Origin of the sequence: Pseudomonas sp. Irchel s3f7, from assembly GCF_900187615.1 — a bacterium.
GTDB lineage: Bacteria > Pseudomonadota > Gammaproteobacteria > Pseudomonadales > Pseudomonadaceae > Aquipseudomonas.
In genome coordinates this window covers 1-57,671 of the sequence record NZ_FYDO01000030.1, presented here as the reverse complement: position 1 = coordinate 57,671, position 57,671 = coordinate 1, and the positions used below count along the sequence as shown (strand labels likewise).

The window sequence follows — 57,671 nt, the reverse complement described above, 5'->3', positions numbered from 1 at the left end:
GCGCGGTCCACCCTCTAACAGTCATTCACAGGGTCAAACGCGATGAACGCTTGGTGGCATGAAGTGTGGGTAACCCTGCAAGCCGAGTTCACCGACATCGGCGACGCCTCGCAATTGACGCGGGTAACCGTGCGTTTGCTGATGGCCGCGGTATTGGGCGGGATTCTCGGGTTTGAACGCGAGCATCAGGGCAAGGCTGCCGGTGTTCGCACCCACATGTTGGTGGCGATGGGGGCGGCGCTGTTTGTATTGGTGCCGCAGATGTCAGGTTCCCAGGCCGATGCCATGAGCCGGGTGGTACAGGGCGTTATTGCCGGGATCGGGTTTCTCGGCGCCGGCACCATTCTGAAAAACCACGAAGGGGATGAAGGCCACGTCAAAGGCCTGACCACCGCCGCAGGGTTGTGGATGACCGCTGCCATTGGCGTCGCGGCCGGATTAGGGCGCGAAGCCACGGCGGTGCTCAGTACGTTGTTGGCGTTGGGAGTGTTCAGCCTGATGCCGCGAATCGTAAAGGTGTTTGAAAAGGATCACACCCCGTAGGCGCAGCCTTCGGCAGGTCTACCGGTCAAGGTTTCACGATGACCGGCGGCATTGTTGGTGGCGGTTCTTCGCGGGGTGGCGGGTTGGTGCCGGGCGGGTCCTTTTCAGGGATCGGCTGCGGATCGCTGGGCGGTATCACCGGGTTGTCGATGTTGGGATCGGGGGTTTCAGCGGGGAAGGGATTGTTCATTGTTTAGCCTCCAGTGGCACATGGCGTGAGTCGTGCTTAAGTTGGATGACGCCTCTTATAGGGGTTGACCGCCCGGCGATGGATTTGATTCCCGCCCGATTGTGCTGAACTTTTCCGGACGCCTGTTGCTCGGAATCTAAGTGAGTCCATCCCGGGGCGGATCGCCCGGCAGGGATGTTCAACAGCCACACGCGCGTCCATGGGGCGTAATAAGGAGAGAAGCTCGATGACGGCCGAAAAACCCACGGAGTTGAGCTACAACCCGCACATCCCGCTGTCGCAGGCGTTGTTGCTGCCGCGCATCGTCATTGAAAACGCCATGCCGACCCTCGAAGGCGGGCAGTTCGCAGTCAAGGCCGTGGTGGGGCAGGACGTGGTGGTGACCGCCAAGGTGTTTGCCGACGGCCACGACAAATTGGCGGTGCGGGTGCGCTGGCATGCCGAAGGCGAGGACACCTGGCAAAGCGATGTCATGGCCGACGTGGGCAATAACGGTTGGCAGGGTCGATTCCGTGTCCCCCTGCAGGGCCGTTATCTGTTTTGCATCGAGGCCTGGATCGATCAGTTCGCCAGTTTCCGTTACGAACTGGAAAAGAAGCACGCCGCCGCGGTGCCGGTCAGTCTGGAATTGCAGGAAGGCCGGCTTCACGTTCAGCAAGCCGCCGAACGCTCGGAAGGTCAGCTCAGCGAGCAACTCGCGGCGCTGCACCATGAACTCTCAGGCCTGCTCGAAACCGAGCAGGTCGCGCTGTTTCTGCACCAGCGTAGCGCCGGCCTGATGGCCCAGGCCGATCATCGCGCCTACCTCAGTCTGAGTCCTGAATACCCACTGGATGTTGAGCGTGAATTGGCGCAATTCGCCAGTTGGTATGAGCTGTTCCCCCGATCGATCACTGACGATCCGGCCCGCCACGGCACCTTCAACGATGTGCACTCACGGCTGGCGATGATCCAGGACATGGGTTTCGACGTGCTGTACTTTCCGCCGATTCACCCCATTGGGCGCAGCTACCGCAAAGGCCCGAACAATTCCCTCACCGCCGGCCCCGATGATCCGGGCAGCCCCTATGCCATAGGCAGCGAGGAGGGCGGGCACGAGGCGATTCATTCGCAGCTGGGCTCGCGCGAAGACTTCCGGCGTCTGGTCGCGGAGGCCGCGGCCCATGGCCTGGAGATCGCCCTCGATTTTGCCATTCAGTGTTCCCAGGATCATCCGTGGCTCAAGCAACATCCCGGCTGGTTCAACTGGCGGCCCGACGGCACGATCAAATACGCGGAAAACCCGCCGAAGAAATACCAGGACATCGTCAACGTCGACTTCTATGCCGTCGAGGCGATTCCCAGCCTCTGGATCGAATTGCGCGACATCGTGGTGGGATGGGTCGAGGAAGGCGTGAAAATTTTCCGCGTCGACAACCCGCACACCAAGCCGTTGCCGTTCTGGCAGTGGCTGATTGCTGATGTGCGTGCGCTGTACCCCGAAGTGATCTTTCTCGCGGAAGCGTTCACCACGCCGGCGATGATGGCGCGGCTGGGCAAGGTCGGTTATTCCCAGAGCTACACCTATTTCACCTGGCGCAACACCAAGTCCGAGCTGGCGACCTACTTCACCGAACTCAATCAATCGCCGTGGCGTGAATGCTACCGGCCGAATTTTTTCGTCAATACCCCGGACATCAACCCGGCCTTTCTTCACGAGTCCGGTCGCCCCGGTTTTCTCATTCGCGCGGTACTGGCGACCATGGGCTCGGGCCTGTGGGGCATGTATTCCGGTTTCGAGCTCTGCGAATCCGCACCGGTACCGGGCAAGGAGGAATACCTCGACTCGGAGAAGTACGAGATCCGTCCCCGGGACTTCAATGCACCGGGCAACATCATTGCCGAGATCGCCCAGCTCAACCGCATCCGCCGCCAGAACCCGGCGTTGCACACGCATTTGGGCCTGAAAATCTACAACGCCTGGAATGACAACATTCTTTACTTCGGCAAACGCAGCGCCGATGGCAGCAACTTCATTCTGGTGGCGGTCAGCCTTGATCCGCATAACGTCCAGGAGGCGAATTTCGAGTTGCCGTTGTGGGAAATGGGCTTGCCCGACGACGCCAATACCCAGGGCGAAGACTTGATGAACGGCCATCGCTGGACGTGGCACGGCAAGTACCAGTTCATGCGGATCGACCCGGCGTATCAACCCTTCGGGATTTGGCGGATTAGCGCCTCATAAATACATCACAGACACCCGTGGCGAGAGGGCAACATAGACCTGTAGGAGCCGGCTTGCTGGCGATGGCTGCGCATCAATCTACATGGATGAGGCCTGATACACCGCTATCGCCGGCAAGCCGGCTCCTACAGAGGGCCGGCGTCGCTTGCATAATTGCCCGACTGAATTGAGCAGGAGTTTCAAATGGCGAAGAAACCCAAAGCAGCCACCTTCATCAAGGACCCGCTCTGGTACAAGGATGCGGTGATCTATCAGGTTCACGTTAAATCCTATTTCGACTCCAACAACGACGGAATCGGCGACTTTCCCGGCCTGATCGCCAAGCTCGATTACATCGCCGATCTGGGCGTCAACACCATCTGGCTGTTGCCGTTCTACCCGTCGCCCCGTCGCGATGACGGCTACGACATTGCCGAATACCGCGGTGTGCACAGCGACTACGGGACCATGGCCGACGCCAAGCGCTTCATCGCCGAGGCGCATAAACGTGGCCTGCGGGTGATTACCGAACTGGTCATCAATCACACGTCTGACCAGCACGCCTGGTTCCAGCGAGCGCGCAAGGCCAAAAAGGGCTCGGCGGCGCGGGATTTCTACGTGTGGTCCGATGACGATCAAAAGTACGACGGTACCCGCATCATCTTTCTCGACACCGAGAAGTCCAACTGGACCTGGGACCCGGTCGCCGGCCAGTACTTCTGGCACCGTTTCTACTCCCACCAGCCAGACCTCAATTTCGATAACCCGCAGGTGATGAAAGCGGTGCTGTCGGTCATGCGTTACTGGCTCGACATGGGCATCGACGGCCTACGGCTGGACGCCATTCCGTACCTGATCGAGCGCGACGGCACCAACAACGAAAACCTGCCGGAAACCCATGACGTCCTGAAAAAGATCCGCGCTGAAATCGACGCCAATTACCCCGACCGCATGCTGCTGGCCGAGGCCAATCAATGGCCCGAAGACACGCAGTTGTATTTCGGCGACTCCGACAAGAAAGGCCTGAACGGCGATGAATGCCACATGGCGTTTCATTTTCCGTTGATGCCGCGCATGTACATGGCACTGGCCCAGGAAGATCGCTTCCCGATCACCGACATTCTGCGCCAGACACCGGATATTCCTGCCAACTGCCAGTGGGCCATTTTCCTGCGCAACCACGATGAGCTGACCCTGGAAATGGTCACCGACAAGGAGCGCGACTACCTGTGGAATTACTACGCCGCTGACCGTCGTGCGCGAATCAACCTGGGGATTCGCCGCCGTCTCGCGCCGTTGATGGAGCGTGATCGTCGCCGCGTGGAGCTGCTCAACAGCCTGCTGCTGTCGATGCCCGGCACGCCGACCCTGTATTACGGCGATGAAATCGGCATGGGCGACAACATCTACCTCGGCGACCGCGACGGGGTGCGCACACCCATGCAGTGGTCGATCGACCGCAACGGCGGTTTCTCCCGTGCCGACCCGGCCAGCCTGGTGTTGCCGCCGATTCTCGACCCGCAGTACGGCTACCTGTCGGTCAACGTTGAAACCCAGGCCGGCGATCCGCATTCACTATTGAACTGGACCCGGCGTCTGCTCGCCGTGCGCAAGCAATCCAAGGCGTTCGGGCGCGGGACATTGAAGATGCTGTCGCCGAGCAATCGGCGGATTCTGGCGTACACCCGCGAATACACCGGGCTGGACGGCAAGTACGAAATCATTCTGTGCGTGGCCAACGTATCGCGCAGTGCCCAGGCGGCAGAGCTGGACTTGTCGGCCTACGTCGGCATGGTGCCGGTGGAGATGCTGGGCGGTAACGCGTTCCCGCCCATCGGTCAGTTGAGTTTCCTGCTGACGCTGCCGCCCTACGGTTTCTACTGGTTCGGCCTGGCGGCAGAAAACCAGATGCCGAGTTGGCATGTGGAACCGGCGCAAAGCCTGCCGGACTTCACCACGCTGGTGCTGAAACAGCGCATGGAAGAACTGCTCGAAGCGCCGTCCCGCACCGCGCTGGAGCAGCAGATCCTGCCGAGCTGGCTGCAGAACCGCCGCTGGTTCGCCGGCAAGGATACGGCCATCGAACAGGTGAATCTGGCCTACGGCGTGCGTTTTGGCGATTCGGAACATCCGGTGTTGCTCAGTGAAGTCGAAGTCACCAGCGCTGGGCAGACCAGCCGTTACCTGTTGCCGTTCGGCTTTATTCCGGAGGAGCAAGTCGGCGCGGCGCTGCCGCAGCAATTGGCCCTGTCTCGGGTTCGGCGCGTGCGTCAGGTCGGCTTGATCACGGATGCCTTCAGTCTGGAAACCTTTGTCCACGCCGTGCTGCAAGGCATTCAGGCCGGCACGGTGTTGCAGTCGAGCGAGGGTGACATTCGCTTCGAAGCCACCGCCGAGCTGGAAAAACTTGGCCTGAACGCCGAATCGCCGGTGCGTTATCTGTCCGCCGAGCAATCCAACAGTTCCGTGGTGATCGGCAACAGCCTGGTGTTGAAGCTGATCCGCAAAGTCGCATCCGGCGTGCACCCGGAACTGGAAATGAGCGCCTGCCTGACGGCAGCGGGCTTCCAGCATATTTCGCCGCTGCTGGGTGCCGTGGTGCGTCGCGATGGTGCCGGTGAAGACAATTTGCTGATGATCGCCCAAGGCTATTTGAGCAACCAGGGCGACGCCTGGGAATGGACGCAGAACAACCTCGAGCGGGCGCTGCGCGATGAACTGGCTGACGCTGTGTCCGAACAGGCACAGCATTACAACGCGCTCGGCGAATTGAAAGATTTCGCCGGCATGCTGGGCCAGCGCCTGGGGGAAATGCATCAGGTGCTGGCGGCGCCGAGTGCCAACCCGGACTTTGCTCCGCAGGTCACTACACAGAAAGATGCACTGGCTTCGGCCAAGCACGTTGCGGCGCAAATCGAACATGCGTTGACGTTGCTCAAACATCATCAAAACGAACTGGACCCGGCGGACAAAACCCTGGTCAGCCGTTTGCTGGACAACAAAAAAGCCATCCTCGGGCATGTCCAGGCATTGGGCAAAAAGACCGCGGGTGGCTTGCAGATTCGCGTGCATGGCGATTTGCATTTGGGGCAGGTGCTGGTGATCAAGGGCGATGCGTACCTGATCGACTTCGAGGGCGAACCGGCACGACCGCTGCATGAACGAAGGGCCAAACACAGCCCCTACAAAGATGTCAGCGGCGTGTTGCGCTCCTTCGACTACGCTGCGGCGATGACGATGAACGTGCACAGCGTCGACAACACCGCGGTGGCCGATGCGGCACGCGTGCGGGTTGCCGAGCGCTACTTGAAGGAGGCGCGGAAGTCGTTCGTCGACGCTTATCGGCTAGCGGCTGCCGGTCTTGGCCATGCATGGCAAGATCCGGACAGTGAAGATGCCGCGCTGGCGTTGTTCGGTTTGGAGAAAGCGGCGTATGAAGTAGCCTACGAGGCTGAGAATCGCCCGACCTGGCTACCTGTGCCGTTGCACGGTTTGTATGGATTACTGAGTGGGCTTAAACCCTTTTCCGATCTTGGTGGAGAGTAGTCATGAGTATCTCGAACAAGGAACAGGGTGATCACAAAGCAGCGCTGCTACCCAGGGCGCGGGATATCGATGCGCTGGTACGCGCTGAACACATCGACCCGTTTTCCATTCTCGGTCCCCACGGCGATGGTGCCGGCGGGCAGTTTATCCGGGCTTATCTGCCTGACGCCCTGAGTGTCCAGGTGGTGGACAAAGCGACCGGCGACGAACTTGGCGACCTTGAGCACACACAGACGCCGGGGTTGTTTGTCGGGCATTTCGAGCGGGCTCAGCCTTACCTGCTGCGTACACGCTGGGCGGGTGGCGAGCAACTGGCCGAAGACCCTTACAGCTTCGGCGCGTTGCTGGGCGAAATGGATTTGTACCTGTTTGCCGAGGGCAATCACCGCGATCTGAGTGCCTGCCTCGGCGCGCAACTGAAGTCGGTCGACGGCGTCGATGGCGTGCGTTTCGCCGTGTGGGCACCGAATGCCAGAAGGGTCTCGGTGGTCGGTGATTTCAACGTGTGGGATGGGCGTCGTCATCCGATGCGCCTGCGCCATCCCACCGGCGTCTGGGAATTGTTCATCCCGCGCCTGCAAGCGGGAGAGGCCTACAAGTACGAGATCCTTGGCGCCCAGGGGATTCTGCCGCTGAAGGCCGACCCCGTGGCACTGGCAACGACCCTGCCGCCGGACACAGCGTCGAAAGTCGCTTCGCCGCTGCAAGTCGATTGGCAGGACCAGGACTGGATGATGTCCCGAGGCGATCGCCATCACCCTGGCGCGCCTTTGTCGATCTATGAACTGCACGCCGGATCGTGGCAATGCGAACTGGATGATCTGGGCGAAGTGGCCCGCCAGTACACCTGGCCGGAACTGGCCGAGCGTTTGATTCCGTACGTCAAGGAACTGGGTTTTACCCATATCGAACTGATGCCAATCATGGAGCACCCGTTTGGTGGCTCCTGGGGTTATCAACTGCTGGCGCAATTCGCCCCGAGTGCGCGCTACGGCACGCCGGATCAATTCGCGGCGTTCGTCAACGCCTGTCACGTGGCGGGGCTCGGCGTGATCCTCGACTGGGTGCCGGCGCATTTCCCTACCGACACCCACGGTCTGGCGCAGTTCGACGGAACCGCACTCTATGAATACGGTAACCCCCAGGAAGGTTTTCATCAGGACTGGGACACGCTGATCTATAACCTTGGCCGCACCGAGGTGCACGGCTACATGCTGGCGTCGGCGCTGCACTGGCTCAAGCATTTCCATGTCGACGGCCTGCGGGTCGATGCCGTGGCGTCGATGCTGTACCGCGACTATTCGCGCAAGGCCGGTGAGTGGGTGCCGAACCGTCATGGCGGCCGGGAGAATCTGGAAGCCATCGACTTCCTGCGTCATCTCAACGACGTCGTCGCCCTGGAAGCGCCGGGTGCCTTGGTGATTGCCGAGGAGTCCACCGCGTGGCCGGGCGTGAGCCAGAGCACGCAGCAGGGCGGTTTGGGCTTTGCCTATAAATGGAACATGGGCTGGATGCACGATTCGCTGCATTACATCCAGCAAGACCCGGTGTACCGCGCGCATCACCACAATGAACTGAGTTTCGGCCTGGTTTATGCTTGGTCCGAGCGCTTCATCTTGCCGATTTCCCATGATGAAGTGGTGCACGGCAAACACTCGCTGATCGACAAGATGCCCGGCGACCGCTGGCAGAAATTCGCCAACCTGCGGGCCTACCTGAGTTTCATGTGGACCCATCCGGGCAAGAAGCTGTTGTTCATGGGCTGCGAGTTCGGCCAGTGGCGCGAGTGGAACCACGATCAGCAACTGGATTGGTATCTGTTGCAGTACCCCGAGCACCAAGGCGTGCAGAAACTGGTCGCCGACCTCAATCGCCTGTACCGGGAAGAGCCGGCGCTGCACGAGCAGGATGACGTGCCGCAGGGTTTCCAGTGGCTGATCGGCGACGATGCGATCAACAGCGTCTATGCGTGGTTGCGCTGGAGCAAGGAGGGCGAGCCGATCCTCGTGGTGGCCAACTTCACGCCGGTGCCTCGTGAGGCCTATCGCGTAGGCGTGCCGTTTGCCGGGCGCTGGAAGGAATTGATGAACAGCGATTCAGCGACCTATGCCGGGTCCAATTACGGCAATGAAGGCGGGGTTCTGGCCGAGGAGACGCCAAGCCATGGTCAGGCGTTGTCGCTGGCCCTGAATTTGCCGCCGTTGGCGGTGTTGATTCTGCGGCCGGGAGACTGATCCGAAACCGCGTTGCGTTCATCGCGAGCAAGCTCGCTCCTGCAGGGTTTGGTGTGATGCCTGCAGGCGCGAGCTTGCTCGCGATAACGTCAGCCCGGCCAATACAAGCCTCACCAGCGCATCCGCACACCCAGGCTGCCGATCAACCCGTTCAGATCATTGTCATCCACGTCACTGCTGTAATCGGCGCTGACGTACAGGCTCACCGCCGGAGTCACCCTGGCGACCAGGCCCAGGCCCAGTTCGACGGTCGACGACTTGCGGCTGCTGCTGATCTTGTCGACTTCATCGAGTGTCACCGTGTTGCCGGTGTACACCGTGTGCCACAAGTTGGTCCGCACGTAGGGTTCGACGGGCAGACCGCTGATGTCGTAACTACCTTTCAAACGCGCACCGACCCGGCCGCTCCAGGACGTCACGTCAGTGGATGAAGCGTTGCCCGAGCCCGCGTAGGGCGTGTCCAGCGTGATGCGCTGATTGATCAACTGCGCCTGGGGTTCAATCACCCAGTTGTCACCCAGACCGATCGGGAAGCCGCCTTCGACCGACAGCGTCACTGCGCTGCCTTCGGTGGCTTGGCGGGCGCCTTGTTCATTGCGGCTGAAACCGTTGACCCGGCCACCGCTTGCCGTCAAGTCGACGTGCCAGCCTTGAGGCCCGGTCAAGCTCCAATAGGCGCCCAGGCTCTGGCCTTGAAGGTTGAGCATGTCGCTGGCGGGATCGGACAGTGCGGCAGGTGTTCGTACGCCGTTGCCATTGAACTGAATCTGGTGTGTGCCACCCACCAGTCCCACACGCTGGGTATGCCCGCTGGTGCTTTGCAGGGTCAGGATCGCCGGGCCCTTGAGGTCACTGGCGCCATGGCCGGCAGAGTCCAGCGACAGGTAGTCGGTTTGCGCCTGGCGTGAAGCCTGGCCATAGAGTTGGTCCCAGGCCGAAGGCGCGGCGTCTTCGACGGTCAGTTTCGAACTTCGCAGGTCGGGACGGGCGCTGAACTGGTGAGGGTAGGTGGTTGCAAGGGTAGACAGGCTGAGCGTCGGGATTTCCTGCTGGTACCACGGGAGGGTGTCTTCTTCGGCAGGGTCGGCCTGCACTTCCATGGACGAACACAGCAGGAGTGAACTCGAGACAGTGCAAAAAGTGACTTTGATCTCTTTTGGGGTGAGGGTGGTTTTCATGGAGGTCTACCTTGCAATCGCATGCTGGATCTCGCTTATGGCGTCTCTCCTACCCCGAGTGAGGGGCGACCGAATGGATTAGGGCACGCCATAAGCTGCCCGTTTTTACGGGCGCCGATGGCTTGTCCTGATGTTACTTCCGGGGTAGTAACGTGAAGTCAAGAAGACCCAACCCGCTGCGTCAAGAAAATGGCCGATAAGCGGTATTGGTATTTCAGGTCATTTAAGTGACTGATTTACGGCGCGTCTCTAAGCTCTTGTTTGTTAGATGAAACGTCAAAAAAACTGCGTGCTAGAGCCTTTTTCGCGATGGGCAGCGGGCCCTCACGCCTGGGTTGCCGTTTGTTCACCGTGGCTGGCTGCTGTCGATAATGCTGGAGTCGCCGATGGGGTATCGGCATCACGAAACACAGCTGCGCTGCGCCGCATTGAATTCAAAGATGCACTTCCACCGCCAACGGCAAATGATCGGACAGATGCGTCCAGGGTTTATTCCCGAGGATTCGCGGCTTATGACTGTTGGCGTTGCGCAGGTAGATGCGGTCCAGGCGCAGCAAGGGAAAACGCGCGGGGTAAGTCTTGGCGGGTCGGCCGTGGTGGCGCTCGAAGGCTTCGTGCAGGTAATCGTGGCGGGCGAGGGTGGCGTTGCCCTGTAGCTGCCAGTCATTAAAATCGCCGGCGACGATCACCGGCGCATCCTCAGGCAGGGATTCGAGCAATTGGCAGAGCAACTGCAATTGCAGTTGGCGATGACTTTCGAGCAGGCTCAGGTGCACACAAATCGCATGCACTTCGGCATGGCCGGGGACATCCAGCACGCAATGCAGCAGGCCGCGACGTTCGGGGCCGGTGATGGACACGTCGAGATTGCGGTATTCGCGGATCGGGTACTTCGACAGCAGGGCATTGCCATGATGGCCGTTGGGGTACACGGCGTTGCGGCCATAGGCAAAGTCGCTCCACATGCTGTCGGCGAGGAACTCGTATTGAGAGGTTTGCGGCCAGTCGCTAAAGCGTGAGGAGTGACGCTCGTGTTCACCGACAACTTCCTGCAGAAACACCAGATCCGCCGATGTGCTGCGCACCGCTTCACGCAGCTCCGGCAGAATGAAGCGCCGGTTGAGCGCGGTAAAACCCTTGTGGGTATTGACCGTCAGCACGCACAGCCGATGAATCGCGGCGGGGGGATCCAACGGCAACGATTCCGTTGCCTGCTGCTTCGGATGACTGGCCACGTTGGCTCCTCTGACTCAGGGCTGCTTATGCATGCGACTGATGCGATGACGGGCAGTTCAGTTTTCCAGCGCCCAAAACACGGGCTCAGATGAAGACGACTTCATAGGGTAAACGCATGCGTTCGAGCAACACGCGCGGCAGCATGGGGGCAAGGCCGAGGGCGGGCTCGCCTTCGAGCTGGCTGGCGTATGCGTGGGTGGCGTGGCTTTTGCGGGCGACGGTCCAGGTGTCGAGACGCACCTTTCGCGCTCGATGCCATGGAATGTGTTCTCGATCCCGTGCCGGCCAGTGCCAGGCGCGAACGGGAACTTCGTTGAATGACGCGCCGATGCTGGCAGCGGCTTTTGCACTGGCGCGACCCACAGTGTCGTGGTCGACGTTGCCGTCTTCGCGCCAGGTGCTGAACACCACATCGCCGGGGCGCAAATAACGGGCTATGAACTGACTGATCTGTTCTTCGCGCTCAACCAGGGCGTTGTCGGTGAAACCGCCGCGGATCCACTTCAGGCTATGCATCGGCAACCCCAACCGCCGCAGGGCTTCGACGCTTTCCTGTGGGCGAAAAACGCTGAGGCGTTTTTCCGACCATTGCTGAGACCCCGGATGGCTGGCGCTGCCGTCCGTGATCGAGATCAATTGCAGGGGATGCCCCAGTTGGCTGAGCAGTTGCAGCAGGCCGCCGCACGTCACGACTTCATCACCGGGGTGCGGGGCAATGAACACGGCGCGCGCACCGGCAGGCACCAGGGACTGGGTATTGATGACCGGGATGTTGTCCAGCTGTGCCGCGCTGTTCCAGATCTGGGCGGCTGCGGCGGTTTCGAGGATAGATACGGATTTCATGAGGTTACGTCCTTGTTCTGCTTGGCCTTCAGTCATGCGCGGTGCTTGTTCAACTCCTGCCCGTCAGACCCGTGAAGGCTGGTTGATGACCTGTACGGCATTCCCGATCCTGGATTGCCGCGTCACCGAGTATTGTCCATGAATGGCTATTCGTCGCGTCGCGAAACCCTCTGAGACGTCATTTTCCCGGACCTCCGGTCGCTTTTATTCTTCTTCCTCACGCTGAAGTTCAAACAACAGCAGCGACCGTCCGGTGATCGAATATTCATGACCGAATTCAAAGCGCTCCTGGCCGCGAACCGACGGTTGGTTGGTGTCGATCATGCAAGTCCAGAAACCGCCGTCAGGCACTTCCGGCAACCGGAAGTTGACGATGTCGTGATGGGCGTTGACCACCAGCATCAATGTGGCGTCGACGCCTTTGCGACGAATCCCGGTTTCCTGGGCGCGCCCGTCGAGCAGCATGCCCAGGCAGCGATTGTGCGCATCGTGCCAGTGCTCGGTGTTCATTTCAGTGCCGTCCGGCGCCAGCCAGGTCACGTCCTTGACGCCGATGTCCTCGTTGTAATTACCCACCAGAAAGCGCCCGCGGCGCAGGATCGGATAAGTCTGGCGTAACTTGATCAGGCGTTTGACGAACTTGAGCAATGCCTTGCCGTCTTCGCTCAGGTCCCAGTTGACCCAGCCGATCTCGCTGTCCTGGCAATAGGCATTGTTGTTGCCGTCCTGGGTGCGCGCGAACTCATCGCCGGCCACCAGCATCGGCGTGCCCTGGGCGAGCAGCAGGGTGGCGAAGAAGTTGCGCATTTGCCGGTGACGCAGGGCGTTGATCTCGGGGTCGTCGGTCGGGCCTTCGATGCCGTGGTTCCACGACAGATTGTTGTTGCTGCCGTCCTGATTGTCCTCGTCGTTGGCTTCGTTGTGCTTGTCGTTGTACGACACCAGGTCGTTGAGGGTGAAACCGTCATGGGCGGTAATGAAGTTGACGGATGAATAGGGCCGCCGTCCACGCTGGTTGAACATTTCGCCAGAGGCGGTCATGCGGCTGGCGAAGTCCGCCAGTTGCCCGTCATCGCCTTTCCAGAACGCGCGGACGGTGTCGCGGAATTTGTCGTTCCATTCAACCCAGCCCGGTGGAAATCCGCCGACCTGATAGCCGCCGGGGCCGCAGTCCCAGGGTTCGGCAATCAATTTGACCTGGCGCAGCACCGGGTCCTGGCGGCAGGCCACGAGGAAGCTGTGGCGTTCGTCGAACCCATCGTGGTAGCGCCCGAGGATGGTCGCCAGATCAAAACGGAAACCGTCCACGTGCATTTCCGTGGCCCAGTAACGCAGGGAGTCGGTGACCATTTGCAGCACGCAAGGGTGACTGAGGTCCAGGGTGTTGCCGGTGCCGGAATCGTTGATGTAGAAGCGTTTGTCGTCGGGCATCAAGCGGTAGTACGACGCGTTGTCGATGCCGCGCATGGACAGGGTCGGGCCTTGCTCGTTGCCCTCGGCGGTGTGGTTGTAGACCACGTCGAGGATCACTTCCAGATTGGCCTCGTGCAGGTGCGCGACCATTTCCTTGAATTCGGCGATCTTGCCACTGGCCAGGTAGCGCGGATCGGGGGCGAAGAAGGCGATGCTGTTGTAGCCCCAGTAATTGGTCATGCCTTTGTGCAGCAGGTGCTGGTCATTGACGAAGGCGTGAATCGGCAACAACTCTACGCTCGACACCCCGAGCTTGCGAATGTGCTCCACCACGTCATCGACCATCAACCCGGCAAACGTGCCGCGTACGTTCTCGGGGACGCTCGGATGACGCATGGTGAAACCGCGGACATGGGTTTCATAGATGATCGTTTTGTCCCACGGCACGCTGACGCGATGGTCGTGGCCCCAAGTGTGCGCCGGGTCGATCACCTTGCATTTGGGCACGAAGGGCGCGCTGTCGCGATCGTCGAAACTGAGGTCGGCGTCGGGGTGGCCGATGGTGTAGCCGAACAGCGCTTCAGACCATTTCAGTTTGCCGACCAGTTGCTTGGCGTAAGGATCGATCAGCAATTTGTTGTGATTGAAACGATGGCCGTTCGCCGGGTCGTAGGGGCCATAGACCCGGTAGCCGTAGATGAGCCCCGGGTGGGCGTCAGGCAGGTAGCCGTGGTAGATCTCGTCGGTGTATTCCGGGAGTTCGATGCGTTCGAGTTCGACTTCGCCGGTGTCGTCGAACAGACACAATTCCACCTTGGTGGCGTGGGCGGAAAACAACGCGAAGTTGACCCCCAGGCCATCCCAGGTCGCACCCAGCGGAAAGGGCAAACCCTCGCGGATTCGCGTGGCCTCGGCATGGGGAGCGGGTGCGGTGGCTTTCTTGGGGCTGGTCATAAAATCTCCGGCAAACGTTTAACCTGTAGGAGCAAGCTTGCTCGCGATGGTGTGTCAGCCTGCACAGAGGCTGAATGTTGAACCGCGATCGCGAGCAGGCTCGCTCCTACAGGTTTTTTCGGACGAGCGTAACCACGGTGGCGAGCGGGCCCGCCACGGCGTCATTCAGGAACAACGCTGTGTCAATCAGACCGCGGGCGGTTTTCGCGCAGCCCGGGGCTTTTTCTCGGCGGCTTTTTCCCCCGGCGGGATCACTTTTGATGCCGCCACAGGCTTGGCCTTGGCTTTTGGTGCGGCGCCGTTCAGCGCTTTGCCATCGGTGAGCTTGCCGTCGCCGGTTTTCTTTACGGCGGGTTTGCTGCCGGTGGCTTTGGGGGATTTGCTCGGGGCCAGGGCTTCGGCTTCGGCCAGCTTGCGGGCCATCTCCCAGTGGCGGGTTTCCTGACCTTCGGGTTTTCCTTCTGATTCCCAGATCTGATAAGCGAATTCGCGGATGCGTTTATCGTCGGTACTCATCGCAATGCTCCTGAACTGAACTCAAGTGTGGGTCTTTTGAATAATGAGATTGACCGGGAAATCCCCCAGCGCGGCGCTGATCATCAGCTCTCTGTGTTTTGTGACTGCGACGCTCGAAAAAAGTCCCTTCAGATTTTCCTCAGGCTCAGCGAATGGCAAGTTGACGCGTGTATCGCCCCACAGCGGCGCGTCGATCTGTGGTTCGGCACTGTTTCCCAGCAGTGGCGCGCAACGAATCGGCACAATCACGATGGCGCGTGTTCCTTCGTGTTCACGCACAAACGCCAGTACGCGATGGGCCTGGCTGCCCAGCACTTCCAAGGCCTGATAAGTGCCTCGGCGAAACAGCGGCGCCTGTTCGGCACGCAGGCTCAACGTGCGCGCAATCAAGGCCTGCTTGATGCGCCCGTCACGCCAGTTCGCCCGCAGCTCGGGCAGGTCAACCGTTTGCTGCAGCGCCTGTTGGCGGCGGGTGTAATCGACCGGTTGGCGGTTATCCGGATCGACCAGGCTGAAGTCCCAGAAGTCATTGCCCTGATAAAGGTCCGGCACCCCAGGCACGGTCATGCGCAGCAAAGTTTGCGCCAAACCGTTGAGGGCGGCGGGCGTGGCGATTGATTGGACAGCCTTTTCGAGGGCGGTGCGCAGCGGTTCACCTTCCGGGCTCAGCAGCAGGTGCTGGAGAAAGTCTTCGGTCGCTTGTTCATAGGCGTCGTTGGGCGCACTCCAGCTACTTTGCAGCTTGGCTTCACGCAGCGCTTTGCGTTGCCATTGCCACAGGCGCTTGCCATAGGCTTGCAGCGCCGCGTGGTCGTCAGCCCGCAATTCCAACGGCCAGCTCCCAAGAATGGCTTGATACAGAATCAATTCATCGCCCGCCGATGGCATTTGATCGTCGTTGCGTAGCGGGCGGGCGAGGGCGCGCCACAAACCGATCTGATCGGCATACCAGACGCTGCGTTCACTCAACACGGCCAAGCGCGCGCGGGTGTCTTCACCGCGCTTATGATCGTGAGTGGCAGTGGCCAGCAAATTGTCGGGAAAGGTTTGGCGGCGCTCGATGCAGGCCAGATGAAAGGCTTCGACTGGCGCACTGAACTGCTTGGTGCTGAAGCCCACGTCATTGCGCGACAGCAGCACCGCCGAACGATAGAGCGCCGTGTCTTCCACCGCTTTTGCTGCGGCAGGTGAAGTCAGTTGCTGAAAGCGTACGCAGGCGTGCTTGAGGCGTTTGCGCTCGCGCCCGGCGGGGCGTCGCCGCCAAGACTCTCCCCCAAGCCAGCCCGCCAGGCAATCGAGCACCGGCCAGTCACCTTCGCCAAGGGTTGGTCGCGCACCTTCCATGGCCTGCCGGAAAAACACCTCATCCTGCCCGGAGCGACCCTCAGCGCTGATGTAGGTGCGGTACACCGGGAAATGCACGATCAACGCCTGCAACGCCCGGCGAATCGCACCGAGGGTCAGGTCGCGGGTCATGAGGTTGTCCCGGGCCACTTGCAGCAAGGCCTGGGCGACACTTTCAAAGTCACTGGCGAGGGAGCCGTTGAGGATTTGCTGTCGCGCCAGCAGAGCCTCCTGAGCAAAATCGGCGGGACGTTCACTGTCACGCTGCCAAAGCCCGGCGAGCGTCTGTTCGCCGAGTGGATCGTGTTGCAACAGCGAGAGTTGGTTCATGAACTCGTAACCGGTGGTGCCATCCACCGACCAGTCGCGGTGCAGGGTTTCACCTTCGCCAAGGATCTTTTCGACGTAGATGGGCAAGTGCCGGCCCGCCGACAAACTGTCGACCCGTCGACGCAGCTTTCGGCAATAACCCCGAGGGTCGGCGAGGCCGTCGATATGGTCGACGCGCAGCCCGTCGATCAGCCCTTCAGCCACCAGCTGGAAGATTTTCGCGTGGGTCGCTTCGAACACCGCCGGACGTTCAACACGCAGGCCACCCAGTTCGTTGATGTCGAAAAAACGCCGCCAGTTGATGTCATCGGCGGCGGTGCGCCAACTGGCCAGGCGATAGCTCTGGCGTTCCAGCAGGTTGTGCAGGCGCTGGAAACCCTCGGCAGTCTGGGTGTCGTAGCGCTTGAGGTGCTCTTCGAGGGCGCGGGCAATCAGCGGGTCGCTGGCCAAATCCCGCAGCTCGGCTTTCAGAGGGATCGCCAGACTGTGTGCATCGGTCTGGTAACTCAGGCTGCTGAATCGGTCGGCCAGGGTCTTGAGTTGTTCGGCCTGTGGTGCCTCGAGTGGCGCATCGGTCCTGAGCAATTCACCGTAATCGCTGGGGCAAATCGGAAACCGGTGGTCGTAGTGTTCAACATGGAACGCACCGTGCCAGGCGTCGAAGCGTATCGGCAGGGTTCCGTCCTGCAGGGCGACGCCGTAATCGCTGCCAAGGAACGGCAGGAGCAATTGGCCCTCCATCAGCGGATCGGGTGAGTGCCACTGGATATCGAAGAACTCGCCGTAGGGGCTCAGCCGTCCCCATTCCAACAGGTCCAGCCACCAGGGGTTATCAGCGCCGCCCACCGCCATATGGTTGGAGACGATGTCGAGGATCAGCCCCATGTTGTGTTCGCGCAAGGCACTGACCAGGCGCCGCAGCGCCACTTCACCGCCCAGTTCCGGATTGACCCGGGTCGGGTCCACCACGTCATAACCATGCATTGAACCCGAGCGAGCGCGCAGCAGAGGCGAGGCGTAGACATGGCTGATGCCCAGACGGGCGAAATACGGCACCAGCGGCACCGCATCGTCAAGCGTGAAGCCTTTGTGAAATTGCAGCCGCAGGGTGGCGCGAAGCGTCGGGGTCAGCGTTTTTGTCATCGATCACGCTCGGCGGCTTGCAGGCGCGCGCAGGCGAGCAGCTCCAGGCGCCGGGCAGCGTCCGGGCCGTCGAGCAGGGCTTCGCTATAGCCGGCAAGCCGTCGCGACCAGTTGGGGTGCGCATCAATGGTGCCGGGCAGGTTGGCCTGTTGCTCGACGCCCAGCGCATCTTCCAGCGGCAGCAGCACCAGCGGCGCACGGGTGTGGCCGAGGAAACGCACGCTGGCATCGAGGATCTGATCGGTCTCGTGCGACTCTTCCCGAAAATTCTGCGGGTCCTGGCTCAAGGCCCGGCGCAGCCCTTCGCGCTCGCGCTCGCGGTGTTGGCGCCATTCAATTTCACCACTGGCATCGACCATGCCGAGCCGTGCATTCCAGTCGATGTCGCGACCATGCCACCAGCCGTTGAGCGTCGGCAGGTCGTGGGTGCTGGTGGTCGCCAAGGCGTTGTCCGGCCAGTCGAGAATCGGTTTGAAGTGGGTGTTGTCTTGCTCGAACAACAACACGCGCATGCCGAGCATCGAGCGGGCGATGAGTTTTTCCCGCAGTCCTTCCGGCACGGTGCCGAGGTCTTCACCCAGCACGATGGCCTGATGACGATGGGATTCGAGGGTCAACAGACGCAGCAAGTCGTCCACCGGGTAATAGAGGTAGGCACCGTCGGCGGGCGGCGAGCCGTTGGGAATGACCCACAGGCGTTGCAGGCCCATGACGTGGTCAATGCGCAAGCCACCGGCATGGGCGAAGTTGGCCCGCAGCATTTCGATGAACGCGCGGAAGCCATTGCGCATCAGGCCTTCCGGGGAGAACGCGGAAATCCCCCAGCCCTGACCGTTGCGGTTGAGAATGTCCGGCGGTGCACCGACGGTCAGTGAGGCGAGCAGTTCGTCCTGGCGACTCCAGGCCTGGCTGCCGGCACCGTCGGCGCCGACCGCCAGATCGGTGATCAAGCCAATGTTCATGCCGCTGCTGCGGGCGGCGGCTTGGGCTCGCTCCAGGCAGCGGGTGATCAACCATTGGCAGAATGCAAAAAAACCGATGCGGCCGGCGTTTTCTTCGGCAAATTCGGCCAACGCGGCGCTGCGTGGATTGCGCCACTGCTCGGGCCATTGACGCCAGTCGAGGTTTTCACCCCGGGCGGCACGCGCTTCTTGAATGGCTTCGAAGCGGCAATGGTTTTCCAGGGCTTCGCCACCGGCATGGCGGAAACTGCCGAAGTCGGCGTGCAACGGGTGCTCGCCCTGAACGAAACCTTCGTACAACGCCTGCAATATCCGGTGTTTGGCCTCGGCGGCGGTCGGCCAGTCGATCAGCGGGCGGTCTTCCAGCGCCTTCAACTGATCGGCCAGGCCGGTGGCATCGATGGCGGTGCGCAAAGCGCGCTCACCCAGAATCGCTCCGGGTGCGCAGTAGAGGCTATTGAGAAATAAACGGCTGGACGGTGAATAAGGGCTGTAGCGTTGGGTGTCACTGGAGAACATCGCGTGCAGCGGACTGATTGCCAGCGCATCTGCACCGCGTTCGCCGGCCACTCGGGCAAGGTCTTCCAGCGCCTGGGTGTCGCCGAAACCGCCATCGCCCTGTCGACGCAAGCTATAGAGTTGCACGCCCAGGCCCCAGGCCCGCGGGATCGGGCTGTCGACCGCGTCGGCCACGCTGTAGCAACAGGCCGGGGCCACCGCGAGGGTAAAGGTTTGTCCATCGATGCTGACATGCTGATAGCCAACAGGGACAAGCCCCGGCAACACCGCGTCCGCATCCAGTTTCAGGTTGAGGCGCGAACCGTCTTCGAGATGGATTTCGCAAGGGGTCTGAGGTGCAAAGTAACGCGCCAGATTCAGCCCGACACCGACGTCGGCGGTGATCAAGGGCGGCAGGTGCGAGGCCTGTTGCGCCGCTTGCAGTTCCAGCAGGCTGGCGTCGATTTCCTGAGCGCTGCCGGCGGGGTGTCCGAGGCCGGTCAGTACGTTACGCAGTACCGAGGGCGCGACTTTTTGTGCGCGGCCATTGGCATCGATCCAATCGACCGCGAGGCCGGCCCGGCTGGCCAGGATTTCCAGTTGCGCATCACTCATGGACGCTCTCCGTAAGGGGTAGCAAAGGGGCTGCGGCCGAAAGGCTGACGAGCGCGCAATGGGGGGCAAGGGTGCCTTGATCCAGCAAGGTGGCGGATCGGGGCGGATGTTCGAACAATAGCTCAGCGCTGGCTTGTGGGGCGTGGAACACGGGTTTTTCGCCGAGGTTCAGGTCAATGCGCAACAAGCTGCCATCGCCCAGGCGCCAGGACGCACTGACTGCGCCATCGCCCAATACTTTGGCGTCCAGCGCCTGAGTGCCGGACAGGCGCGGGGTGATGTGTCGATGGCGGATCTGCAACAGCTGGCGATACAGGTCGTACATCGCGCTATCAACGGTCGTTGGCATCACCGGGCGGGAGGCCTCGAAGGTGTGTGGCGCATTGGGATCGGGAATACGCTCGCGCTGCTGCGGATCGGCGAACGCGCTGAGCGCGGCGAATTCGTTGCGACGTCCTTCGCGTACGAGCTTCGCCAACTCGCCGTTGTGGCTGGTGAAAAACAGGAAGGGTTGCTCGACTGCGTATTCATCGCCCATGAAGAACAGCGGAATCATCGGCGATAACAGCAACAACACCGTGGCTGCCCGCAACGCCTGCGGATGGGCCAGTTGATGCAGGCGTTCGCCGAATGCGCGGTTACCGATCTGATCGTGGTTCTGCAAAAACAGAATGAACGCACTGGGCGGCAGGTGTGCGCTGGGCTCGCCACGCGGTACACCATGACGGTTGAGGTGACCCTGGAACACGAAACCCTGGGTCAGACAGCGCGCCAGCTGTTCAGTAGGGTTGTGTGCATAGTCAGCGTAGTAGGCGTCTGTTTCTCCGGTCAGCAAGACGTGCAAGGCGTTGTGCCCGTCGTCGTTCCATTGTGCGTCGTAACCTTGCTCCAGCAGGCTGGACTCGTTGTGCTCGTTTTCCAGCATCAACCAGATATGGCGCGCAGGATCGGTCTGCTGTCGTATCCGTTGCGCCAGTTCCTGAAGCACGTTCGGGTCATCGATGGCGTGCACGGCGTCCAGGCGCAAACCGTCGAAACGGTACACCTGCAACCACATCAACGCATTTTCGATAAAGAAGTCCCGCACCTCACGACGACGGAAATCAATGGCTGCGCCCCAGGGCGTGTGCTTGTCGTCGCGGAAAAAGGCCTTGGCGTAGTGATGCAAGTAGTTGCCATCCGGCCCGAAGTGGTTGTAGACCACGTCGAGAATCACCGCCAGACCATGACCATGGGCGCTGTCGATCAAGTGCTTGAGTTGCTCCGGCGAACCATACGAGGCCTGAGGTGCAAAGGGCAGGACGCCGTCGTAGCCCCAATTGCGCTCGCCGGGGAACTGCGCCACGGGCATCAGTTCGATCGCGGTGACACCCAGTTCAACCAGCCGCGCCAGATGCTGCTCGACGGCCTCGAAGCCGCCGAGCGCACCGACGTGCAACTCGTAGATCACGGCCTCGTTCAACGGTCGCCCGCGCCATCCCGCGTGTCGCCACTGATAAACCAGCGGATCGACCACCACGCTGTGGCGGTCAACATCGCCCGCCTGGGCGCGGGAGGCCGGGTCGGGCACCTCCAACTCACCATCGATGCAGAAGCGGTAACGCGTCCCCGCCGGGCATCGGGTGTTGATCACGAACCAGCCGTCGGCCTGAGGCAGCAACGGCAAGGACTGTCCATTTTCCAGTTCGACACTGACGTAAAACGCATCTGGCGCCCACAACGCAAACTGCGTGTGGTTTGTGTCCAGCATGATCGCGCCGTGGGGCCAGGTCTCAAGGGTCCGAAACGGCATTTTTCCTGGCCTCTTACTGTTTGTTCGATTTCCCCAACGCTTTAGCCACAAGCTGTTCGTAGAGTTCGGCGTAGGGTTCGACCGCTTTGCACCAGTTGAACGGCGCCGCCATTGCCCGGCAGCGCATGGCGTTCAGCAGGTCCGGGAAGGCAAACACCTTGAACGCCCGGCTCAACGCCTCTTGATAACTAGCCACCGTGGATTCGTCGAACAGGAACCCGGTCACGCCGTTTTCGATGGTGTCGGCCAGGCCACCGGTATTGCGCGCCACCGGCAATGAGCCGAAGCGCTGGGCGTACATCTGGCTCAGGCCGCACGGTTCGTAGCGGGATGGCATCAGCAGGAAATCGCTGCCGGCGAACATGCGGCGGGCATCGGTTTCGTTGAAACCGATGCGCACACCGATCTGCCCAGGGAAGCGCAGGGCCAGTTCACGCATGGCCTGCTCCTCTTCCGGCTCGCCGCGGCCGATGATCGCGATCTGCCCGCCGTTTTTGACGATGTACTCGGACACCGCTTCGGTGAGGTCCAGCCCTTTCTGGTAAACCAGTCGCGACACCACGGCGAACAGCGGGCCCTGGGAGTCTTCCAGACCAAACAACTCACGCACGTGGGCGGCATTCACGGCTTTGCCTTCCCATTCGCCAATGCCGAACGGGCAGAACAGGTGTGGATCGGTGGCGGAATCCCAGCTCTCATCGATGCCGTTGGGAATACCGCTCAGTAAACCTTGCTGGGTCTTGGCGGCGAGGAAGCCGTCGAGACCGCAGCCGAAATCCGGGGTGGTGATTTCCTGTGCGTAGGTCGCGCTGACCGTGGTGATGTGGCTCGAATAGGCCATGCCGGCCTTGAGGAACGACATCTTGCCGTAGAACTCCATGCCTTCCTGTTGCAGCGCGTGGTGCGGGATGCCCAGTTCGGGGCACGACCCCAGACTGGTCACGCCCTGATACGCCAGGTTATGGATGGTGAACAACGTCGGGGTGCGTTGTCCGCGCCAGTGCATATAGGCAGGGGCCAGGCCAGCCGGCCAGTCATGGGCATGCACCAGGTCCGGGCACCAGTGAATTTGCGCCAGGTTGGCGGCGATATCGGCAGCGGCCAGGCCCAGACGGGCGAAGCGGATATGGTTATCCGGCCAGTCGCGGCCGTTGTTGGCGCCGTAGGGAGAACCTTCGCGCTCGTAGAGTTCGGGGCAGATCAACACGTAAATGACCAGACCGTCGGGCATGTCCATGCGCCCGACCTTGCACGGTGGCAGCGCCGCGTGACCACCCAGCTCACCGATGACATGAATCGGGTTTTCGCTGTTCAGCACCTGCGGATAACCGGGAATCAACACCCGCACATCGTGCAGATGGGCCAAGGCGCGCGGCAGTGCGGCGGACACGTCGCCCAGGCCACCGGTCTTCACCAGATCGGCAATTTCCGAGGTGACGAACAGGACTTTCTTGCGGTTGGGGTTCTGGCTGACCACCGGCGCCAACGTCTTGGTGACGGGGACGTTGATCGGTTGAGTATTGGCGGCAGTAACGGCGCTCGATTCGCCAACCTGATGAGGACGCTCTCCCTGTATCTCCAAAGCCGTACTGATCATATGAATCTCCCGTGTTGTTGATCTAATTTTTAGGTCTGGCAAACGGTGTTCCATGGCCAATTCCCGTGGCCGGGCGCGAACGCGCTACGCATCAGTGAGCAAGCGCTGCCCAATGCGTTGAAGCAAAAGGGGTGAATGAGCCATTGCAAAGATTGCACCAGTCGCAACGCACCTTCTTTTCAGATGACCGATCGGGAATGGCAAAAGTTTCGATTTTTTTTCCGCTTTGTGACCGACCGGTCTCATCTTGAGAAAATGAGTCTAGGCCAGAACTTAGAGCGTCTGAGGGCTGATGGCAAAATTGTTCGACAATCGGTTTAAGGCGGTACGAACGTGCCTGATCACGGTGCGGACGCCCCGACGAAGTGCAGCTTTTTTTGCGTTTCGGCCTCAAAAAGTCACCGTGCAGTCACATAAATGTGCGACATGATTTTCCGGTAATGCACTGTAATGGTGCGTCTCGTGCGAGTCCCGCATTTGGCCGAACCACTGCCTTACTCCCCACCTTGGTGCCTTGTATAGTTCGGGCCTCATTTTTGCCCGCAAAAGGATCATTGGCATGTCTCAGTACACTGCGTTCAACGTCGAGCTGGTTGATAAAATCGCCCATGTGCAGATCAACCGTCCGGAGAAGATCAACGCGATGAACGCTGCGTTCTGGAGCGAGATCGTCGAGATTTTCCAATGGATCGACGACACCGATGAAGTGCGCGTGGTGGTCCTCAGCGGGGCGGGCAAGCATTTTTCGTCGGGTATCGACCTGATGATGCTGGCCGGTGTGGCCAACGAGCTCGGCAAGGACGTAGGGCGCAACGCACGCCTGCTGCGGCGCAAGATCCTCAACCTGCAAGCCTCGTTCAATGCCGTCGATAACTGCCGCAAACCGGTGATCGCGGCGATTCAGGGTTATTGCCTGGGCGGTGCAATCGATCTGATTGCCGCCTGCGACATGCGTTATGCCGCAGAGGACGCCCAATTCTCGATCAAGGAAATCGACATCGGCATGGCCGCCGACGTCGGGACGCTGCAACGCTTGCCGCGAATCATCGGGGACGGCATGCTGCGTGAATTGGCTTACACGGGGCGCACCTTCGGTGCCGACGAAGCGCGGGACATGGGCCTGGTCAATCGCGTCTACAGCGACGCCGCCAGCCTGCTCGACGGTGTCATGGGCATTGCCCACACAATCGCCGCCAAGTCGCCGATAGCCGTCACCGGCACCAAGGAAATGATCAGCTACATGCGCGATCACCGCATCGATGACGGCCTCGAATACGTCGCTACCTGGAACGCCGCCATGCTGCAATCCACCGATTTGCGCGTGGCCATGGCCGCCCATATGAGCAAACAGAAACCTGAATTCCTGGATTGATTGACCATGATCGCTCGCTGGACCACCGCAGTACTGGACACTGACCAACCCGGCGGCTGGGCCGTCGCACGCAGCCCCGAAGGCTTTCTGTTCGACGACAATGGCGCGTTGTTCCCGCGGGAATGGCTCAAGCGTCAGGACCTGTCGATTCTGGCGGAGCACGGTATCGGTCATCTGGATGGCGAGCCGGTCTACCTGCTGGAACTGCGCAGCCACAGCGAAGTGCCGGGCTGCAACTGGAAAGGTTTGCGGGCGTTCATGCTCGACGGCGATCACACGGTTTATAAAGTGCTGGGTTACGCCGCGCAGATCGGCACCTGGGCTCGCGAGCATCGTTTCTGCGGCAATTGCGGGCAGGCCATGTCGCAAGTGCCGCGGGAGCGGGCGATGTATTGCCAGCCGTGTGATTTGCGCAGTTATCCACGCATTTCGCCGAGCATGATCGTGCTGGTCACCCGTGGCGATGAAATCCTGCTAGCGCGTTCACCGCGTTTCGTCACGGGGGTCTACAGCACACTGGCGGGGTTTGCCGAGCCGGGTGAGTCGGCCGAGGATTGCCTGATCCGCGAGGTTCGCGAGGAGGTGAGCATCGAGGTCAAGAACATCCAATACCTGGGCAGCCAGTGCTGGCCGTTTCCGCACTCGATGATGCTCGGCTTCCATGCCGAATACGCCGGGGGCGAGATCGTCTGTCAGGAAGACGAAATCGAAGATGCCCAGTGGTTCAACGTACATGCGCTGCCGCCGTTGCCAGCGTCACGCTCGATTGCCCGTTACCTGATCGACGTCTATGTGGCGCGGCGCTTAGGCCACGCTGAACCAGTGCTGCCAGGCTAAACGGACGGTCAGGGCCAGCACCACGGTGATGAACACCGGGCGGATGAACTTCGCGCCGCCACTGATGGCGGTGCGGGCGCCGAAGAATGCGCCGACCATTAGCGACGAGCCCATGCACAGGCCGATGATCCAGTCCACCTGACCGGAAAAGATGAACACCGACAGCGCCGCTGCGTTGCTGACGAAGTTCATGCTGCGCGCCACGCCGCTGGCCTTCACCAGGTCGATGGGGTAGAGCAGCAGGCTGCTGACGGTCCAGAACGCGCCCGTGCCCGGACCGGCCACGCCGTCATAGAAGCCGAGGCTGAAGCCTTGGGTCGATTGCCACTTTTTCTTGATCGGTGCGTTGCTGTCCAGCGGTGCCTTGGGTGTGCCGCCAAACAACAGATAAACGCCACAGGCGAAGACGATCACCGGGAGCATCTTGTTCAGCCATTCCGCCGGCAGGTAATGCGCGACGATGGCGCCGAGCAGTGCACCCACCAAGGTACCGACGATGGCGTGAACCCATTGCGCGGGATGGAACAGCTTGCGGCGGTAAAACGTGAAGCTGGCGATGGCTGAGCCGAAGGTCGAACTGAGCTTGTTGGTGCCCAGCACCAGATGCGGTGGCAGGCCGGCCGTCAGCAGGGCCGGGGTCGTCAGCAGACCGCCACCACCGGCGATGGCATCGATGAAACCGGCAACAAAAGCGACAAGGGCCAGAATGGCCAGGGTGGAGAGGTCAACACTGAGTTCGAAAGGCATGGGATCGGCTTATTCGGCGGGTGCAGAAAAGGCTGCAGGGAAGGGCCGACATATTACCCGCCTGCCCAACACAAAACCAATGTGTGGTTAGACACAAATGCCCGTCACACCCAGCAACCCTGTAGGAGCGAGCCTGCTCGCGATGAGGCCTGCACATCCAACAGAAGTACCGCCAGACACACCGCCATCGCGAGCAAGCTCGCTCCTACAGAAGATTGTGGTCAGACACAAATCCCCGTCACACCCAGTAACCCTGTAGGAGCGAGCCTGCTCGCGATGAGACCTGCACATCCAACAGAAATACCGCCAGACACACCGCCATCGCGAGCAGGCTCGCTTCTACAGGTGATTGTGGTTGAACACAAATGCCCGGAACGCCGAGTTACCTTGTGCTCGCGATGGCTGCATTACAGACAGTAACAAGACCCAACCCCATCGATGGTGTAAGCTCTCGGGTTCTTCGGATTCGACCCTTTGCGAGCCCTATGCCGTTGCTTTTCAAACGCTCCCTGCTGCCAAAATTGCGCAGTTTTCCGCTGGCTGCCGATGCCGTCAGCATCCTTTCCGGCGCTGCCGAGTTTCGTCGTTGCCTGCTGGAAAAAATCGCCAGTGCCACACAGCGTATTTACATCGTTGCGCTGTACCTGCAACAAGACGAAGCCGGCCAGGAAATTCTCGATGCGTTGCACGCCGCCAAAGCGGCGCGGCCGGAACTGGACGTGGTGGTGGTCGTCGACTGGCTGCGCGCCCAGCGTGGCCTGATCGGTGCCGGCAAGCAGCCGGGCAACTCGGCCTGGTATCAGGAAATGACCCGCACCCACGCCAGTGTTGTGCCGGTGTACGGGGTACCGGTGCAGACCCGCGAGCTGTTCGGCGTGTTGCACCTCAAGGGTTTTGTCATCGATGACTGCATGATCTACAGCGGCGCGAGCCTGAACAACGTTTATCTGCACAAGTTCGACAAATACCGCTACGACCGTTATCACCTGATCCAGAGCCGTGAACTGGCGGATTCGATGCATCACCTGGTTCAACACGGTCTGGTGGCCTCCAAAGCGGTGCATCGCCTCGACCTGCCGAACCTGCCGACCACCCGCAGCCTGCGCAATGACATCGGCGACCTGCGCAGCCGCCTCAAGCACGCGGCCTACGACACCACGGCAGGCACCACGATCAAGACGGGTCTGACGGTTAGCCCGTTGCTCGGCGTCGGCAAGAACAACCCGCTGAGCCGGGTGATTTGCGAGCTCATCGCCAGTGCCCAGCATCAACTGACCATCTGCACGCCGTACTTCAACCTGCCCTTGGCCGTGACCCGGGAAATCAACCGGGCATTGGGGCGAGGTGTGAAGATCGACATCGTGGTCGGCGACAAGACCGCCAACGATTTCTATATTCCGCCGAGCGAGCCGTTCAAGGTGATCGCTGCGCTGCCGTACCTGTACGAGATCAGCCTGCGCCGGTTTGCCAAGCGCCATCAGCGCAACATCGACAGCGGCCAGCTGAACCTGCATCTGTGGCACGATGGCGACAACACCTATCACCTCAAAGGCATGTGGGTCGATCAGCGCTACACCTTGCTGACCGGCAACAACCTCAACCCACGAGCTTTTCGCCTCGACCTGGAAAACGCCTTGCTGATCGATGATCCGCAAAGCCAGTTGCTGGGGCCTCGACACAATGAGCTGACCGAAATCTTCCAGCACACCCGACGCATCGAACGCTACCAGGACCTGGAAACCCTCGCCGAATACCCGGCGGGCGTGGCCAAGTTCCTCAAGCGCGTCAGCCGTGTGCGCATCGAGCGTTTGCTCTACCGCATCCTGTAACGCTTGGCCCCAATCCCTTATGGGAGCGACCACGTTCACTCCCATAAGGGATCTGCGTTGACTGGGTGGTTTCAGCTAATATGCCCACCACTCAAAACAACAACAGGGCTTGCTTCGGTCAATGTCGGAAAAAGACACTATCTCTATGCAATTGGTGCGTGAAGCGCTGATGCAAAGCTGCGCCCCGGGTATTGCCACTGAAGAAGTGTTGAGCAAGGTCGGCATTGATCCGCTGCTGATGGACCGTGCCAATGGTCGCGTGCCGGCCACCGCTTATGCGCGTCTGTGGCGGTTGTTGGCACGGCGAGGGGACGATGAGTTTTTTGGCATGGACCCGCGCAAACTCAAATCCGGCAGCCTGGAGTTCCTCTGTCGCTGCGCCATGGTCCAGCCGAATCTGGCAGCGGGCCTCACCAGCGGTTTGAGTTTCCTGTCATTGATGCTTGAACACCTGCCCGCCGAGTTGGTGCGTCAACAAAGCCTGGCGGAAATCGTGCTGCTGGAAGACGACAAAGACCCGCGCCGGGCCTTCACCTATTTCACTTATTGGATGATCGTGCACGGCGTTGCCTGCTGGCTGGCGGGGCGGCGGATACCGATCCTGGCCATCGAGTTGCGCTGTGCGCAGCCGGACTTCTGCGATGACTACCAGGTGATGTTCTCGCAGAATCTGCGGTTCGACCGCCCGCGCACGCGGATGATTTTTTCCGCCGATTGCCTGGATTCACCCATCAAGCGCAGCCCCGAGGAACTCAAGCGATTCCTGGCCCATGCACCGGCCAATATCCTCGTGAAGTACCGTGATCCTGACAGCCTGGCCAGCCGCATCAAGCAGGATCTTCGGCAATTGCCCGCCGAACACTGGCCGGAAACCGAGGCCCTGGCGCAGCGCCTGTGCATGTCGGCCTCGACCTTGCGCCGTCGACTGGCCGAAGAAGGGCAGACCTATCAAGGTCTCAAGGACAGCGTGCGCAAGGAACTGGCGATTGTCTGGTTGGCCGAGCCGACCATCAGCTTCGCCGAGATCGCCACACGCCTGGGATTCGCCGATGCCAGCTCGTTCTACAAGGCCTTTCGCAAATGGTCGGGTTCCAATCCCGGGCATTACCGCAGCTTGATCCTCAACGACGTAGAGTGATTTCGCCGGCTCAGTCCTTGAGTGTCCAGCGGCTCTACTGTGCGACCACCGCAGGCTTGGCGGGTTCATCCTTGGCGGGCACATCCGGGTTTTGCATGACCTGAAGCACCGAGGCTTCCGGGTCGAATTCGTCTTCTTCCAGCTCGAAGAATTCTTCGGGCAGGAAGATGTTCAGAACGATAGCGCACAGCGCGCCGACCGTGATGGGCGACTCGAAAATGTTGTGCAGCGCCATCGGCAGTTCGCGCAACACCTCGGGAACGGCGGCCACGCCCAGGCCCATGCCGAGGGATATCGCCACGATCAGCATGTTGCGCCGATGCAGGCCGGCTTCGGCGAGGATCTTGATTCCGGCCACGGCCACCGTGCCGAACATCACCAGTTCGGCGCCACCCAGTACCGGTTTGGGCATCAGTTGCAGTACCGCGCCAATCATCGGGAACAATCCCAGCACCACCAGCAGGCCAGCGATGAAGAACGCCACATAGCGACTGGCGACGCCGGTGAGCTGGATCACGCCGTTGTTCTGGGCAAAGGTCACCATCGGCATGCTGTTGAAGACGGCGGCCATGGCCGAGTTGAGGCCGTCGGCGAGCAGGCCGGATTTGATCCGGCGGATGTAGACCGGCCCCTTGACCGGTTGCCGGGAGATCATTGAGTTGGCGGTCAGGTCGCCGGCGGCTTCCAGGGGCGAGACCAGGAAAATCACCGCCACCGGCACAAACGCCACCCAATCGAAGGAGAATCCGTACTTGAACGGCACCGGAACGCTCATCAGCGGCACGTCGGGCAGGCTGGAGAAATTCACCTGGCCCATCAGCCATGCCACGAAATAGCCTAGCGTCAGACCGATCACAATCGCCCCAAGGCGCAAGAACGGCACGTCCACCCGGTTCAATACCACGATGGTGCCCAGCACCAGTGCCGCCAGCGCCAGATGAATCGCGGCGCCAAGGTCAGGCGCGCCGAAGCCGCCGGCAATGTCGGTCATCGCCACTTTGATCAGCGACAAACCCATGAGGGTAATGATGGTGCCCGTCACGACCGGGGTGATCAGCATCCGCAGTTTGCCGATGAACTGACTCAACGCCACTTCAATGAAAGCGGCGAAAAAGCACACGCCGAAGATCGTCGAGAGGATTTCGTCGGTGCCGCCGCCCCGAGCCTTGACCATGAAGCCGGCGCTGAGGATCACACTGATGAACGAAAAACTGGTGCCTTGCAGGCACAACAGACCGGAACCGATCGGGCCGAAGCGCCGCGCCTGAACGAAGGTGCCAAGGCCGGAGACAAACAGCGCCATGCTGATCAGGTAGGGCACTTCGCTTTGCAGGCCCAGGGCGCTGCCCATGATCAGCGTTGGCGTGATGATGCCGACGAAACTGGCCAGCACGTGCTGCAGGGCGGCGAACACCGTGGCGGTCAGGTGGGGGCGGTCGTCGAGGCCGTAGATCAGATCATTGTGGCGTGGAGCGGGGGCTTTTTCGGAGGCGGTCATGGTGATTTGCGTGCCAGAAGGCGGGCCGGGTCAGAAATTGGACGCGCAGGATGCCAGAAGCATCTTGTCACAGCAAAACAACCTGGCCGGCAATGCGGATCAGAGCCGCGGCGCCAACACCTCGCCGACACTGCGGCGGCGGGCGTGCAACTCGCTGGCATGGATCAGTTGTTCGAGGTCTTCAGGGGTCACGTCAAAGAACGCTTCCATGTCTGCCAACGCCTGTTTCAGGTCTTGGGCGGTGATGGCCTGACTGTCGACCGGTGGGTGGTCGGCCGGGATCACAACCGCCGATTCACTGGTGCGTTTGGGGTAACGAACCCGTGTCAGGTTGTTATAGGCCAAGGCACTGAGCAGCATCGTCGCTGCGCTGAGCATCACCGGCGCCAGGGCTTTCCAGTCCATGGCGATGGTCGCCGGATCGGCCAATACCAGAATCAGCGCCAACGCGCCGGCCGGCGGATGCAGGCAACGCAGGCAGCACATCAGAATCAGCGCCATGCCCGCCGCCAGACACGCCGTGCCCAGGGTGCGCCCCAGAAAGTGAGCGACGAGCAATGCGAGGACCCCGGCGCACAGGTAGCCACCCATAATCGACCACGGCTGCGCAAGTGCGCCGGAGGACACGGCGAACAGCAACACCGCCGAAGCGCCCAGCGGGCCGATCAAATGTTGCGCCACTTGCATGCCGAACACCTGACTGCAAAGCCAGACGCTGAGCAGCGTCCCCAGCGCCATGCCGATGGCGGCACGGCTCCATTCAGTGGGTCGGGTATTGATGGCGGCAGGCAACCAGCGGGCAAACATTTCGAAAGTGCTCCAGAAAAAATCAATGAAAAAAAGGACTTAGCCTGGAAACCCAGAAAGCCCTTGAAGTTGTTCCAACTATTGGGGGAGGAACGGGCACAGTTTGCCGTTCAATCCTGATGCTGACAAATTCATATTAATGCGCTTTCAGTGCATTAATTTTGCTGTATCGACTTGCCTCGACCGCTCATGAAACACAGCAGTCCACCCAGCGCCGCAAGCGCGCTCATCGCATAGAACATGGTCGGCGCCGGGGTGTGCATCAGCAGGAAGCCGCAAATCACCGGGCTCAATGCGCCGCCCAGCGCCGCCAGGTTCTGTGCGCCGTAGTAACTGCCGCGTAATTCGTCCGGTGCGAGGGTGTCGACGAAGAGGAATTCGGCCGGGTAAATGATGATTTCACCGAGGGTGAAAATGAACATCGCCACGCACCAGCTCACTACGCTGTCTGCCAGGCTGAAGCCGATCAGGCCGAGGATGAACAGGCCGGTGCCCACGACGATCCATTGCCGCAAGTGCTCGCGTTTGAGGAAACGTCCGATCTGGTATTGCAGCGCGATGACGCTGATGGCGTTGCAGGCGAGCAGGGCGGCCATGATTTCCATGGTGTGTTGCGCGTCGCTGGTCACCAACAGGTACTGCGACAGGTAAAACGTGAACCGGCCATGTACCACCGTGCTGAGCAGGCAGCCTGCGGTGAACAGGATCAAGGTGCGGTCGTTTTTCAGGGTGATCAGGGTTTTGAGAAACGTCTGAGCCTGCACCGCAACAGGTGCTCGCGCAGACTCTTTCGGGATTCCGGTCATCAGGAAAATACTGAAGAGCGCGATGGCCGCTGCGACCAGGAACGGCGCGCTGGTGAAGCTGCCGGCAATCAACACACCGAACATCGGCCCGACCGCGTAGCCGATGTTGGTCAACGTATAGCTCAGGGAAAACGCCTTGGCGCGCTGGCCCACGGGCAAATTGTCGCTGAGGATCGCTTTCGAACCGATCAGAAACAGCGACGAAGCGGTTTCAGTGACGATCAAAGTCGCCGTGGTCAGGTAAAGGTTCTCGGCAAACGTCAGCAACACCAGACCGATGGCGCTGGAAAGCATGGCGAGGATCAGCAGCCGGCGCTTTTCGAAGCGATCGATGATGTAGCCACCGTACAGCGACAGCAGGGTGGCGACGAATACGGCGATGCCGAGCAGCAGACCAACGTCTTGTTGGTTGAGGTCGAGTTTGTCGCTGACAAACAGGGTGAGCAGCGGGCTGGTGATGGCGCGGCTGACGACAATGGTCAGCGAGCAGATCAGCAAACGGCGGATAAGCGGGGAGTAACTGACCACGGGGAATGTCCTTATTCGATTGAGCCGGTTTCAGCCCAATCCCGGACGCTACTGTAAACGCAACACGGAACCCGTGGCGAGGGAGCTTGCTCCCGCTGGGCTGCGTAGCGGCCCCGAGAAGGGACTGCTGCGCACTCCTGCGGGAGCAAGCTCCCTCGCCACAGGTTTAATGATTATCCTGACCAGACTTATGCCACCACCGAAGCCGCCGACCACTGCTGATACGGAATCGGTAGCTTGCGTGACTCGCCACGGCCTATCGGGAAGTACTTGAAGCCGTTGCGCGCCAGGCGATCGGCGTCGTAGAGGTTGCGGCCGTCGAAGATCACCGGGGCGTTGAGCCGCTGCTGGAGCAGGTTGAAGTCCGGCGCCTTGAACTGCTGCCACTCCGTGCAAATGATCAGCGCATCGGCGCCGGAGAGCACCGATTCCGGTGTGCCCATGAGCATCAGTTTCGACTCGTCGGGATACAGCTGCTGGGTTTCCTGCATGGCTTCCGGATCGAACGCACGCACACTGGCCCCGGCCGCCCACAAGGATTCGAGCAACACCCGGCTCGGTGCGTCGCGCATGTCATCGGTGTTCGGTTTGAACGCCAGGCCCCACACGGCAAAGGTCCTGCCGCGCAAATCCCCCTGGTAAAACGCGTTGATGCGCTCGAAGAGTTTGTGTTTTTGCCGCTGGTTGATCGCTTCGACCGCTTGCAACAGATCGCTTGAGCAATGGGCTTCTTCGGCGCTGTGGATCAGGGCGCGCATGTCCTTGGGGAAACACGAACCGCCATACCCGCAGCCGGGATAGATGAAGTGGTAACCGATTCGCGAATCGGCGCCGATGCCCAGGCGCACCGATTCGATGTCGGCCCCCAGGTGTTCAGCCAGTTCGGCGATCTGGTTGATGAAGCTGATCTTGGTCGCCAGCATGCAGTTGGCGGCGTACTTGGTCAGTTCGGCACTGCGCAGGTCCATGAACATGATGCGTTCATGATTGCGGTTGAAGGGCGAGTACAGATCGCGCATCACATCACGCACGTCTTCGCGCTCGCAGCCGATCACGATACGGTCCGGGCGTCGGCAGTCGGCCACGGCCGAGCCTTCCTTGAGAAATTCCGGGTTGGAGACGATATCGAACTGCAACAAGCGGCCGACCGCGATCAGGCATTTGTCGATGTGCGCGCGCAGGGCATCGCCAGTGCCCACGGGGACGGTGGATTTTTCCACCAGAATCACCGGTTGCTCACGATGCCGTGCCACCGCTTCGCCGACCGACATCACGTAGCGCAGATCCGCCGATCCATCTTCCCTGGACGGTGTACCGACCGCGATGAACAGCACCTGGCCATGCTGCACCGCGAACTTCTCGTCGGTGGTGAACTGCAGCCGTCCGGCGTCCAGGCTTTCGCGCACCAGGCTGGCCAGCCCCGGCTCGAAAATGCTCACGTGGCCCTGTTGCAGCCATTCGACCTTTTTCTCGTCGATGTCCATGCAAACCACGTCATGCCCGACTTCAGCCAGGACAGCCGCCTGCACCAGGCCCACGTAACCGCTACCAAATACACTGATTTTCATGGTTTGCTCCTGCCGCGATCCGTTGCGACCACAATTAGCAAAGCCATGTTGCAGTTCATCTATCACGTCGGTCGTGTCGGGGCGCCACGGCGTTGACTTTCCCGGCCATGACCGGCAGCGTAGCGGCCATCGCTGAACCCACTCCGTTTTTTGTCTTTTGTTACACCTATCTATTTCAAGGCCGTTCGTTTGATTGAGTTACCCGTTGCTGATTTACGTAATCCCTCCGTCAACCCGCTCACCGTGTATCTGGCGCGACTCGCGCCGTCCAGCCAACTGACCATGCGTTATGTGTTGCAGGACGCTGCCGACCGGTTGGGCTTCGAAGATATCGATATCGAGGAGATCCCTTGGCACAACCTGCAGCCTGAAGACGTGATCGCGCTGGTCGCGACCCTGCGTGAGGATGGCTACGCACCGAACACTTCCTCGCTGTACGTCAATGCGGTGCGCGGCGTCATGAACGAAGCGTGGCGCATGAGCCTGATTTCCCAGGAACACCTGCTGAAGATGCGTTCGGTGAAGGGCATCGCCGGGACGCGACTGTCCCAGGGGCGCAATCTCAGGCGGTCACTGATCCAGGAGTTGATGGCGGTCTGCGCCGCCGACCCACGGCCACAAGGCCTGCGTGACGCGGCGATCATCGGGATTTTGTACGGTTCGGGGATGCGGAAATCGGAATCGGTGAACCTGGAGCTCAACCAGGTCGACTTCGCTGAGCGCAGCCTGCGCGTCACCGCCAAGGGCAACAAACAGCTGATCAAGTACGCACCGGCCTGGGCGTTCGCCAAACTTGAAGCCTGGCTGGAATTGCGTCGTTCGATGTTGAAGGAGGGGGAGGAGGACGATCCGTTCCTGTTCAACCGCATTCGCCGTGGCAGCCACATCACCCGCGAGCGCATCACCAAACATGCGATCTACTACATCGCGCGGCAACGGGGCGCCCAGGTCGGGGTGAAAATCATGCCCCACGATTTCCGGCGCTCATTCATTACCCGGGTGATCGAAGAGCACGATTTGTCGATTGCACAGAAACTGGCCCACCACAGCAACATCCAGACCACGGCCAATTACGACGTGCGTGATGACAATGAACGGCGCCGGGCGGTCGATCGCTTCGACCTTTGAAGCGCGGCGATCAAACCTCGCTCAGGACGTGGGCGTGGCCGATGGTCGAGACCTGGACCGTGCTGCCGGCGGGCGGCGCATACATGCCGGAGCTGCGGACCAGCAATGACCGACCGGATTGTTCGCTGTTGGCCAAAGGCTGCAGCTCCACGGTCAGGGTGCAGGTATTGCCGCTGAAATCCCGGTCGGTGACGACCGCACGGCAACCGGCAACCTCTGCATCGCTGGGCAGGATGCTGAGCAGTTGCAGCTGTTCAGGCCGCAGCATGATCTGCGCCGAGTTGTTGTTGCGGTGGTTGTTGACCGGAATTCGCCCCAGATCACAATGGGCCCAGCCGGCCTCGATGCGCGCCGGCATGACCACGGCATCGCCGAGAAACAGCGCGGTTTGTTCATCCTCGGGGTAACGGTAGAGGTCCAGCGGATGCCCCGATTGCACCAGTTGACCGTGACGCATCACTGCCAGCTGATCGGCGAATGACAAAGCTTCGCTCTGGTCATGGGTGACCAGAATGGCGGTGACGCCGGTGTCTTCGAGCAATCGTGCGACCATTTTGCGCATGGCGGCGCGCAAACCGGTATCGAGTGCCGAGAACGGCTCATCCAGCAACATCAGTCGCGGTTGCTGTGCCAAGGCGCGGGCCAGTGCCACACGTTGCTGCTGACCACCGGACAATTCGTGGGGCCAGCGCTCGGCCATGTTCGAATCCAGCGCCACGCTGTCCATCAACTCATCGATGCGATGCTGCCGGGCCGAGCCCTTGGTCGACAGGCCGAAGCCGATGTTGGCCGCCACCGTCATGTGCGGGAACAGTGCACCGTCCTGCGGCACGTAGCCGATCAGGCGCTGGTGCGCCGGTACTTCGTGCGTGTTGTCGACCAGGGTCTGGCCGTTGAGCGACAGACGTCCGGAATCGGGGAATTCGAAGCCTGCGATCATTCGCAGCAAAGTGGTTTTGCCAGACCCCGAGGGGCCGACAATGACGGTGCGGCTGCCGCTGGGCACTGACAGGCTGACGTTGTGCAGGGCACGATGGGTGCCATAGGTTTTGTTCAGTGAGTGCAGTTCGAGCGTGTTCATCGGCCCGCCGTTTTCTTCGATTGGTGATAAAGGAGCCCGGTCAGCGGCAGCGACAATATGATCATCAACAGGGCATAGGGGGCTGCGGCGGCGTAATCGATTTCGCTGGTCATCGCCCAGAACCCGGTGGCCAGGGTGCGCGTGCCGTTCGGGGCGAGCAGCAGGGTGGCGGTCAGTTCATTGGTGATTGCCAGGAACACCAAAGCTGCACCAGCGGCAGCGCCCGGTGCAGCCAGGCGCAAGGTGATCAACCACAGCGCGCGGGCGGGTGAACGCCCAAGGCTGCGGGCGATGTTTTCCAGCTCCACCGGTGCCTGGGCGATACCGGCACGCAAACTCACCAGGGCCCGTGGCAAAAACATCAAAAGATAGGCCAGCAGCACGGTGATCGTGGTCTGGTAGATCGGTCGGGCAAAGTGGATGGTGACTGTCACCAACGCCAGTGCCACGACAATGCCGGGCAGGGAACTGGTGATGTAGTTGCAGCTTTCCAGCACACGCTGCAGGCGACCGGGATAACGAATCGACAACCAGGCAATCGGGATCGCCGCAGAGGTGGTCAGCGCTGCGCCTGTCACCCCGAGCAACAACGTTTGCTCCAGGGCAGGCAACAGCTCGGTCAGGTCCCAGACCTGCGTGCCCCCGGCGATCAGCCACTTACCCAACGTGATCAGCGGAACACCCAGGGCAAGGATGCAGGTCATAATCATCAACGCTGTGGACAGAAGGGTCGACGGCGTTTTCAGGCTCACGACCCGTTGCTCACGGGCACTGCCCGAACCGACGCGGGCGTAACGCGCCGTCCCCCTTGCAGCCGATTCCGCCGTCAACATGGCCAGGCAACACAACGCAAGCACACTGGCCAGCATGTGCGCGGCAGGGCCGTTGAAAGTGGATTTGAACTGATCGAAGATCGCCGTGGTGAACGTGTCGAAGCGGATCATCGCGTACAGGCCGTATTCGGCCAGCAGATGCAAGCCGACCAGCAACGCACCACCGCAAATCGCCAGGCGCAGTTGTGGCAACACCACGCGAAAAAACACGGCCCAGGGCTTGAGCCCCATGGATTCGGCGACGTCTTCAATGGCCGGGTCGAGCCGGCGCAATGTCGCCGCCACCGGCAAATATAGAAACGGGAAATAGGCGATCACCGATACCAGCACGCCGGCGAACAGCCCGTGAATTGGCGGCACCAGGCTGACCCACGCGTAACTGTGAACGAAGGCGGGCACCGCCAGCGGCGCGGTTGCCAGCAACGACCACCAACGCCGTCCCGGCAGATTCGTGCGTTCCGTCAGCCACGCCAGCGTCACGCCCAATGCGATGCATAACGGAATCGTCAGCAGCACCAGCAACACGGTGTTGACCAGCAACTCGCCAACCCGTGGGCGGAACACCAATGTCACAACGCTCGCCCAGCCGGTCTGCAAGGACACGCCGATAACGTACGCAATCGGCAGCAGTGCGAGTAGCGAAACCAGCACCGACAAACCGATCACCCACGCACCGCCACGCCCCGCAAACGCACCACGGGAACGTCGACGCAAATTTGCGGGTATCGGCTTGGCGATTCCCGCAGGCAGTATTTCCGGCATCAATTAGAGCAGTCCGGCCTGTGTCATCAGCTCCACGGCTTTTTTACTGTCGAGTTTCGAGGCATCGACGGTCGGCGCATCGAGTTGTTGCAGAGGCACCAGTTTAGGGTTGGATGCAGCGTTCTTGCCCACGGCGTATTCAAAGGACTTGCCATTCTTCAGCACCGCCTGGCCATCCTTGCCCGTGATGTATTTCAGGAACGCCTGGGCTTGTTCCTTGTGTTTGCTGGACGCCAGCACGCCGCCACCGGAGATGCTGACAAACGCGCCCGGGTCTTTGTGTTTGAAGTAGTGCAGGGCGGTGTTCTTGCTGTTCTCGCCGGTCTTGGCCTGATCGACGTAAGCGTAATAGTGATAGATCACGCCGCTGTCGATCTGCCCGGCATTCACCGCTTTGAGCACCGAACTGTTGCCGCGGTACGCGGTGAAATTGGTTTTCATCGCCTTGAGCCAGTCGAGTGTGGCGGCTTCGCCTTTTTGTTCGAGCATGGCGGCGACGATCGCCTGGAAGTCGGCACCGCCCGGTGAAGCGGCCCAGCGACCTTTCCAGCTGGGTGCGGCCAGGTCCATGATCGATTTCGGCAGGTCGGCTTCCGTCAGCTTGCTCGGGTTGTAGACGAATACGGTGGAGCGCGCGGCAATGCCGACCCATTTGCCATGGGCCGGGCGATAAGCGGCGTCCACTTGCTCCAGCGTGCTCTTGTCGAGCGGGGAAAACAGGCCGGCGTTGTCGACCAGCACCATGGCCGGGGAGTTTTCGGTCAGGAACACATCGGCCGGCGAGTCTGCACCTTCCTGAACGATCTGATTGCCCATCTCGGTGTCATCACCGTTGCGCAACGTCACCGGAATACCGGTTTCCTGGGTAAAACCCTCGACCCAGGCTTTGGTCAGGCTTTCGTGCTGGGCGTTGTAGACCACCAGACCGACGGTATCGGCGGCGTAAGCGTGACCCGCACTCAGCAGCGCGGTGGTCAGCAGGGCTTTTTTCAGAAAGGACGGAAAACGGGAAATCATGCGGCGCCAGCTCCTGTTCTTTTTAACTTGCAGACTCAACCAGAGAGAATCGACAACGCAACGTCGTCAATTATTCTAGATCAATAGGAATCATTTGCATGTTTGAGGGGCGGCTAATTTAAACCGCCCCTTGAGAAAAAAACGTCAAATCATTGCGACGCAGGGCAGCCTTTTTGTATGCCAGCCGACGCCTGGTTGATCAGCGCAGCCAGTCGCTTGACGTTCTTCTGTTGGGCGAGCACCAACTCGTCGATGCTGGCACCGGCGGGCGTCTGCAGGGTGCTGCGGCAAATGATGCGAACACCGTCAATTTCACTTCCGCTGCGCAGACGCCATTTGACGTCCATCAGCGCATATTGCCCGGGGATCGAATCAAATCGCTGCACATTGACCCCCAGCGCCTGACGGGTACCCGGATTGTTGTTGATCAATTGATCGGCCAGTGCACTGCGCAATTCGTCGACGAGCGAGGCACCCCACCATTGGGTTTCCAGAATCGCCAGGCCGCTGTCGCCTTCGCGAATGACGATCTGCGGGCGATCGACCTGGGGTGGAACGGTAAGGGTCTCGATCTGAATAGTCCCGGCGTTCCTTGGGTGAGCGCCCGGTTGGGCCGGGGTCAGCGTGTGGAATTGAATCGGGTCACTGCGGCAAGCGGCGAGCAGTAACACAGAAGCGAGCAATGTGAACTTCAGCGGAAAAGCCATGGATGTTGCTCCTGTACTCAATTGCGCGGAGGCCCTTTCAGGTCCATTGGTGCGGCATTGTCGGGACGCCCGCGCAGCAGCGATTCCGGATGCCGGCCCAGGTAATCCGAAAGGTCACGCAAGGATCTCGATGTGCGTCCCAGTTCGTCCAGGGTCGTGCCCAGTTTTTCCCGTTGCGGTGAATCCTCGGCCAGGGTCGAGTTGGCCGACTGCAGTGTCGTATTGGCCGACTCCAGGGTCCTGCTCAGGTCCGCCAGGGTGGTAGTCACACCAGGCAATGTTTTGCCGTTGAATTGCGTCAAGCCTTTGCGCAACTCGACGAGGTTGCCATCGAGGTTGCCGGCAATGCGTTCCACGGGCAGTTTGTTGATCTTGTCGACCATGGCTTCGAGTTTTTCCTGCAATTGTTCGAGGCTGCCCGGCACGGTGGGGATCATGATCGGGCGCGCAGTGGCATCGAACACGACCTTCTCGGCTTTTGGATAGAAATCCATGGAAATGTAGAGCTGGCCGGTCAGGAAGTTGCCGGTACGGGCCTGGGCGCGCAGGCCGTTCTCGATAAAGGAGCCGATCAAGCGCACCGCACCGGCTTCGTCACTCGGGTCATGATTGAGCGCCTTGAGCATTTTTACGTGGGCCTGCCCCAGGCGTTGCGGATAAATCACAATGCCGACATTGAGCGGGAAAGTGCGTTTCTTGGCGTCGAAATCCAGGTTGATCGACACCACTTTGCCGATTTCGATGCCCAGGAACTCAACCGGCGCATCGATCTTGAGTCCGCGCAGGGCCTGGTCGAAACGCATGGACATGTACTGCGGTTTGCCATTAGGCGGGGCGAGGGCGGTTTGCTGGTCGTCGAACAGTTCGTAGGCGTATTCGGCAGCCGCAGGTTTATCGTTGGGGCTGTAATCCGGTGCGCGGAACGCAATGCCACCGACCAGGATGGCAGACAACGATTCGGTCTTGACCGCAAAACCGTTGGCGCCAACGTTGACGTCAATGCCGCTGGCGTTCCAGAAACGGGTGTTTTCGGTGACATACTTGTCGTGCGGCGAGTGGATGAACAATTCGATGTTCACGCCTTTACCGTCCGGATCGAGGGCGTACGCCACCACTTGGCCGACCGGAATCTTGCGGAAGTAAACCGGCGAGCCGATATCCAGCGACCCCAGGTCCTGGGTGATCAAGGTGAAACGCTTGCCCGGTTCGCCATAGGTGATCGGCGGCGGGTTCTCCAGGCCCTGGAAGTTTTTCGAGCGGCCATTGGCCTGGCCGATATCGGCGCCGATGTAATCGCCGGACAGCAACGTATCGATACCCGAGACGCCGCCGGCCCCGATACGTGGCCTTACCACCCAGAACTGCGAGTCTTCGCGGGTAAAGCTTTCCGCCTGCTTGGACAGTTTGATGGTGGCGTTGACGCTTTTCTGGTCGTTGCTCAGCTCCACGTCCGTGACATGGCCGATCACCACGTTGCGGTACTTGACCTCGGTCTTGTTGGCGGTCAGCCCGCTACCGGTTTTGAAGTTCACCACGACGGTGGGGCCTTCTTGCAGAATGCTGTGGACCACCAGCGACATCCCCACCAGCACCGCGACAATCGGCACGATCCAGACCAGCGAAAAGCTGAAACGGCCACTTGTCTTGATCGGGGCCTGCCCGGGAGCTTGTGGCTCGTTAGTGGTTTGCGACTGCATCCTTGACCTCCTCAGTTTGTGGGTCCTGCTGCTCTTTATCCCAAATCAGGCGCGGGTCGAAACTCATCGCCGACAGCATGGTGAACACCACCACCAGACCAAAGAACAAAATGCCCAGGCGCGGCTCGATGTCGGCCAGGGCTTGAAACTTCACCAGCGAGGCCACCAGCGCGACCACGATGACATCGAGCATCGACCAGTAGCCAATGACTTCGACGAAACGGTACAGCGAAGAACGTTCCTTGCGTGCCCAATCGCTGTCGCGTTGCACAGTCACCAGCAGCATGGTGAGCGCGACGAACTTGACGCCCGGCACCGCGATACTGGCGATAAAAATGATCAGGGCGATGTCCCACGCGCCGGCTTCCCAGAACTCCAGAACGCCGCTCATGATCGTGCTGTCGGCGCCATTGCCGACCATTTTGGTATTCATCACCGGCAACAGATTGGCCGGGATATAGAACACCAGCGCCGCGATCATGTAGGCCCAGGTCCGGGTCAACGAATTGGTTTTGCGCCGATGCAAGGGGGCGCCGCAACGCTCGCATTCGTGGGGTTGATGGGTCACGTCGCAGGCCAGCCCACAGGTGTGGCACAGGCAAAGATTGAGTTCGTCGGCGACCGGTGGCCTGCTCATTGGATGTCCCACAGTTCACGAATGTCGCGTCCGGCGATGCGGATCATCAGAAGGCTCAGGATCGCCAGGGCAATCAGGCCGATGCCGGGCAGCACGTCGAGCAATCCGGCGAGCTTGATCACCGCCACCATGGCGCCCAACAGGCAGACTTCGAGCATGCTCCAGGGCCTTAAGCTTTCCAGCCAGCGCATGCAGAATTTGAATCCGGGCGAGCGCCGCTGAGTGACGGCGAACCCCAGGACCCAGAGCAGCAGCATCAACTGGATGATCGGCGCAATGATCATCGCGATGGCGGCAACCATGGCAATGAACGTAATAGGCCCCAGGCTCAGGGCCAACACCGAGTCCCAAAGGGTCGCGCTGTTTTTCAGGCCTTTGAGGCTGATGCTCATGATGGGATAGAAATTGGCGAAGACCCACAGCACCAGTGCGGTAAACGTCAGCGCCAGGCGCTGCTCCACCGTCAGGCCGTTATGGCGCTGAAGCACGCCACCGCAGCGTGTGCACAGGGTTTTTTGATGCTTGGCGAGCGTCACTTTCTCGTACACGCAATCGCAGTGCTCGCAGATGATCAGTTGATCAGTAGTCGCCATGGGTCAAGCTCAAAAGAAGGCAGGAAGTTCAGAGCACCTCAACAATATAGAAGTGGTTCGCAATTGAGCAAATAGAAATAAGAGGAGGGGGCACGCAAAAAACTGTAGGAGCCGGCTTGCTGGCGAATCGGGCGGTGCGGTGTGTCAGGCAAACCGCTTTCGCTGGCAAGCCAGCTCCTACAGGGGTAAGGGTGTCAGCTCAACACCTCGCGCATCCGGTACCACAACATGCCCAGTGCCAGCAGGGGCGAGCGCAGGGCGCGGCCGCCGGGGAAGGTCATGTGCGGCACAGCGCTGAACACATCGAAGCCTTTGCTGTGACCGGCGTGGATCGCTTCGCCCAACAGCTTTGCGCACCAGTGGGTCACGTTCAGGCCATGACCAGAGTAGCCCTGGGCGAAGAACACGTTCGGGTGCTGACTCAAGCGACCCACCTGCGGGAAGCGATTGGCCGAAATGCCGATCTTGCCGCCCCACTGATACTCGATGCGCACATCGGCCAGTTGCGGGAACACCTTGAGCATCTGTGGACGCATGTACGCGGCAATGTCTGCCGGATCCCGCCCGGAATAATGACAGGCACCGCCGAACAGCAATCGCCGGTCTGCCGAGAGCCGGTAATAATCCAGCCCGACTTTCTGGTCGCACAACGCCAGGTTGTGCGGGATCAGTTGCACGGCGGCCTCTGCTGATAACGGCTCGGTGGCAATGATGTAGCTGCCCGCCGGCAACACTTTGCCGCTGAGTTTGGGTTCGAGTTCTTCCAGGTGCGCGTTGCAGGCCAGCACCAGTGTGCCGGCGCGCACCGTACCGCCCGCACAACGGACTTGCGCGGTGCTGCCGTGGATCAACTCCAGCACCGGGCTTTGCTCGAAGATCTGCACGCCAAGGGACTCTGCGAGTTTCGCCTCGCCCAAGGCCAGATTCAGCGGGTGCAAGTGCCCCGAGCCCATGTCGATCAAGCCGCCCGCGTACACGCCAGAGTTCACAACGTGTTCACGGATCTGCCCGGGGTCGATCAGTCGTGTCTCATGGCCGTAACCCGACTCGATCAGTTCCGCCTGTTCGGCCTTCATCGCGGTGAATTGTGCCGCCGTATTGGCCAGTTCGCAGAAGCCCCAGCGCAGGTCGCAATCGATACCGTGTTCGCGGATACGCTTGGCCACCACCTGCACCGACTCGATACCGGCGTGCTCAAGGTATTGCACGCCGTCGGCACCAATGTGTTTGGCAAAACCGCTGACGTCATGCCCGATGCCGCGGATCAGCTGACCGCCGTTGCGCCCGCTGGCGCCCCAGCCGATCCGCCGGGCTTCCAGCAGAATCACCGAGAGACCACGCTGGGCCAGTTCGATAGCGGTGTTGATACCGGTGAAGCCGGCGCCGATCACACAGACGTCGGCCACCAGGTCCGCGTCCAGCGCCGGGCGCGGCGTCATACCGTTGGCCGATGCTGCGTAATAGGAGTGAGTGTGTTCGCTGGTGTACTGATTCATTTGTTGGACTTCACTTTGCTCCACGAACGAGTCATCAGACGCATGATCGGCTGGGGCGGGGTGGTGGAGATGTAGAGCTTGTCGAGGACTTCCTGGGGTGGATAAACCTCAGGATTGTTGACCAGTTCAGGGTCCATGAATTGCTTGGCGGCCGGGTTCGGGTTGGCGTAGCCGACCGAAGCGCTGACCTTGGCGATCACCTGTGGGTCGAGCAGGAAGTTGATGAAGGCGTGGGCTTCTTTCGGGTTGCTGGCATCGGCGGGAATGGCCAGCAAGTCAAACCACAGGTTGGCGCCTTCCTTGGGAATGGCATAGGCGATGTTCACGCCATTGCCGGCTTCCTTGGCCCGGTTGGCCGCCTGGAACACATCACCCGAGTACCCGAACGCGACGCAGATGTCACCGTTGGCCAGGTCGGACACGTATTTGGACGAGTGGAAATAGGTGATGTATGGGCGAATGCTCAGCAACTTGGCTTCGGCTTTCTTGAAGTCTTCAGGGTTCTCGCTGCGCGGGTCCATGCCCATGTAGTTGAGCATCGCCGGGAACACTTCATCGGCCGAGTCCATCATCGACACGCCGCACGCGCTCAACTTTTTGATGTTTTCCGGCTCGAACAGCACGGCCCAGGAGTCGATCTTGTCGATGCCCAGCACTTGCTTGACCTTGTCGACGTTGTACCCGATGCCGTTGGTACCCCACAGGTACGGCACCGAATGCTCGTTGCCCGGATCGTTTTTCTCAAGCAGCGCCAACAGTTTCGGGTCAAGGTTCTTGAAGTTCGGCAGTTGCTCGCGATCCAGTTTGAGGAAGGCACCGGCCTTCACCTGACGGGCGAGGAAGTGGTTGGACGGTACCACCACGTCATAGCCAGTACGCCCGGCGAGCAGTTTGCCCTCCAGGGTTTCGTTGGAATCGAAGACGTCGTAGATCACCTTGATCCCGGTCTTGGCCTGGAAGTCGGCGAGGGTGGTTTCGCCTATGTAATCGGTCCAGTTATAGACGCTGACCTGTGGCTGGGCCTGGGCGACGGCGCTGAACAGAACCGCCAGCGCGGCCGGGACCACGGCTTTCAATAGACGCATATCGATACCTCTTGGAATTATTGGGTTATCCCGATTTTTTCTGGCCGAACTGTAGGAGCCGGCTTGCTGGCGAAAGGCGAATGCGGTGTATCAGGTACACCCCGCCACGTCTTTCGCCAGCAAGCCGGCTCCTACAGGGAGCGCGTGTGTGCTGTTGTCAGACGCTGAGCATCAGGAACTCACGCTCCCACGAACTGATCACCCGCTTGAAGTTCTCGTGCTCGGCGCGTTTGACCGCGACGTAGCCACGCACAAACTTGTCGCCCAGGTAGCGGCCGATGGTTTCGCTCTCTTCCATCTGGGTCAGTGCGTCTTCGATGGTGATCGGCAGGCGCAGGTTGCGACGCTCATAAGCGCGGCCCTGTACCGCGGCGCTCGGTTCGATGCGCTCGACCATGCCGAGGTAACCACACAGCAGGCTGGCGGCAATGGCCAGGTACGGGTTGGCGTCGGCGCCCGGCAAGCGGTTTTCCACGCGCATGGCATCCGGGCTGGAAGTCGGTACGCGCAGGCCGACGGTGCGGTTCTCTTCGCCCCATTCGACGTTCACCGGTGCCGAGGTGTCCGGCAGGAAGCGGCGGAACGAGTTGACGTTCGGCGCGAACATCGGCAGCACTTTCGGGATGTACTTCTGCAGGCCACCAATGTGATGCAGGAACAGCTCGCTCATGCTGCCATCGGCATTGGCAAAGATCGGCTGGCCGGTGGCGATATCGACCACGCTCTGGTGGATATGCATGGCGCTGCCTGGCTCATCGCCGACCGGCTTGGCCATGAAGGTCGCCGCCACGTTGTGCTTGAGCGCCGCTTCACGCATGGTGCGCTTGAACACGGTGATCTGGTCCGCGAGGTCCAGGGCGTCGCCATGACGGAAGTTGATTTCCATCTGCGCCGGGCCGTCTTCGTGGATAAGCGTGTCGAGGTCCAGACCTTGCAATTCGCACCAGTCATAAACGTCTTCGAACAGCGGATCGAATTCGTTGGCCGCGTCGATGGAGAACGACTGACGACCACTTTCGGCACGGCCCGAACGGCCCATCGGTGCCTTGAGCGGCAAGTCCGGGTCTTCGCAACGCTGGGTCAGGTAGAACTCCATTTCCGGTGCAACAATCGGACGCCAGCCCTTGTCGGTGTACAGCTGCAGGACTTTTTTCAGTACGTTGCGCGGCGACAGTTCGATCGGGTTGCCGAACTTGTCGAAGGTGTCGTGGATCACGATGGCGGTCGGCTCGATGGCCCACGGCACCACGTAAACAGCGTCGGCGTCCGGCTTGCAGACCATGTCGATGTCGGCCGGGTCGAGCAGGTCGTAGTAGATGTCGTCGTCGACAAAGTCCCCGGTTACCGTTTGCAGAAGGACACTTTCCGGCAGGCGCATGCCTCGCTCATGCAGGAACTTGTTGGTCGGTGCAATTTTGCCGCGTGCAATGCCGGTCAGATCACTGACGACGCACTCGACTTCGGTAATCTTGTGATCTTTCAGCCAAGTGAACAGCTGATCGAAAGGGACATTCATAAAGACCTCATTATTGGTTTTATTAACGCCAGGAGAGGCCAGTTTCATCCGCCGGACACTTCCCCTGTAGCGCGTTGACGACTATCTTGTGCGAGCCTTGCAGTTCCATCTATCCACTTTAAGCAGCACAAAGCGCACCAAAAGAGTGCGTAAGGTCGTCCCATGACAGGTTCCAATTCCCTCCAGGTCCAAGCGTTCAACACCGCCGATGTCGCCGAGCAAATCCGCGCCACGCCGGGCTGGGTGCAGCAATATCAGCAGATGTCGCCGGGACATTTCGCGGGCCTGGTGCGCTACCTGGATCTGCAGGGCGTAGAGATTTACGAAGAGTCGATGAACACCCGGGTCGAGCAGAATTTCAGTGCGCCCCAGGGTTCGCTGGCGTTCTGTTTCGACCGCAGCGACAACGCGCTGTACGTGTTGAATGGTGAAAGCCGCAACATCTGGATCACCCCGGAGAACTATCAGGAAATCGCCGTGGTGTTCGGCCCCGAGTTTGTCCAGCGTCACAGCCTGGATGTCGCCCGACTCGAAGGCTTGTTCATGGCGCCGCTCAACTCCCAGCAAAATGCGCTGTTCAGTCGTTGGCTTAGCGGCACGTTGACCCGTCTTTCGCAGACGTTCGATCCGCCGAGCCGCGAAGCCCTGACTCAGCAATTGCTCGACGATTGCCTGTTCATTCTCGACAACGCCTGCGTCTGTCTGGATCAGGGTGCATTGCAACGCCGCGCCGGAGAGCGGGCGATCATGAAGCGGGTAGGGGAATGGGCCGCGGACACGCCGGAGGAACACCTCAACCTGCTTGAGCTGTCGCAGGTGGCCGGGGTTTCGCTGCGCCAGTTGCAGCATGCGTTCAAAACCTACACCGGCATGGCGCCAACCCAATGGCTGCGTTTGCGTCGCCTCAACAGTGCCCGCCGCGAATTGCTCAGCCGCACGCCGACGCAAACCACCGTGGCCGAAGTGGCGATGCATTGGTCGTTCTGGCATTTAGGCCGGTTTTCCAGCAGTTACCGTGCGTTGTTCAACGAACTGCCGAGTGACACGCTCAAGCGTGCGAGTGTGATTCAGTCAAGCGGTCGCCGCCGACGTTAGAACGTCGGCGGCGTAATCACCCAAATCACCACCGCATCGATGTCGCCAGGGTTGCCGTAGCGGTGCGGTTCCTGGCTGGAAAAGCTGAAGCTGTCGCCTTCATTGAGCTGAAAATAACGCTCGCCGACCCACAATTCGAAACTCCCCGAGAGCAGGTAACCGGCTTCTTCGCCGTCATGGCTGTAGCTTTGCTGGCTGTAGGTGCCCGGTGGAAAACGTGAGTGGAGCATTTCCAGTTGGCGGTTGGCCTGTGGGGTCAGCAACTGATCGACGATGCCGTCTTCGTAATGCACATTCAGGCGACTGTTCTTGCGCACCACAATGCCGTCGTCCTCAGGATCGGTGACGGCCTCACTGGCGAAAAACCATTGAATGGTCACGCCCAGGCTTCTGGCAATGTTGAACAGCGCGGGGATCGACGGATACGCGAGGTTGCGCTCCAGCTGGCTGATATAGCCGGCAGTGAGTTCGCTCTGTTGCGCCAGTTCCGCCAGGGTCATGCCCCGACGTTTGCGCAGGCCACGAATCCGCGTGCCGAGGAAATGCGGTTCGGCGTTGCCGGTTGCGGGGGGTGTCTTGCTGTTGCTGCTCATGGAAAATTCCGAACCGGGATGGGGGCGACTTGCGGTTTTCTGTAGGAGCTGGCTTGCCAGCGATGGGGGTACAGACACCGCCGTTATCCAGCCAGCACGCGTTATCGTTAACGACCTTCGCTGGCAAGCCAGCTCCTACAAAGCTCAGCGGTGAAAGCCCCGGAGTATAAACAGCCTTAAAGCTCCCACGCGACTTTCAAGCCTTCGTAAATCGCTTCTTCGGCAGTGCGCGGCGCCAGGCAATCGCCGATGCGCCGAAATTCCACCAGCCCTTGCAATTCATCGCCCAAGGTATCCACTGGTTGATGCCCCTGGCACAACACCAGCGTGTCGATGTTTTCCATCAACATCGGTTCGCCACTGGCGGTGTGTTGCAGGTACACCGTGTTGTCATCGCAGCCATACAACCGCGCATAGGGTGTGATCGGTACGGCCAGTTTATGCAGCTCGCCCGCCAGTTGATCGCGTACGTACAGCGGCAGGTTTTCCCCGCAATGGGTGCCGTTAACCGCCAGTTGCACCTGGTGCCCGGCGCGGACCAGACGCTCGGCAATGCCGGGGCCGATCCAGTCGCAGCGCCAGTCGACAACGACCACTGAACGGCCAATCTGCACTTCATCGCGCAACACCTGCCAGGCATCCACTACCTGCAATTCGCCGCCCCGTTCGAACGCCGGCCAGTAGGGCTCGGCGCCCGTCGCGACAATCACCAGGTCGGGTTTTTCTCTTTCTACCAGCGCTCGATCAACACGGGTATTGCGGATGACACGCACGCCGGCCAATTCCATCTCCCTTTGCAGGTTGGTACTGGCGCCACCGAACTCGCTGCGTCGCGGCAGCAACTGCGCAAGCAACACCTGACCGCCGAGTTGTGAACTGGCTTCGTAAAGCGTCACTTCATGCCCTCGCTGGGCGGCGACGGCAGCGGCTTTCATGCCCGCCGGGCCGCCGCCGGCGATCATGATGCGCTTGCGATGCGGCGTCGGTTTGCGTTCACTGAAAATCAGCTCACGCCCGGTTTCCGGGTGCTGGATGCAGGAAATCGGCAAGCCCTTGTGAAAGTGCCCGATGCACGCCTGATTGCAGGCGATGCACGCACGTACGTCTTCGGCGCGGCCGGTGTCGGTCTTGTTCGGCATCTGCGGGTCGCAGATCAAGGCTCGGGTCATGCCGCACATATCGGCTTGGCCCCGGGCCAGAATAAGCTCGGCTTCCTGGGGCTGGTTGATGCGACCCGTGACGAACAACGGGATGTTCAAACTCGCCTTGAACGTCCCGGCCTCTTTGGCCAGGTACGCCGCTTCAATCGCCATCGGCGGCACGATATGCACCGCGCCGCCGAGCGACGCCGACGTGCCGGCGACGATGTGCACGTAATCCAGTTGCGATTGCAGCCGTTTGACGGCGGCCAGGGATTCGTCTTCGGTCAGGCCTTGCGGGTCGCGTTCATCGGCGCAGATGCGCAGGCCGATGATGAATTGTTCATCGGTCGCCTCGCGGATGGCGGCAATGATTTCCCGCAGAAAACGCAGGCGTTGGTCCAGCTCACCGTTGTAGCCATCGGTGCGGCGGTTGACCCGTGGATTGATGAATTGCGCCGGCAAGTAACCGTGACTGGCCACGACTTCGACGCCGTCGATTCCGGCCTGATGCAAGCGGCGGGCAGCGGCGGCGTAACCGGCGACGATCTCGTCGATCATCGCCTGGTCGAGTGCCCGGGGCATCACCCGGAATCGCTCATTGGGCACCGTCGAAGCGGAGTAGGCCACGGCCAGCAAACCGTCGCTGGACTCCATGATTTCCCGACCCGGATGGAACACTTGCGACAGCACCACGGTGCCGTGGGCGTGGCAGGTTTGCGCGAGTTTTCGGTAACCCTCGATGCATGCATCGTCGGTCGCCATCAGCACATGGGAGGTGTAGCGCGCACTGTCGTGAACGCCGGCCACTTGCAACACGATCAGCCCGACACCGCCTTCGGCGCGCGCCCGGTGATAGGCGATCAGTTGCTCGTTGACCAGGTTGTCGGTGGGCATCGACGTGTCGTGCCCGCTGGACATGATGCGGTTTTTCAGACGTTTGCCACGGATCTGCAAGGGTTCGAACAGGTGCGCGAAGGCAGGTGTCGAGGTCGGCATGGTGCGGATACTCCAGGCAGGCTGACCTGTGTATGCAGGAGCGAGCTTGCTCGCGATGAACTTGAGGGCGACGCGTTCATCCTGACAACACGCATCATCGTTAACGTCCATCGCGAGCAGGCTCGCTCCTACAGAAACATCAGGTTTTCGGTGTTGTTATTATTTGCTTATAGAAATTTACCTTCAGTAAAAAATCAACTTAATTCTTTACTTTGCGCTGCGCTAGCGTGGATCAGCGGATGGACGCTGCGACGCACTGGCCTTACTGTCTGCGCTGCCGAGCTGGCCCGGAGAACCCATACAATGCGTTGTTGCGCTTGCTGGATCGCGTGGCGCCGGGGTATCCGAACTGATCCAGAATTTGTGGGGTATGCGCTGGCGCTATCGCTGGCAAGCCAGCTCCTACAGGGATTGTGTCGACCGCAAAAGGTGTGGCAACCCGAGATCCTGTAGGAGCTGGCTTGCCAGCGATGCAGGCGCCGCCGCCTGTAAGACGGGTATCCGACTAGAGACATCCCATGCTCTTGCTGTACAGTCGTTCAGCTTGCGATTGAAGCGTGAGCCCCAACGATTGAACCAAGGAGCATGTCGCCCATGAATCAGGAAGCCCGTTTTTCCCGCATGGAACCGGAGTTGCGTAAAGCGAACCTGATCGAGGCGACGCTGGTGTGCCTCAAGCGTCACGGCTTCCAGGGCGCGTCGATCCGCAAGATTTCCGCCGAGGCCGGGGTTTCGGTCGGGCTGATCAGCCATCACTACTCCGGCAAGGACGAACTGGTGGCCGAGGCCTACATGGCGATCACTGGGCGGGTCATGACGTTGTTGCGCGACGCCATGGAACAAGCTGCCCCCAATGCCCGGGAGCGTTTGTCGGCGTTTTTCCGTGGATCGTTTTCCGCCGAACTGCTCGACCCGCAACTGATCGATGCCTGGCTGGCCTTCTGGGGCGCGGTGAAAACCGCCGAGGCGATCAACCAGGCCCACGACCATTCCTACGGCGAATACCGCGGCATCCTGCGCAAGGTGCTGACGGAACTGGCCCAGGAAGAGGGCTGGGAACATTTCGATGCGGACCTCGCCGCCATCAGCCTCAGCGCGTTGCTTGACGGTTTGTGGCTGGAATCGGGGCTCAACCCCGGCACCTTCACTCCGGAGCAGGGCATCCAGATCTGCGAAGCCTGGGTCGACGGTTTGCAGGCCGGCGGCCGGCAGCGGTTTTGCGGACAGACGAGCAGCTGTTGATCGGCTGTTCAGCAATGGCTACTCTCTGGCGCCGTTGCGGTAATACACTCTAATAAGAAACACGCCTTCGGGCTCAAGCAGGACTTCAAGCGATGACTCCTCGGGTACTGATCGTCGATGACGATCCGCTGATTCGCGATTTGCTGCACGCTTACCTGTTCCAGGAAGGCTACGACGTGCATTGCGCTGCCACCGCCGAACTGGCGGAAACCTTCCTCGCCAGTCAAAGCGTCGACCTGGTGCTGCTCGACATCCGCCTGCCGGGCAAGGACGGCCTGACCCTGACCCGCGAGCTGCGGGTGCGTTCGGAAGTGGGGATCATCCTGATCACCGGTCGCAACGATGAAATCGACCGCATTGTCGGGCTCGAATGCGGCGCCGATGACTACGTGATCAAACCCCTCAATCCTCGGGAACTGGTGTCCCGGGCGAAAAACCTGATTCGCCGGGTGCGCCATGCGCAGACACCGCAACCGGTTGCCACCGTGGCCAAACCGGTCAAACAGTTCGCCGACTGGGCACTCGATACCGATCGCCGGCGCCTGATCGACGCGTCCGGCAGCGAAACATTGCTGACCCACGGCGAATACCAGTTACTCAGCGTGTTCCTGCGCAACAGCGGTCACACCCTCAGCCGTGACCAGTTGATGGACCAGATCCGCAACCGCGAATGGGTGCCCAACGACCGTTCCATCGACGTACTGGTCGGGCGCTTGCGCCGCAAGTTGCACGACGACCCTTCGGAACCTCACTTGATCATCACCATCCATGGCGCCGGATACCTGTTCACCGCCAGCGTGGCAGCCTGAATCATGGGGCGATGGCTGTGCCTGTTGTTGGCGGTCGTCGCGGGTAATGCCCTGGCGAGTGAAAAGGTCCGCTATTGCGACTACCCGGTGTACCCGCCGGTTTCCTGGAGTGACGGCTCGCACGTACGTGGCCTGGCACCCAGCGTGGTGAAAAATCTGTTCGGCCAATTGGGATACGACGTCGAAGTCGTCGTGCTGGGAAACTGGAAGCGTTGCCTGCTCGACGTCGCCGAAGGCCGGGTGGATGTGGTCCTGGCCTACAGCACGGCGCAACGGGAACAAAGCATGCTGTTTTCCACGGTGCCGGTACTGCGTGAAGAAGTGGCGTTGTTCGTCAATCGGCAGCACCCGGTGAAGTTCGAAACCCTCGACGACCTCGCGCGTTACCGGGGTGGATTATTGTTCGGTGAAAGCTACGGCGTGGAGTTCGACCGCATGGTTGCCCGACACAACAACATCGAATGGGTCTCTGACAGCCGTCAGAACTTCGGCAAACTGATTCGCGGGCGCATCGACTTCATCACCCAGGAGCGCCGAACCGGCCAGCTCTACGTGGAAAACCTGCCCGGCGCCCAAGACATTGTCGCCTTGCCCAAAGCCTTGAGCGTGGACTATCTGCGCGTGGCCGTTTCGCGCCAATCGCCCTTGGCCAGCCGAATGCCGGACATCAATCAGCAGTTGCAGCGCATGGTCGACGCCGGTGATATCGAGCGCTGGCTGAATGAAAGTGAAGTGACCTACCGCGACATGATCAACCTGCCGGCGAACGCGCAATGATTCGCGCCCGGCCGGGTGGACTGCTGCGGCGCCTGTTGTTGTTCATTCTGTTGTTCAGCCTGTGTTTCACCGTGCTGGCCAGCAGCGTGCAGCTGTACATCGAGTATCGACGGGAAATGCGCGACATCGATTCGCGCATGGAGCTGATTCGCGCCGGGTACCTGGCCAGTCTGGAACGCAGTCTCTGGGACTTGAACCAAGAACAACTGAACGTGCAGTTGCGCGGCTTGGTGGACTTTTCCGACGTGGCGCGGGTGCACCTGAGCAGCCCGGATTTCGACCTGGTGCAAGGTAACCCGCAGCCCGTCGGGCCGTTGCGCATCGAGCGCTTTGCGTTGGACTACCAGCCACCGTCCGGGCCGCTGCGCAACCTTGGTGAACTGGAAGTCAGCACCGATCTGGGCGCGGTGTATCAACGCCTGTACGCCACCGGTTTGACCAATTTGTTGTGGGTGGCCGTGTTCTTGTGCGGTCTCGCCGTGGCGCTGTCCGGGTTGTTTTATCGGCTGGTCACCCGGCACCTGAAAGTCATGGCCGGGTTTGCCCGGCGAATCGCGGCCGGCGAATGGCAAGAACCCCTGCACCTGGACAAGCGTCGCGGCAATGATGAAATCGACACCGTGGCCCATGCCCTGGACGACATGCGGCGCTCGATCCTGCGGGACATCGAACGTCGGGAAACCGATCGCCTGGCCCTGCAGGACAACCGCGATGAGTTGCTGAAAAGGGTTGAGCGTCGCACCGCCAGCCTGATGCGCGCCAAGGACGAAGCCGAAGCGGCCAACCTCGCCAAATCGCGTTTTCTGGCAACCATGAGCCATGAACTGCGCACGCCGCTCAACGGCATTCTCGGCATGGCCGAGCTGTTGCGTTCGGCGCGTCTGGACGAGCAGGACGGTAAACGCCTCGATGCCTTGCACAAGGCCGGCGAAGGTTTGCTGACCATCCTCAATGAAGTGCTGTATTTCGCCAAGCTGGAGGAGGGTGTCAGTCATCCGGAACCGGTGGATTTCTCGCTTCGACAGCTTTTGGATGAAGTGCTGACGCTGCTGGAACCGCGCGCGTTGAGCAGCGACACCTTGTTGTTACACCGAATTGATCAGCGGGTCGCCGAGCATCATCACGGCGCCGAACAGTTTTTGCGGCAAGTGTTGAGCAACCTGTTGGCCAACGCGATCAAGTTCACTGAAGACGGCGAAGTCAGTGTCGAGGTGGCCTTGATCACTCAGACTCCCGAACAAATCGGGCAGCGGCTGCGCATCAGCGTCACCGACAACGGCATCGGTATCGCGCCCGCCATGCAGGCAAAGATTTTCGAGCGATTCACCCAGGCCAGCGAAGAAGTGGCCCAGCGCTTTGGCGGCACCGGGCTGGGGCTGGCGATCTGCAAACATTTGGTGGAGCAGATGGGCGGCATTATTGGCGTCGACAGCGAGGTCGGGCGCGGCAGCTGTTTCTGGTTCGAACTGACGTTGCAACCGGCCAGCGGTGTCGCACCGGTGGTGCCGGTTCGCGCCGTCGGGCCGGCGCTGAAGATTCTGGTGGTCGAGGATGTGGCGCTCAACCGCGAAGTGGTCGAGGGCCTGCTGCAACGGGACGGCCATCAGGTATGGCTGGCCGAAGACGCGGAACAGGCATTGATTGAGTGCGCCGCCCGGACGTTCGATCTGCTGTTGCTGGACGTGCATTTGCCGGGGATCAGCGGCGTCGAATTGTGCAAAAGGATTCGCCACAGTGAAGGGCCGAATCGCCACACGCGTATCTTCGCGTTGACGGCCAGCGTGCAACCGGCATTGGTGCGCGGCTATCTGGAGGCGGGCATGGACGGCATCCTGGCCAAACCGTTGAAGCTGGAAAACCTGCGTCAGGTATTGGAGGGGCAAGCGCCAGTCGCCAGCTCCGTATCGGACGACGAGACGATCGACTGGCCGTTGCTGCAAACCCATCGCGCCTTGCTCGGCGAGCAAAAAGTCCAGGGCCTGCTCGCGGTCCTGCGCAACGCGATCGTTCAGCACCGCGAGGCATTGGTTGATGCCATCGCGGCGGATGACTGCACAGAGGTAGGGCATCAGGCCCATCGCTTGGCGGGCAGCAGCGATTCATTGGGGTTTCGCGCCCTGGCCTCGGTGCTGCGAACACTGGAAGAAGCGGCGCTGACCAATGATCAATCCGCCATCGAGGCGTTGTCGCCCCATGTCCAGGGGCAAATGCAGCACGCACTGAAGACTCTGGACGACCTGTTACAACGCTGACGTACAAATTTGTTACGACTTTGTACAACTTCGATCTTTACGGTCAACGCGAACTTACATGGCTTTCCAATAATCGACGCAACCGCCGCAGCGCGGTCTTCGAAGCTTATTGGAGATAATAATAATGAATTGCCGTAAAGCTGATCCCTCCCTGCGCCGTGACGTTCCGTCGCGCGCTGCGCACCTCACTGACTGCTGAGGTGCCGACATGAACGAAAATACTGATCATAAAGGCATCCAACTGACCCGCGCCCTCAAGAGCCGGCACATCTTCATGTTGTCGTTGGGCGGCGTCATCGGCACCGGGCTGTTCATGGGCTCGGGCGTGACCATCAACCAGGGCGGTCCGGTCGGGGCGATTCTGGCTTATCTGGTCGCGGGTTTCCTGATGTACCTGGTGATGGTCTGCCTCGGCGAACTGTCGGTACAAATGCCGGTGTCCGGTTCTTTCCAGACCCACGCGACGAAATACATCGGGCCGGCCACCGGCTTCATGATCGGCTGGGTCTACTGGATGAGTTGGGCCACCACCGTGGGCCTGGAATTCACCGCTGCCGGCATGTTGATGACGCGTTGGTTCCCGGCGGTGCCGATCTGGTACTGGTCGGCGCTGTTCGTGGTGGTGCTGTTCGGCATCAATGCCATGGCGACCCGCGCCTTTGGTGAAGCCGAGTACTGGTTTTCGGGGATCAAGGTCGCGGCGATTCTCGGTTTCATCGTGGTCGGTGTGCTGGTGATCTTCGGCGTGATGCCCCTGAGCAGCGGCGCACCCGCGCCGATGGCGACCAACCTGATCGGCGATACGTTATTCCCCAACGGTTTGTCGGCCGTGTTCGCCGTGATGATGACCGTGGTCTATGCGTTCCAGGGTTGCGAGATCATGGGTGTGGCCGCCGGCGAAACCGATCAGCCTGAAAAAAGCATTCCCCGCGCCGTGCGCAACGTGGTGTTCCGCGTGCTGATCTTCTACGTGTTGGCGATCATCGTGCTGTCGGCCATCGTGCCGTGGCAGCAGGCGGGGCTGATGGAAAGTCCGTTCGTGCAGGTGTTCGACATGGTGGGCATTCCGTACGCGGCCGACCTGATGAACTTCGTGATCCTTACGGCGATTCTGTCGGTGGGCAACTCCGGCCTGTATGCCTCGACGCGGATTCTGTGGGCGATGTCGAAAACCGGCATGGCGCCAAAAAGCCTGTCGTCGCTGAGTAAGCGTGGCGTGCCATTGCGAGCGCTGAGCATCACCTTGTGCTTTGCGCTGGTGTCGTTGATGACCAGTTTTGTGGCTGCTGACACTTTGTTCATGGTGTTGATGGCGGTGAGCGGGATGTCGGGCACCGTGACCTGGATTGTCATCGCATTGGCCCAGTACAAATTCCGCAAGGCCTACCTGCGTGAGGGCGGCAAACTCAGCGACCTGAAATATCGTGCGCCGTGGTTCCCGGTGCTGCCGCTGATGTGCATCACGCTGTGCTGCTCGCTGTTCGTGTTCCTGGCACTGGATGAAACCCAACGGCCGTCGCTGTACTGGGGCTTTGGGTTTATTGCCCTGTGTTATGGCGCGTACTTCGTGCTTCACCGCAAGCGTCAGGGCGTGTTGGCCCCGAGCTTGCCGACTGCGTGATCCTTGTAGGAGCCGGCTTGCTGGCGATAGCAGCGTACCCATCAACAGCGATGTTGAATGTGATGCCGCCATCGCTAGCAAGCCGGCTCCTACAGTGTTTTGTGACATCCCCAGCTTCTATGCACACCGCAGATTCCCTGTAATTGGATGGACTCGCCCACGCCGAGGCGTCAATGCGCCACGGTGGCAGTCTAAGTAGCCAACGGCAGCGAGGGCGAGTCCATGAAAAAGAATACGACGCTTAAACAGTCCCTGTCTTCAACCGATGTGTCGGCCTGTACGACAGTGGCGGTCGATCTTGCCAAGCAGGTCTTTCAGGTCGCAG

The 57,671-nt window shown here is 60.5% G+C and carries 42 protein-coding genes; 15 read left to right on the top strand and 27 right to left on the bottom strand.

The features are described 5' to 3' along the window. Positions 1 to 42: 42 nt before the first annotated feature. Positions 43 to 543, top strand: a complete 501-nt coding sequence (locus CKW19_RS23155) for an MgtC/SapB family protein (RefSeq protein WP_095060131.1) — start codon at positions 43 to 45, stop codon at positions 541 to 543. 25 nt (positions 544 to 568) lie between these two features. Here the strand turns inward: CKW19_RS23155 and CKW19_RS28885 are convergent, their stop codons facing one another. Beyond that, entirely contained in the window at positions 569 to 733 is a 165-nt protein-coding gene (locus tag CKW19_RS28885; protein WP_177408846.1) for a hypothetical protein, read from the bottom strand. A gap of 226 nt (positions 734 to 959) precedes the next feature. Here CKW19_RS28885 and CKW19_RS23150 point away from each other — a divergent pair, with 226 nt between their 5' ends. The 3 genes from CKW19_RS23150 to glgB all read left to right on the top strand — a co-directional run bounded on the left by CKW19_RS23150 (position 960) and on the right by glgB (position 8,716). Then, a complete protein-coding gene (locus CKW19_RS23150; protein WP_095060129.1) occupies positions 960 to 2,957 on the top strand; it encodes an alpha-1,4-glucan--maltose-1-phosphate maltosyltransferase in 1,998 nt (665 codons plus the stop codon). Positions 2,958 to 3,140: 183 nt separating this feature from the next. Next, the gene (gene treS, locus CKW19_RS23145; RefSeq protein WP_095060128.1) at positions 3,141 to 6,482 is read left to right on the top strand and encodes a maltose alpha-D-glucosyltransferase; all 3,342 of its coding nucleotides are present in this window, start codon (positions 3,141 to 3,143) and stop codon (positions 6,480 to 6,482) included. Between the two features lie 2 nt (positions 6,483 to 6,484). Next, on the top strand, positions 6,485 to 8,716 hold the full coding sequence (gene glgB, locus CKW19_RS23140) for a 1,4-alpha-glucan branching protein GlgB (protein ID WP_095060127.1): 2,232 nt from the start codon (positions 6,485 to 6,487) through the stop codon (positions 8,714 to 8,716). A 110-nt stretch (positions 8,717 to 8,826) separates the two neighbouring features. Here the strand turns inward: glgB and CKW19_RS23135 are convergent, their stop codons facing one another. The 9 genes from CKW19_RS23135 to glgA form a co-directional block, all read right to left on the bottom strand. Beyond that, entirely contained in the window at positions 8,827 to 9,894 is a 1,068-nt protein-coding gene (locus tag CKW19_RS23135) for an autotransporter outer membrane beta-barrel domain-containing protein (RefSeq protein WP_095060126.1), read from the bottom strand. 434 nt (positions 9,895 to 10,328) lie between these two features. Then, positions 10,329 to 11,129 (bottom strand): endonuclease/exonuclease/phosphatase family protein, encoded by an 801-nt coding sequence (locus tag CKW19_RS23130; protein WP_095060124.1) that lies wholly within the window; start codon positions 11,127 to 11,129, stop codon positions 10,329 to 10,331. An 85-nt stretch (positions 11,130 to 11,214) separates the two neighbouring features. After that, the gene (locus tag CKW19_RS23125) at positions 11,215 to 11,973 is read right to left on the bottom strand and encodes a PIG-L deacetylase family protein (protein WP_095060160.1); all 759 of its coding nucleotides are present in this window, start codon (positions 11,971 to 11,973) and stop codon (positions 11,215 to 11,217) included. Between the two features lie 204 nt (positions 11,974 to 12,177). Then, entirely contained in the window at positions 12,178 to 14,340 is a 2,163-nt protein-coding gene (gene glgX, locus CKW19_RS23120; RefSeq protein WP_095060122.1) for a glycogen debranching protein GlgX, read from the bottom strand. Between the two features lie 186 nt (positions 14,341 to 14,526). Then, on the bottom strand, positions 14,527 to 14,856 hold the full coding sequence (locus tag CKW19_RS23115) for a DUF2934 domain-containing protein (protein ID WP_095060120.1): 330 nt from the start codon (positions 14,854 to 14,856) through the stop codon (positions 14,527 to 14,529). Between the two features lie 21 nt (positions 14,857 to 14,877). Beyond that, entirely contained in the window at positions 14,878 to 17,673 is a 2,796-nt protein-coding gene (locus CKW19_RS23110) for a malto-oligosyltrehalose synthase (RefSeq protein ID WP_095060118.1), read from the bottom strand. Next, complete coding sequence (gene malQ / locus CKW19_RS23105; RefSeq protein ID WP_095060116.1) at positions 17,670 to 19,748, bottom strand: 4-alpha-glucanotransferase; 2,079 nt, start codon at positions 19,746 to 19,748, stop codon at positions 17,670 to 17,672. The genes CKW19_RS23110 and malQ overlap by 4 nt, the downstream gene beginning before the upstream one ends. Beyond that, entirely contained in the window at positions 19,741 to 21,540 is a 1,800-nt protein-coding gene (gene treZ, locus CKW19_RS23100; RefSeq protein ID WP_095060114.1) for a malto-oligosyltrehalose trehalohydrolase, read from the bottom strand. The genes malQ and treZ overlap by 8 nt, the downstream gene beginning before the upstream one ends. 13 nt (positions 21,541 to 21,553) lie before the next feature. Beyond that, entirely contained in the window at positions 21,554 to 23,137 is a 1,584-nt protein-coding gene (gene glgA / locus CKW19_RS23095) for a glycogen synthase GlgA (protein WP_095060112.1), read from the bottom strand. 559 nt (positions 23,138 to 23,696) lie between these two features. Here glgA and CKW19_RS23090 point away from each other — a divergent pair. Both CKW19_RS23090 and nudC read left to right on the top strand, forming a co-directional pair. Further along, positions 23,697 to 24,509: a crotonase/enoyl-CoA hydratase family protein gene (locus tag CKW19_RS23090; RefSeq protein WP_095060110.1), complete on the top strand. Its 813-nt coding sequence runs from the start codon at positions 23,697 to 23,699 to the stop codon at positions 24,507 to 24,509. A 6-nt stretch (positions 24,510 to 24,515) separates the two neighbouring features. Next, positions 24,516 to 25,346 (top strand): NAD(+) diphosphatase, encoded by an 831-nt coding sequence (gene nudC, locus CKW19_RS23085; RefSeq protein ID WP_095060108.1) that lies wholly within the window; start codon positions 24,516 to 24,518, stop codon positions 25,344 to 25,346. Here the strand turns inward: nudC and CKW19_RS23080 are convergent. Beyond that, positions 25,314 to 26,093, bottom strand: coding sequence for a TSUP family transporter (locus CKW19_RS23080; protein WP_095060106.1), 780 nt, complete (start codon positions 26,091 to 26,093; stop codon positions 25,314 to 25,316). The genes nudC and CKW19_RS23080 overlap by 33 nt on opposite strands. 485 nt (positions 26,094 to 26,578) lie before the next feature. Here CKW19_RS23080 and pssA point away from each other — a divergent pair, with 485 nt between their 5' ends. Together pssA and CKW19_RS23070 are read left to right on the top strand one after the other, a co-directional pair. Next, positions 26,579 to 27,922, top strand: coding sequence for a CDP-diacylglycerol--serine O-phosphatidyltransferase (gene pssA, locus CKW19_RS23075; RefSeq protein WP_095060104.1), 1,344 nt, complete (start codon positions 26,579 to 26,581; stop codon positions 27,920 to 27,922). Positions 27,923 to 28,043: 121 nt separating this feature from the next. Next, a complete protein-coding gene (locus CKW19_RS23070; protein ID WP_095060102.1) occupies positions 28,044 to 29,060 on the top strand; it encodes an AraC family transcriptional regulator in 1,017 nt (338 codons plus the stop codon). Between the two features lie 34 nt (positions 29,061 to 29,094). On the opposite strand, the gene CKW19_RS23065 is transcribed toward CKW19_RS23070, so the two are convergent. The 4 genes from CKW19_RS23065 to CKW19_RS23050 form a co-directional block, all read right to left on the bottom strand. Further along, positions 29,095 to 30,558 (bottom strand): nucleobase:cation symporter-2 family protein, encoded by a 1,464-nt coding sequence (locus CKW19_RS23065; protein WP_095060100.1) that lies wholly within the window; start codon positions 30,556 to 30,558, stop codon positions 29,095 to 29,097. A 99-nt stretch (positions 30,559 to 30,657) separates the two neighbouring features. Beyond that, positions 30,658 to 31,365 (bottom strand): HPP family protein, encoded by a 708-nt coding sequence (locus CKW19_RS23060; protein WP_095060098.1) that lies wholly within the window; start codon positions 31,363 to 31,365, stop codon positions 30,658 to 30,660. Positions 31,366 to 31,520: 155 nt separating this feature from the next. Further along, complete coding sequence (locus CKW19_RS23055; protein WP_095060097.1) at positions 31,521 to 32,699, bottom strand: MFS transporter; 1,179 nt, start codon at positions 32,697 to 32,699, stop codon at positions 31,521 to 31,523. 188 nt (positions 32,700 to 32,887) lie between these two features. Further along, positions 32,888 to 34,267: a UDP-glucose/GDP-mannose dehydrogenase family protein gene (locus CKW19_RS23050; RefSeq protein ID WP_095060095.1), complete on the bottom strand. Its 1,380-nt coding sequence runs from the start codon at positions 34,265 to 34,267 to the stop codon at positions 32,888 to 32,890. A 189-nt stretch (positions 34,268 to 34,456) separates the two neighbouring features. On the opposite strand from CKW19_RS23050, the gene xerC reads away from it, so the two are divergent. Beyond that, positions 34,457 to 35,395 carry a tyrosine recombinase XerC gene (gene xerC, locus CKW19_RS23045; RefSeq protein ID WP_095060093.1) on the top strand — a complete coding sequence of 313 codons (939 nt, stop codon included), beginning with the start codon at positions 34,457 to 34,459 and terminating at the stop codon, positions 35,393 to 35,395. 10 nt (positions 35,396 to 35,405) lie between these two features. On the opposite strand, the gene CKW19_RS23040 is transcribed toward xerC, so the two are convergent. The 10 genes from CKW19_RS23040 to CKW19_RS22995 form a co-directional block, all read right to left on the bottom strand. After that, complete coding sequence (locus CKW19_RS23040) at positions 35,406 to 36,476, bottom strand: ABC transporter ATP-binding protein (RefSeq protein WP_095060091.1); 1,071 nt, start codon at positions 36,474 to 36,476, stop codon at positions 35,406 to 35,408. Continuing rightward, positions 36,473 to 38,071, bottom strand: a complete 1,599-nt coding sequence (locus CKW19_RS23035; protein ID WP_095060089.1) for an iron ABC transporter permease — start codon at positions 38,069 to 38,071, stop codon at positions 36,473 to 36,475. The genes CKW19_RS23040 and CKW19_RS23035 overlap by 4 nt, the downstream gene beginning before the upstream one ends. A 3-nt stretch (positions 38,072 to 38,074) precedes the next feature. After that, complete coding sequence (locus CKW19_RS23030) at positions 38,075 to 39,088, bottom strand: iron ABC transporter substrate-binding protein (RefSeq protein ID WP_095060087.1); 1,014 nt, start codon at positions 39,086 to 39,088, stop codon at positions 38,075 to 38,077. A 149-nt stretch (positions 39,089 to 39,237) separates the two neighbouring features. Beyond that, on the bottom strand, positions 39,238 to 39,795 hold the full coding sequence (locus CKW19_RS23025; protein ID WP_095060085.1) for a membrane integrity-associated transporter subunit PqiC: 558 nt from the start codon (positions 39,793 to 39,795) through the stop codon (positions 39,238 to 39,240). Positions 39,796 to 39,812: 17 nt separating this feature from the next. Beyond that, a complete protein-coding gene (locus tag CKW19_RS23020; RefSeq protein WP_095060083.1) occupies positions 39,813 to 41,492 on the bottom strand; it encodes an intermembrane transport protein PqiB in 1,680 nt (559 codons plus the stop codon). Then, a complete protein-coding gene (locus CKW19_RS23015) occupies positions 41,473 to 42,129 on the bottom strand; it encodes a paraquat-inducible protein A (protein ID WP_095060081.1) in 657 nt (218 codons plus the stop codon). The genes CKW19_RS23020 and CKW19_RS23015 overlap by 20 nt, the downstream gene beginning before the upstream one ends. After that, positions 42,126 to 42,722 (bottom strand): paraquat-inducible protein A, encoded by a 597-nt coding sequence (locus tag CKW19_RS23010; protein WP_095060079.1) that lies wholly within the window; start codon positions 42,720 to 42,722, stop codon positions 42,126 to 42,128. Before CKW19_RS23010 ends, CKW19_RS23015 begins: the two co-directional genes overlap by 4 nt. Before the next feature lie 194 nt (positions 42,723 to 42,916). Then, a complete protein-coding gene (locus CKW19_RS23005; protein ID WP_095060078.1) occupies positions 42,917 to 44,218 on the bottom strand; it encodes an FAD-binding oxidoreductase in 1,302 nt (433 codons plus the stop codon). Continuing rightward, positions 44,215 to 45,303 carry a polyamine ABC transporter substrate-binding protein gene (locus CKW19_RS23000; RefSeq protein ID WP_095060076.1) on the bottom strand — a complete coding sequence of 363 codons (1,089 nt, stop codon included), beginning with the start codon at positions 45,301 to 45,303 and terminating at the stop codon, positions 44,215 to 44,217. The genes CKW19_RS23005 and CKW19_RS23000 overlap by 4 nt, the downstream gene beginning before the upstream one ends. A gap of 157 nt (positions 45,304 to 45,460) precedes the next feature. Then, positions 45,461 to 46,819: a glutamine synthetase family protein gene (locus tag CKW19_RS22995; RefSeq protein ID WP_095060074.1), complete on the bottom strand. Its 1,359-nt coding sequence runs from the start codon at positions 46,817 to 46,819 to the stop codon at positions 45,461 to 45,463. A gap of 162 nt (positions 46,820 to 46,981) precedes the next feature. Here CKW19_RS22995 and CKW19_RS22990 point away from each other — a divergent pair, with 162 nt between their 5' ends. Further along, complete coding sequence (locus tag CKW19_RS22990) at positions 46,982 to 47,914, top strand: helix-turn-helix domain-containing protein (RefSeq protein ID WP_095060072.1); 933 nt, start codon at positions 46,982 to 46,984, stop codon at positions 47,912 to 47,914. Here the strand turns inward: CKW19_RS22990 and CKW19_RS22985 are convergent. After that, positions 47,911 to 48,507: a helix-turn-helix domain-containing protein gene (locus CKW19_RS22985; RefSeq protein ID WP_095060070.1), complete on the bottom strand. Its 597-nt coding sequence runs from the start codon at positions 48,505 to 48,507 to the stop codon at positions 47,911 to 47,913. The two genes, CKW19_RS22990 and CKW19_RS22985, sit on opposite strands and share 4 nt — an antisense overlap. Positions 48,508 to 48,683: 176 nt before the next feature. Further along, entirely contained in the window at positions 48,684 to 50,645 is a 1,962-nt protein-coding gene (locus tag CKW19_RS22980) for an FAD-dependent oxidoreductase (RefSeq protein WP_095060158.1), read from the bottom strand. 594 nt (positions 50,646 to 51,239) lie between these two features. Between CKW19_RS22980 and CKW19_RS22975 the strand changes: the two genes are divergently transcribed. From CKW19_RS22975 to CKW19_RS22955, 5 genes are all read left to right on the top strand, one after another. Further along, positions 51,240 to 51,887 carry a TetR family transcriptional regulator C-terminal domain-containing protein gene (locus CKW19_RS22975; protein ID WP_095060068.1) on the top strand — a complete coding sequence of 216 codons (648 nt, stop codon included), beginning with the start codon at positions 51,240 to 51,242 and terminating at the stop codon, positions 51,885 to 51,887. Between the two features lie 92 nt (positions 51,888 to 51,979). Beyond that, positions 51,980 to 52,696 carry a response regulator gene (locus tag CKW19_RS22970; RefSeq protein WP_095060066.1) on the top strand — a complete coding sequence of 239 codons (717 nt, stop codon included), beginning with the start codon at positions 51,980 to 51,982 and terminating at the stop codon, positions 52,694 to 52,696. Positions 52,697 to 52,699: 3 nt separating this feature from the next. Continuing rightward, positions 52,700 to 53,473 carry an ABC transporter substrate-binding protein gene (locus CKW19_RS22965; protein ID WP_095060064.1) on the top strand — a complete coding sequence of 258 codons (774 nt, stop codon included), beginning with the start codon at positions 52,700 to 52,702 and terminating at the stop codon, positions 53,471 to 53,473. Then, the gene (locus tag CKW19_RS22960) at positions 53,470 to 55,725 is read left to right on the top strand and encodes an ATP-binding protein (RefSeq protein ID WP_095060062.1); all 2,256 of its coding nucleotides are present in this window, start codon (positions 53,470 to 53,472) and stop codon (positions 55,723 to 55,725) included. Before CKW19_RS22965 ends, CKW19_RS22960 begins: the two co-directional genes overlap by 4 nt. A gap of 208 nt (positions 55,726 to 55,933) precedes the next feature. Further along, the gene (locus CKW19_RS22955; RefSeq protein WP_095060060.1) at positions 55,934 to 57,346 is read left to right on the top strand and encodes an amino acid permease; all 1,413 of its coding nucleotides are present in this window, start codon (positions 55,934 to 55,936) and stop codon (positions 57,344 to 57,346) included. Positions 57,347 to 57,671 lie beyond the last annotated feature (325 nt).

Coding starts and splice junctions, on each gene's coding strand:
- CKW19_RS23155 (WP_095060131.1), top strand. CDS start 43: ATGAACGCTTGGTGGCATGAAGTGTGGGTAACCCTGCAAGCCGAGTTC.
- CKW19_RS28885 (WP_177408846.1), bottom strand. CDS start 733: ATGAACAATCCCTTCCCCGCTGAAACCCCCGATCCCAACATCGACAAC.
- CKW19_RS23150 (WP_095060129.1), top strand. CDS start 960: ATGACGGCCGAAAAACCCACGGAGTTGAGCTACAACCCGCACATCCCG.
- treS (WP_095060128.1), top strand. CDS start 3,141: ATGGCGAAGAAACCCAAAGCAGCCACCTTCATCAAGGACCCGCTCTGG.
- glgB (WP_095060127.1), top strand. CDS start 6,485: ATGAGTATCTCGAACAAGGAACAGGGTGATCACAAAGCAGCGCTGCTA.
- CKW19_RS23135 (WP_095060126.1), bottom strand. CDS start 9,894: ATGAAAACCACCCTCACCCCAAAAGAGATCAAAGTCACTTTTTGCACT.
- CKW19_RS23125 (WP_095060160.1), bottom strand. CDS start 11,973: ATGAAATCCGTATCTATCCTCGAAACCGCCGCAGCCGCCCAGATCTGG.
- glgX (WP_095060122.1), bottom strand. CDS start 14,340: ATGACCAGCCCCAAGAAAGCCACCGCACCCGCTCCCCATGCCGAGGCC.
- CKW19_RS23115 (WP_095060120.1), bottom strand. CDS start 14,856: ATGAGTACCGACGATAAACGCATCCGCGAATTCGCTTATCAGATCTGG.
- CKW19_RS23110 (WP_095060118.1), bottom strand. CDS start 17,673: ATGACAAAAACGCTGACCCCGACGCTTCGCGCCACCCTGCGGCTGCAA.
- malQ (WP_095060116.1), bottom strand. CDS start 19,748: ATGAGTGATGCGCAACTGGAAATCCTGGCCAGCCGGGCCGGCCTCGCG.
- treZ (WP_095060114.1), bottom strand. CDS start 21,540: ATGCCGTTTCGGACCCTTGAGACCTGGCCCCACGGCGCGATCATGCTG.
- glgA (WP_095060112.1), bottom strand. CDS start 23,137: ATGATCAGTACGGCTTTGGAGATACAGGGAGAGCGTCCTCATCAGGTT.
- CKW19_RS23090 (WP_095060110.1), top strand. CDS start 23,697: ATGTCTCAGTACACTGCGTTCAACGTCGAGCTGGTTGATAAAATCGCC.
- nudC (WP_095060108.1), top strand. CDS start 24,516: ATGATCGCTCGCTGGACCACCGCAGTACTGGACACTGACCAACCCGGC.
- CKW19_RS23080 (WP_095060106.1), bottom strand. CDS start 26,093: ATGCCTTTCGAACTCAGTGTTGACCTCTCCACCCTGGCCATTCTGGCC.
- pssA (WP_095060104.1), top strand. CDS start 26,579: ATGCCGTTGCTTTTCAAACGCTCCCTGCTGCCAAAATTGCGCAGTTTT.
- CKW19_RS23070 (WP_095060102.1), top strand. CDS start 28,044: ATGTCGGAAAAAGACACTATCTCTATGCAATTGGTGCGTGAAGCGCTG.
- CKW19_RS23065 (WP_095060100.1), bottom strand. CDS start 30,558: ATGACCGCCTCCGAAAAAGCCCCCGCTCCACGCCACAATGATCTGATC.
- CKW19_RS23060 (WP_095060098.1), bottom strand. CDS start 31,365: ATGTTTGCCCGCTGGTTGCCTGCCGCCATCAATACCCGACCCACTGAA.
- CKW19_RS23050 (WP_095060095.1), bottom strand. CDS start 34,267: ATGAAAATCAGTGTATTTGGTAGCGGTTACGTGGGCCTGGTGCAGGCG.
- CKW19_RS23040 (WP_095060091.1), bottom strand. CDS start 36,476: ATGAACACGCTCGAACTGCACTCACTGAACAAAACCTATGGCACCCAT.
- CKW19_RS23035 (WP_095060089.1), bottom strand. CDS start 38,071: ATGCCGGAAATACTGCCTGCGGGAATCGCCAAGCCGATACCCGCAAAT.
- CKW19_RS23030 (WP_095060087.1), bottom strand. CDS start 39,088: ATGATTTCCCGTTTTCCGTCCTTTCTGAAAAAAGCCCTGCTGACCACC.
- CKW19_RS23025 (WP_095060085.1), bottom strand. CDS start 39,795: ATGGCTTTTCCGCTGAAGTTCACATTGCTCGCTTCTGTGTTACTGCTC.
- CKW19_RS23020 (WP_095060083.1), bottom strand. CDS start 41,492: ATGCAGTCGCAAACCACTAACGAGCCACAAGCTCCCGGGCAGGCCCCG.
- CKW19_RS23015 (WP_095060081.1), bottom strand. CDS start 42,129: ATGAGCAGGCCACCGGTCGCCGACGAACTCAATCTTTGCCTGTGCCAC.
- CKW19_RS23010 (WP_095060079.1), bottom strand. CDS start 42,722: ATGGCGACTACTGATCAACTGATCATCTGCGAGCACTGCGATTGCGTG.
- CKW19_RS23005 (WP_095060078.1), bottom strand. CDS start 44,218: ATGAATCAGTACACCAGCGAACACACTCACTCCTATTACGCAGCATCG.
- CKW19_RS23000 (WP_095060076.1), bottom strand. CDS start 45,303: ATGCGTCTATTGAAAGCCGTGGTCCCGGCCGCGCTGGCGGTTCTGTTC.
- CKW19_RS22995 (WP_095060074.1), bottom strand. CDS start 46,819: ATGAATGTCCCTTTCGATCAGCTGTTCACTTGGCTGAAAGATCACAAG.
- CKW19_RS22990 (WP_095060072.1), top strand. CDS start 46,982: ATGACAGGTTCCAATTCCCTCCAGGTCCAAGCGTTCAACACCGCCGAT.
- CKW19_RS22985 (WP_095060070.1), bottom strand. CDS start 48,507: ATGAGCAGCAACAGCAAGACACCCCCCGCAACCGGCAACGCCGAACCG.
- CKW19_RS22980 (WP_095060158.1), bottom strand. CDS start 50,645: ATGCCGACCTCGACACCTGCCTTCGCGCACCTGTTCGAACCCTTGCAG.
- CKW19_RS22975 (WP_095060068.1), top strand. CDS start 51,240: ATGAATCAGGAAGCCCGTTTTTCCCGCATGGAACCGGAGTTGCGTAAA.
- CKW19_RS22970 (WP_095060066.1), top strand. CDS start 51,980: ATGACTCCTCGGGTACTGATCGTCGATGACGATCCGCTGATTCGCGAT.
- CKW19_RS22965 (WP_095060064.1), top strand. CDS start 52,700: ATGGGGCGATGGCTGTGCCTGTTGTTGGCGGTCGTCGCGGGTAATGCC.
- CKW19_RS22960 (WP_095060062.1), top strand. CDS start 53,470: ATGATTCGCGCCCGGCCGGGTGGACTGCTGCGGCGCCTGTTGTTGTTC.
- CKW19_RS22955 (WP_095060060.1), top strand. CDS start 55,934: ATGAACGAAAATACTGATCATAAAGGCATCCAACTGACCCGCGCCCTC.